This is a genomic window from Microcoleus sp. D3_18_C2, assembly GCF_036702395.1.
Taxonomy (GTDB): domain Bacteria; phylum Cyanobacteriota; class Cyanobacteriia; order Cyanobacteriales; family Microcoleaceae; genus Microcoleus.
In genome coordinates this window covers 1-53,150 of sequence record NZ_JAUBTG010000045.1, presented here as the reverse complement: position 1 = coordinate 53,150, position 53,150 = coordinate 1, and the positions used below count along the sequence as shown (strand labels likewise).

Sequence of the window (53,150 nt, the reverse complement as noted above, 5' to 3'; positions counted from 1 at the left end):
AAATAAAAAACCTGTATCCGATGAAACTTGCCGAACGTATTTATCTCGCGCAAGTCAATGCTTCAATTCTAAAATCTCAAATCTCAAATCTCAAATCGATTGACGCTACTGCACGGAAAATTGGCTGTCACCGCAGCGCGTGCGACAGACAGCCAAAGCGAGTCAAAAAGTGCCTTGCCAATCATTAATGACTAATGACTAATGACTAACGACTAATTAAGATTTTTCCGGCAAACTCGCTTCCAACTTGAGACAGTTGCGACCGTCTATTTGCAAAGTGTAGTCCACCCGATCCATAAGTCTGCTCATAATCAGCCAGCCGTAGCCGCTTTCCTGTTTAGCTTCCGGCCTCGGGGGATTGTAAGTATCCATTTCGTAACCTTTACCGTAATCCCAAATTTCTAAACCAATATCCCTATTTTTTAAATTCAAGCGAATTAACACGGGCAAATTGGGTTGATCTTTGTGAGCATGGCGGATCACGTTAGAATAGGCTTCTGCTAACACCAAGCGCAAACGATTCGACTGACGCGGCCAATCGACGTGCTCTCCTAGCTCTACTTCCAAACTGCTCAGCAACCAATTTTCAACAATTGTTAAAAACCGCAAGTCGCTTGGCACATGAAGCTCAGTATTCATAAAAAAATCCCGTAAGTTTGAAAACCCTGTGTCTTCCAGGTATGAAATACGACGAGCCGAATGGATTCGGCCTCAATACTTGTCGCTAATCGGGGGATACGAGCCTTTTCTGTTTAAAAATCAGGCATTCGTCATTCGGTAGAAGGCAGAAGTTAAGAGAATAGTTGAAAACTTTTGTTATGGGCTTAAAGCCCCTTAACAATTGATAATTATACCGAGACTGTAAGCAGTGAGGTATAAAAAATCTGTGTTTCAATCCTTGGCTTTTAAGCGTTGGTTTTTTCTGACGAATGCCTTCTACCTTAACCCTTTACAGGTATTTAATCCCCCAGGAAAGCGATTCAGGAAACTAGCTGCGCCATCGCCGGCTAGGTTTTTACTGTGGTTTTTGACTGGTGACGATAACACCGTCCTTTGTAGGACTACTCTATGGGCCGTCAACAAGCAGGGCTTAAGTTTTTTCGGCTCTCACCCACCCCCGACTATGCGTCGGGAGTCGCTGACAGATTCAAAGAACCTCCAGAGAGAGTATGGTTTGGTCGTCTTCTTGAACGGGATTATCAGCTCGGATGTGAGCCAACAAATTGTCCAAGTTGAAAGAACCAGGTTCCTGAATCAAAAGTTGCCAAAGCCCTTCTTGTTGTAGCATAGAACGGGTTGGTACACCCCCTGCTACCGCTTGACTTGTCACGCTAGCTTCAGTAATTCCGTCACTCGTCAGCAGAAATACATCTCCTGACTTTAATTCGATCGTACCTGCTTTGCCTCTCCAAACTGGTAGTATCCCCAAAGGAATGCCACGAGCTTTCAGGAAATTAGGCTCGGCTGGCGTTTTACCGCTAGCGGCTTGAGCTTTCACCTCCGAGTGAGACCAAACAATCGGGTAAATGTGACCGGCATTAGCAAAAGCGAGGTGTCCCGTTGACGGAGTGTAACGAGCTACAACCATTGTAATAAAATGGTTGTTGCCGATCAGGTCGTCAGACATACTGCTATTCATGTTCTGCATAACTTGATCGGGCTCTGGAGAAACTTCTTGGGAAAGTTCCCGCCGCATCACCGAAATCGCGCTGGCCATAAATAGAGCAGCCGGAACTCCCTTACCCGAAACATCTCCCACCGCTATCCAAATATCCCCTTGAGAGTGGACGTAGACTTCAAAAAAGTCGCCGCCAACTTCCCGCGCGGGATAGCAGCAAGCTTGCACCCTGACAGTTTCAAAATCCGGCCAACTTTGGCGTAACAAGTTTGTTTGGATTTGGCGAGCCACTTCCAACTCGTTTTGCATCTGCTTGGCTAAATCCAGAGTGCGCTGGTAGAGCTTAGCTTGAGACAGGGCGAGAGCAGCTTGAGCTGCTACACCTTCTATTAACTCTATCTCTTCTGCCGACCAAGGGTTAGTGCCACCAATCTGGCACAGTGCGAGTACCGCCAGCAATTCTTGCTGGTAAGTCAGGGGCACGGCAATCTCAACGGAGTTACCGTCCCCGCGACTGTTTGGGTTGACTTGAGTTTGGCGGCTGGCTACGGCTTGAACCAGCAAATTTTCATCAAAAGAAAAGCTGCTGGCTTCAGAGGTTTGGGCTTGGTAGGGGAAGGTACTCGGCAATAGTCGATCGGCCTCTACCGGCCGCAGCATACAATAGTTTGCCTCAAAAGTTTGACCTACGGTTTGAACAATAGTTTGTACCATACTAGAGTAATCTAGCGACCCGCGAATCACGCTCATTACCTCATTGAACAGAGATTCCTTGCGTAAAGCGCGACGCAGTGCAACGCTGCGCTGCTTGTAGTATTTGTAAGTTTCTGAGGCTTGATTGATCACCAATTTGAGTTCTTCTGGATTCCACGGTTTGGTGATGTATTTGAACACTTGACCTGAGTTGATGGCCTCGACCAAATCTTCAACATCTGTGTATCCCGTTAGCAGAATCCGAATCGTATCGGGAAATCGCTCGACTGTTTTCCCCAAAAACTCGGTGCCATTCATTTCTGGCATCCGCTGGTCAGATATAATCACCGCCATCTCGCCCTGTTGGTCTAGAACTTCCAGGGCGCTGAGGGCGCTATCTGCTTTGTAAACCTGAAAGTCGCGTCGAAACGTCCGGTACAATAAATCCAAGTTGTCAGGTTCGTCATCGACTACCATCAGTTTCAGCTTGCTTCCATCTCCCCGACTCATCTTTCTTCCCCCTTGAAAACCCCCACCATAGCTGTAATCAGCAAGGTGGCGGGAGGAAAAGGGGGGCTGGATATATGCAACATATCAGTTACGTCAAGTTGAGTTAAAGAAACCCGTTTTACCTCAAGGTGAGCATTCCTTTCGCACCATCTGTTCGCACAGATGAGAGGCTTTCGATACTGTAACCCGCCTCGGTAGGCCGCTTCAATAGGGAAAATTCCCCAGTCAGCTTTCACAAAAAATACTCGGTAAGTGGGAAGCTCCGAGACTTTAGTCCTGAGAGGAAAACGACCCGGCGATTTCAATCGCCTTGAATCCCCTCGCGGGGCAGAGGGGTATGGTTGCCCCAAGGCGTGAGGATATGGTTGTCCTCAATCTCCCATTTCTGGGGTAAAGTTAGCTTCGCCAATGTTATAGAGGCTTGCGCCGGCTGGCAGCACTGTCGAGCGTGACTTTAAGACTGTTTAACTACTAGCGACAGGGCAGGGGACTAGCTTCGCATCAAGCGGGTGTCATGACCTAAATAACGTAGCCTGTTAAGGCGATAGCTGGTCAGTACAGCTTGTTTGATTTCTCTTACAAGCGAGCGTGGCTTTAGCCCGCTCGTTACTGACGCTGTGATACGAGCAATGACCTTGTTAGCAGTCGGTACTTTTCTAAACACACCAGCATTCAAAACTGCTAATTAATGCTCTGATTGCAGAGTTCTTAACTAGCTGGGTACTGTCCTCGGTGTGAATTTTAACACTTACTACTAACGCAGGTATTGCTACCTAAGTCTGGTCAACACCGGCTGTATTTCAAGCCCCACTGTACCCGGAGGGTTAGTGGTGGGTTGTTGGCGCTATTCCCTACATCTTTGCCGAATCGTACTTGATTGCTGCATCCAAGTCTCCCTAATCTCTGAACTTTTTGCAGCAAGCATATTACTACTGCCGAATCAAGTTATTCTTTCTGCCAGTCTGAGCTTAGCAGAACGAGAGCGGGGATTTCTAGCGACTTCTTCGGATTGTGGCACGATCGGCTTTTTTGTCAGTACCTGCAAATTGGGTGTTCCTCTGAGTTGGTGCTTGACTGGTCGGTCTTCGAGACTGTGAAATGTAATGATTCCGATTCTCCCCCCTGGTTTTAACCACCTTGGCGCAAGGTTTAGGAAAGTTTCTAAAGAAGCGAGTTCGGAGTTGACAGCTATCCTTAAAGCTTGGAAAGTGCGGGTGGCCGGATGGATTCTGCCGTTGCGCTGCTTGGGAGGGAAGCTGCTGGCGATCGCCCCTGCAAGTTCTGTTGTAGTTTGAAAAGGGCGCCCTTGCACAATCCGCCTTGCGATGCGTCGCGACAGTCGCTCCTCGCCGTACCTGTAAATAATATCTGCTAGTTTAACTTCTTCCCAGTGGTTGATAATCTCTTCTGCCGTCAAAGATTGCTGCTGGTTCATACGCATATCTAGTTGAGCCCGGTGGCGAAAACTAAATCCCCGTTCCGGTGTATCGAACTGAGCAGAGCTGACGCCCAAGTCTGCTATGATACCATCAAATTCAGCCTCTGGGGACTGATATTCAGCAAAGTTACCGTGCCAAAACTCAACGGGCGAGTTGGCAAATCGGGCTTGGCAAAAACCGATGGCTTGTTCATCGCGGTCGATCGCCACCACTGTAACATCTGGCGCCGCCGCTAAAATCAAACTCGTGTGTCCGCCGCCCCCAAGCGTCGCGTCCAAATAGTGTCCGCCTGGACGCACAGCCAAACCCGCAATTAATTCTTGACCCAAAACTGGAACGTGATAGGTGTCAATACTGACATCCGATCCAAGGGTCTCCTTCTCAGAGAGCTCGATATCCTTCATAATCATAAAAGCGAAACAAAAATCAACAATAGTCAGTAATCATTAATTCATTTAATTATGTCAAGAATTGAGACTAGAACCGAACCGATGGTGCTCAACATGGGGCCGCACCACCCTTCAATGCACGGGGTACTCCGGTTAATTGTCACCCTGGACGGGGAAGATGTGGTGGACTGCGAGCCAGTTTTGGGCTATCTGCACCGCGGGATGGAAAAAATTGCCGAAAATCGCACCAACGTGATGTACGTGCCCTACGTTAGCCGCTGGGACTACGCTGCGGGGATGTTTAACGAAGCGGTGACAGTGAATGCACCGGAAAAGTTGGCGAATATTGCTGTCCCCAAACGGGCTAGTTATATTCGGGTAATCATGCTGGAGTTGAACCGGATTGCTAACCACTTGATGTGGGTAGGGCCGTTTTTGGCGGACGTGGGGGCGCAAACTCCTTTTTTCTATACTATGCGCGATCGCGAACCAATTCTCGACTTGTGGGAAGCAGCGACCGGTTATCGCATGGTGAATAATAACTATTTCCGCATCGGCGGAGTCGCCGCCGATTTGCCCTACGGTTGGGTAGATAAGTGCCAAGATTTCTGCGATTATTTCGTTCCCAAAATTGACGAATACGAACGTTTAATTACCAACAATCCAATTTTCCGCCGCCGGATTGAAGGCTTGGGTACTATTTCTCGCAACGAAGCGATTAACTGGGGACTTTCCGGCCCCATGTTGCGCGGTTCCGGCGTAAATTGGGATTTGCGGAAAGTTGACCATTACGAATGTTATGACGACTTCGACTGGGAAGTCTGTACCGAAGCTGCTGGCGATTGTTTAGCCCGGTATTTAGTACGGATTCGGGAGATGCGCGAGTCGGTTAAGATTATCTATCAAGCCTTGAAAGGACTCCCCGGCGGCCCTTACGAGAATTTGGAAGCGAAGCGCTTAGAAAGCGGGCCAAAATCTGAATGGAATGGTTTTGACTATCAGTTTATTGGCAAAAAAGTGGCGCCGACTTTTAAGATTCCCAAGGGCGAACATTATGTCCGCGTCGAAAGTGGCAAAGGTGAGTTGGGGATTTATATTATCGGGGATGATAGTGTGTTTCCTTGGCGCTGGAAGATTCGGGCTGCGGATTTTAATAATTTGCAGATTTTGCCTCACATTGTGCGCGGCGTGAAGATTGCGGATTTGGTGGCAATTTTGGGGAGTATCGACATTATTATGGGCTCGGTTGACAGGTAGAAGGAAAAGGGCGATCGCATTTTTGGGCTGTTTGCTAAAAAGTGCGATCGCTACTTTTTTGAATCATATACAGTCCTGGGCGCATAATACCAAAGAAACCGGGTTTTTCACTTCAACTGTCGGCTACAACGAAAAATTTTCGTAAAAACCCGGTTTCTGACTACCCATGAGTCTGGGAGTGTATAGATTAACAGTAACGAAAATCTACCTCGGTTCCGCACTGCGTACAAATACCCTCAGAACAATCATCAGCTCCTCCTGACCAGTCAAAGTTTGTGCCTTTGCAGTACGGACAATACTCAGTTAAAGATAAAATTTCAGCGGGGACACACCGCCATCTGGGTAAAGTAACAGCTACCTCTGACTCTAGGGAAGTAAATGTATTGACAGGTAAACGATGTACTCGCTCGACTAATTCATTGACTTTGATAATTAATTCATTAGCATTTTCTACCCACAAATAGCCGCAGCGGACAGCGCGACTGATTAAAACATTTCTTTTTTCTTCAATAAATATTCGATTTCCGTTGGGGTCGATCGCCCTGCATTCCCACCCTGCAAATATAGGAACTTCTTGTGCGTAATTCCCTATCAAACCTGGAATGTTATTGAGTTGCCGTTCAGCAAGACAACCGATCCATAGATCCCAGTGAACTCTTTTGCATCTTTGTGAAGAAATACAACTTTTTAACAAATTATCAAAGGCGATTATATCCTTGTCTACGCCTCTGTGACCTAAGTAAATACCGCGTCTTTTTGTATCTGCTAAATTAAATATGACTACATAATCTGGTAATAAGTGGCTCGATTTTTTGAACTCTTCTAAACAAGATTCTGGTGGTATCATAAAGAAGCATTATATTTAAAATCTAAGGCTAGCTTATCACAGCGATCGAAAATTTGCCATGTCAAATCTCAAGTTTGCGATCGGCTTCAAAATGATATGATATCAATAATCAAAATCTCTCTCTTCTCTCTTCCTCTGTGTCCTCTGCGCCCTCTGCGGTGAAAAAAATCTTTATTTCAAAAATAAAATAAAATCAACTTTGATTCCATAAATTATGACATTCCAGCAATCAGATATCAATGACAGCAACCCAGAACTCTGCGCTTTAATCTGCGAAAGAATTGCCGCCAGTCCCCAGCAGCGTATTACTTTTGCTGAATATATGGATTTGGCATTATATCATCCGCAGCACGGATATTATAATAATAGCGATCGCCAGTCGATCGGCAAACAAGGCGATTTTATCACGTCGTCTCACTGGGGTGCTGATTTTGCGGAGGTTTTGGCGGATCAGTTTGTGGAAATGTGGGAAATTCTAGGCAAACCTCAAAACTTCGCGATCGTAGAAATGGGCGCTGGGCGGGGAAATTTTGCCGAAAATGTGCTGCAATATCTGCAAATACAATATCCCGATTTCTTTCATATTTTAGAATACATTATTGTTGAACTTTCCCCTGTACTCCAAGCGGAACAGCGGCAAATGTTAGCCGATATCAAGTGTGTCAAGTGGTGTAATTGGGATGAGATAGTTAATAACTCAATTGTCGGTTGTTTCTTTTCTAATGAGTTAGTAGATGCTTTACCCGTGCATCAATTTATTCTGGAACAAGGGCAAGTTAGGGAGATTTACGTTGCCGCAGAAACCCCAAAAAATGAACAAGAAAAGATAAAATTTGTTGAGGTAGTTGGCGAAGTTTCCACCCCTAAAATTGGCGAATATTTGGATTTGGTGGGCATCGATTTGTCGGCGAGTGTTTACGGGGATGGTTATCGCAGTGAGGTGAATTTGGCCGCTTTGGACTGGATGAGTACAGTTGCTCAAAAGTTGCAGCGGGGATATTTGTTAACTATTGATTATGGCCATCCGGCGCACCGCTATTACAATCCGAGGCGCAGGGAGGGGACGCTACAGTGTTATTATCTGCACCGATATCACAATAATCCTTATATTAATGTGGGGCGGCAGGATTTAACGGCTCATGTTAATTTTACGGCGCTGGAAAGGCAGGGTGAATTGTGCGGTTTGGATGTGGTAGGGTTTACTCAGCAGGCTTTGTTTTTGATGGCGTTGGGTTTGGGCGATCGTATTGCTTCTCTATCAACAAATGATGCGGAAGTATTGGATGTGGCAACGTTTTTGCGGCGCCGGGAGGCTTTGCATCAGTTGATCGATCCGATGGGTTTGGGGGGTTTTGGGGTTTTGGTGCAGTGTAAGGGGTTGAAGGAGGAGGAAAAGGGGAGAATGTTGAAGGGTTTGATGGTGCCTGATTGATTATTTTAGATTGATTATTAACTAATTAAGCTGTTTTTTAACCGCACGAGCGATTAAAGGCGCTTTCTTTTCTAACCCTTCTAAATTAAGTTCGTTCTCTAGATACATCCGATACCACTCCTGACGTTGTTCTATAACCCATTCACTATTCTGAAGCTGTAACTTTTTGAGGGTAAATTCGGCTCGATCGCGCTCGTGGGAAGGAATCGCATCAGTCAAAATCAACTGACAAGAAGGTAGGATAATCTCAAACCAATTATCTTCTACTTCAAACGGATCGAGAATTTGTCGATCGTAAGTTCCTTTGCAGCTATTTACCCGTTGCAAAGCATAGCGATAGTTTTTCCAGTCATAAATCAAATGCCGATTTTGTGCTTTACTTTTACTCAAATAATGATCTACAGTACCCATCCGACTCGGTATGTACATAACTGAATAGCCACAAAGATTTTGGAACTCTTTAGCTAATTGAGGTTTGAAGCTAGACCAAAAATCTTTTGGTTCTTTACCAGGATTTTTAACTAACCAATTATTGCCGGCTTGTCGCACTTGTTGCTCAAAATCCGGTGGTTCCGGTGGCGGAATAAATCGCATCATCTTTACTCAACCTCGGTGCTCACAATCCATCGCGGCCAGAAGCGATCGTGTTCTGGTAAAACTCGCAGGAGTTCCTGATGAATTTGCTCCTTAGTTCTGAGGTATTCAGGAAAAGTCTCTATGCTTTCTCCTCGCATGAAGGCATACGCAGCCTCAATCGCTATTTCTGCTTCGCGGGAACGAGCCTGTTTTAACCCAAAAATATCTGAAGTTAGCCACCCAACAGCATCCCCATGTTTTGTCCAAGGAACTTCATTAAGAGTTACATCTTTACCTTGTAACTCAAACAAAAATAATTTATCTTGTTCCTCATCAAATTCAGGCTCGATTGAGGCAAGTAGCAGCGGAGAATGAGTTGTAGCTATTAGCTGAAGTTTCATTTCATTTTCGAGGTTTGTCGCTACTTCTAAGATGGCTGGCAAGATTGATCGTTGCCACTGTGGATGTAAATGAGCTTCAACTTCATCGATTAAAAGAATTATCTTATCCAGAGGTTCTTGTTGCCGCAACTTAGAAGCCATTGTGTGTTCATACCAAGTCCATACTAACAAATAAGCTAATCCTAAAATTCGCTTAATGCCCGCTGATGCGTATATAATCGGAACATTGCCATAGGGAAAATTTAAGGTAGGAATCTCACGCACATCCTCAACAGAAACCCTGATTGGTTCTCCCGGTTCCATCCATTCATCAGCATCGGGAGAAAGTTGTTTAATGACGCGAGATAATAGTTGGAATTGAGATCTGTCTGGTTGACGTTGCCAGTTCACCCAATCATGAATTAGACCATTACAGATAAATTTTCCTTCTGAATTAATCAATCCATTCCAAAGACTATCATAATTGAAGTGATAAGCTGCTAAGCGATTACGGGCAGGATCTAAGACGGAAAATCCATCAACACGGACGTAAATAATTAACCCTTTAAAACTAGAATACTTGCCAATGTCTAACCACTTTTGTTCGGAAAAACTAAACAGACTTCGATATTTATCGGATTTTTTTTGATTGCTTAAAAGAGAAGTGATTTCCGGGGAATTGCCCTGTCCCTGCTGTGGCCAAGCTGGACTATCCGCCCATTTTCCAGTTAGTACCCACCAAGCAACATCAAGCAAAAAAGTTTTCCCCAAACCATTGTCGCCAGTAAATAAATTAATGCGATCGGCAAATTCTACATCGAACTGGGGGGCGGTTCCTACTTGTTTTAGATGAAGTTCTTTCAGCATTTTGAATATTAACTCTATCAGCTACATAATTAGCTCAATATTTAGAAATATTGTACTATAAACTACTTGCTGATTATAAAATATTTTCACTGGGTTCTAATTCAGCCCATCTCAATCGCTGTTGAATAGACATCCCCTGCAACTTTTTACTCATTTCATATAAATCCACTTTCGGATAATTCTCATTAAAGAGCGGAATCAAAGACTCAACAACAGCAGCGATTCCCTGCGGGGGCACTGCATTTCCAATCTGCCGCCGTACTTCAGTCGTAGAACCTTCAAAAACAAAATCATCGGGAAATGTTTGCAATCTTGCCCTTTCACGATTTGTCAAAGAACGCGGTTCTAAATAATGATAACCCCAAGTTCCGCCGCCTCCACCAGCAATGATTGTCGATGAGGGTTTATCAGGATGAATTCGGCGATAAACGTGACTGATCATGCCTTTGACATAGTATGGACTATCCTTGGGAATATCAGAGAAATTGCCTCCCGGTTTAATTCGATTTAAAATTTCAACGGTGCGGGCTTGAATTTTATGATGTTGGTTATTGTCAAGAACTGCTTCCACATTTTTGAGTGCTTCGCCCGCAGTTCGATAGGGATTTTTGCGATTTTGACCGTATTCTGGCTGAGGATGCACAAAGTTAAATCCTGTATCCATCCGAATCCCAACTAATAACACTCTTTGCCGAAATTGCGGAACTCCGTAATCCGCAAAGTTGTATAGTTTGGGTTTAACTAAGTAGCCGGGAGCTATACTTTCAAAATCAGAAATTATTTGTTTTATTGCTTGATAATTATTGGCACTTAATAAGCCTTTGACATTTTCTGCTACAAAAGCTTTGGGCTTTTTTTTGTTGACAAAATCGAGAAAGTATGTATATAAATTACCTCTGGTTCCTTCAAGTCCGGGGCGCTTCCAAATTAGGGAGAAATCTTGACAGGGAAACCCTCCTATACATATTTCAGCTTCGGGAACTTGTGCAATGTCTATATTTTCTATGCTGTCGTTGATGATGACATCAGCAATGTTTCTGCTGAATGTTTTGCAGGCGTATTTGTTGGAGTCGATCGCCCAAACTACCTCAAATCCGGCTTGGTGGAATGGCAAATCCATGCCGCCGCAACCAGAAAATAAGGATATGAGTCGCGGTTTTTTTGTCCAGGCGATCGGCTGGAGACGTTCTATTGACATAGGAGTCCAAAGTTAGCCAAGGGCGGGCTGGATGCCGGCACCACAAGAGTGTCATCATAGCAAAACACGATCGAACTCGACTCATCAATTGATATTTCACTCTTCATCATCTAACTCGATCCCCGCTTGACGCAATTTTTCGGCCAATTTTTCAGCGCGGAGGCTTTCGCGATCGGCTCTTTCCTCAGACCAAAGCAACAACTTGCCTTCAGGATTCCACCACCTCAACCAACAGCCTGTCCTTCCTTCGTGCGTTCCTTCCCACATTCCTAAAAACAAGTCTAATCCCGGTATCCAATAACGTCCGTTTTCATCAGGTTTTTGCAAGTTGTAGTGCTCTGATTCTAAAGCGTAAACTTCTAAATGAGCTGTTTTGGCTCGGAATATGACGTATCGGGGGACTTTGATTACTTGCTCGTAAAAATACCACTTTCCCACCCGCGAGGTAAATTCAACGGAGTATTCTTCTCCATAGGTTTCTGAAAGAAATTCCATCACGAGTTGAGGGATGGTTCCTTCTGTGTGCGGCGTGTAACTGCGGCGGACTTGCGAGACATTTTTTGGATTGACGGGTTTCACGTACATCCAATCTGGTGCTTTGCAGATAATGCGCTGTTCGTCGCTGCTTGAACCTGGGAAACTTATTCCTGCACACAAGGCAAAGTTGGAAACAATTAAGGCATCCTGCATTAATTCAGGAAATGCTGTTAGCGGCTGGCGCAAAGCGGCGGCTAATAATGGTTGGCTTTCGTCTTCCACTGGGTCGTCTGGTAGTTGAAAATCTTCTGGTAGTAGCGGCCAGGTGATTGTGAGTTTTGTTTCATGATTTTTAGTTGCTACAGACATAGTTTATCAGAGGTTAAATGTTTTAATGCTTAAATTATATCTCTTGGTTTTTGGGATTCATGTTAATGGCTTAATGACGAGGCAGATCCTCTGGATCTGCCTTACCGGGCAGAGCCAATTAGTAACGACTTAAGCCGATAGTCCGCCAGGGGTTGAAACCCCTGGCTAATAGCTAAAGTCCTCTGAAGAGGACTGAGAAGAAGACTGTTAAAATAATTAGTCCTCTGAAGAGGACTTTAGCTTTGAGGCAGGGAATTCATTCCCTGCCGGACTTAATATGCAGCAATTATCTTCTGCTGTAGCTCGTTTGTCATTGCTAGTAGTTCTGATTGGGCGATCGCACTTTGTTCACCACTCGCCAACCACTTCAATTGTACCGTCTCGTTTTCAGCTTCCGCATCTCCCAAAACTAAACACGCAACAGCACCGCTTCTGTCGGCCCTTTTAAACTGTTTCCCGAAAGCACTACCGCTCAAATCTATCTCGACACTAAACCCGGCACTTCGCAATTTTTGAGCTAACAATACCGATTGCTGTTCGGCTTTTTCGCCCCTAGATACCAAATAGAAATCCTGCTTGGGAACGGGCAAAGGTTGCAACTTTTGCAGCAGGATAATCAACCTTTCGATACCCATTGCCCAACCTACTGCCGCCGTATCTGGGCCGCCCAATTCCTTGACTAAACCGTCGTACCGGCCGCCTCCGCAAACTGTGGCTTGCGCTCCCAAATCGTCGGAGATAATTTCAAAAGCGGTGTAAGTATAGTAATCTAAACCACGCACTAATCGGGGATTTAACTGATAGCTAATTCCTAAATTTGTGAGCATTTGCTGCACTTGCTCGAAGTGCGATCGCGATTCCTCTCCCAAATATTCCAAAATACTCGGCGCACCAGCTACAATTTCTTGAGTCCGCTGATTTTTGCTGTCCAATATCCGCAGCGGATTGCGAGTCAAGCGGTCTTGAGAATCGGCGTCTAATTCGGATTTGTGCGGTGTAAAATAATCTATTAATGCTTGCCGATAATTTTGTCTGTCTTGCTTATTTCCGACAGAATTAATATCGAGGCGCAAATTTTTTAAACCGAGGGTTTGCAGGATATCGCAGGCGATCGCAATTACTTCGACATCCGCACGAGGATTCGCACTCCCCAAGACTTCCACGCCAATTTGATTAAACTGCCGCTGTCTTCCTTCTTGCGCGCGTTCGTAGCGAAACATCGGCCCCGCATACCACAGGCGCTGTACGTCTCCCGCCGCGTACAAACTGTTTTGAATAAAAGCTCGGACTACTCCGGCGGTGCCTTCTGGACGCAAAGTTGTCGATCGATCGCCCTTATCCTTAAAAGTGTACATTTCTTTGCCCACGACATCGGTAGCTTCTCCGATGCCGCGTTCAAATAAAGATGTCTGTTCAAAAATTGGCGTCCGAATTTCTCGATAAGCCGCTTTTTTTAAAATGGTTCTAGCGACTTCTTCTATATTTTGCCAATATTGAATTTCAGCGGGCAAAATATCCCGCGTTCCCGGTAAAGTTTTAATTGCACTCATTTTGTTAGTCAGTAGTCAGTAGTCAGTAGTCAGTAGTCAGTAGTCAGTAGTCAGTAGTCAGTAGTCATTAATCATTAGTTATTAGTTAAAAGTTAAAAGTTAACAGTCAACAGTTAACAGTCAACAGTCAACAGCTAACAATTCCCAATAACTAATGACTTAATAATTCCCAGGCTCCGTAACGATCGCCATAATAAGCCAAAATGCGATCGACCCGCTCGCGACCTGCCAAATCGAACCCTTCAGGATACTGTATCCACAAACCCCCAACTTGGCTGTCGTAGTAATCAAACCGCTGCGACTGCTGCGGAATTAAACCGGTTTGCACCCCTTCAACTTGACGCAAATGGATCGCCACTTCGCGATACACCGCCAGCGGCAATCCAGGGCTTTGAATTTGATAGCGGAGTTGTTTTTCTTGTGCCGTTTGCATCATTTCTTTGCCTGTCCCCAACCAAAATCCCTACTTAAGATACTTCTTTATCGATCGGCCGCGGTAGAGGACAGCAGTTAATATTGTCCAAACATACCTTTCCCCACTGCAAAGCCCAGCGTACAAGCGTAACTCGATTGTCAGCCCGCGTCTTGTTCAAGATATTGCTAATGTGGTTGTCAACTGTACGCTTGCTAATCTCTAACTTTTCGGCGATTTTCTCATTAGTCAATCCCGCTGCTACTAACTCTACCACTTGCAATTCTCTGTCCGAAAGGGTGACAGGGGTCCCAGAGACAATCCCACTCATAAATTTTTCCTATGTCTGCATATTTACCTATCTACAATTCTAAAGGATGAGGGATCGAGTATGAAGAGAAAATTAAATTTGCTGTGCTACTCTTTCGGGCCCGAAGCACCAACTCGCCTGCAGAATCGCCAAGAGTGCAAACTCAGCGCTGACACAGCATGACGCGCACCGACTTGCACTGCTGGCACCCTTCCGGTGGCGGGTGAGCCCTTTACCTGCGCGCATCTGACATCCGGGCCAAACCCGCAGATGTTTTCAGGTAAAACAACTGATACGCCGCACTGCACTTGTGCGTTGAGCGAGTAACTGCCAGTATCAATAAGTCTGGTATTATAGGAGCAGCTATTAAAATATAGCTTGCAATTTTTCTGGGATCGGTTAAAAATAATTCTTGAGCTGTCTACTGCTGGTCTAAAATCTAAAATCTAAAATCTAAAATAGACATGACTTATCCTCGCGTTCTGTGTCTGGGTGAAGTTTTATTTGATTGTTTAGCAGACAAACCAGGAGTATCTCTCGAAGAGGTAGAATCTTGGACGGCATATCCCGGCGGTGCTCCTGCTAATGTTGCCTGTGCTTTGGTTAAATTAGGGACGGCGGCGGGATTTATCGGGGCTGTAGGTGGGGATGAATTGGGTAATTCTCTAGTGCAGGTATTGCAAGAAGTAGGGGTTGATATTGCTGGAGTGCAGCGACATCCAAGTGCGCCGACGCGGCAAGTTTATGTCTTGCGGAATGAAGCGGGCGATCGAAATTTTGCCGGTTTTGGCAAATTTGATACTGCGGATTTTGCCGACACCCGCCTCCTCGCTGCACAACTACCCGAAGTGCTGTTTGAAAATGCCGAATATTTAGTGCTAGGTACTTTAGAATTAGCTTATCCTGAAAGTCGAGAGGCGATCGTCCGAGCGATCGAACTAGCAGAACACTACGACGTTAAAATTATACTTGACATCAATTGGCGTCCCGTGTTTTGGCCAAATCCAGACGAAGCAAAAGCGCGCATTAGAAAAATATTAAAAAAAGTTGATTTTGTCAAGTTATCTGAGGAAGAAGCCGAATGGTTGTTTGACACTACCGATGCTGGAGCAATTACCTACCGTCTCGATTCCGTAGAAGGCGTTTTGGTGACTGCGGGCGAGAAAGGTTGCGCCTATTGTATCTCGGAAAATGAAGGAAAAATCCCCGCATTTACAGTAGATGTTGAGGATACAACAGGTGCAGGCGACGCATTTCTGGCTGGTTTTGTGCGACAGTTGTGCAAGCATGGAATTAAGAATTTAGCCGACCCCAAAATAGCCCAAACAATTGTAACTTATGCCAGTGCGGTAGGTGCGATGACAGCGATGAAACCGGGGGCAATTATATCTCAACCTACTGCGGCTGAAGTAGAAGCTTTCTTATATTTGTACAAAAATTAGGGCCGCCAACCTATCAGTCTGGAAACGGAAAGGGGGCTAATTTTGGTTCATAAACTCGGTTGCTAGGAAAAAAATACTGTTATACTAAATCCGAGTTAAAAACCCTCGCTAAGACTCGCCGTTTGAAATAGCTACTATACAAATTCTTGCCCTAGTTAAGAGGGACTAAGAAATAAACTGGTATTTAAGCTCGATTTAGTATTATAGGTTTTATTGGGGGCAATTAACCGCACATCATATCATGTCCCATCGATTACCCTGATTCCTGTAGGGGCGGGTTCACTAATAATATTTGCCAAAAACGGACAATCTCAAAAACCCGCCCCGGCAATGGTATTATGGGCGATCGATCGGACATGATATAATTTGGCGCACGATTAACTCTAGTGGCTGCGAAGCATCTATGATAATTGCATCTTCAGGTTCTTCGAGACTGTCTAACTGGCTTAACAGCAAGTCTGCTTTCATGTAGTGATTTTCGCGAGTTTTTAACCTGGTGGCTAATAGCTGAAAAGAACATTTTAGATAAACTATCTTCATGCGCTTTTGGTCTCGGTAGAGCATTTCGCGGTAAGATGTTTTTAAAGCAGAACAAGCCAAAACCACATTTTTATTTTCTAACAGCCACCTGTCTATTGTAGCTTGCAATTGTAATAGCCAAGGAAGGCGATCCGCATCTTCTAAAGGAATGCCCCGACTCATTTTATTGATATTAGCTGATGGGTGAAAATCGTCGGCATCCCTGAAATCCCAATTGAGAGATTGCGCCAGCAACTTGCCAACAGTAGTTTTGCCAGAACCTGAGACTCCCATCACGATCGTAATCATGGCACCTATTTACCGAATACTTGCAATATACTTGCAATTTTATCAAGTTGTGCGATCGACAAACCGGGTTTCTTAAGTTGCCGGATGAATTCTACCACCCTAAAAAATTCAATAAACCCGGTTTATTTATGATTTTCGCTCAAATTTCTTCCAGAGTGGGTTTAATGAAATTATAAGCCAAAACGCCGATAATTCCACCGATCACAGGGAATACAATAAACGCCCATAACTGTTGGATTGCCCATCCGCCTTGAAAAAGTGCGACACCGATACTTCTAGCTGGGTTAACTGAAGTATTGGTTATGGGAATTCCGACTAAATGAATCAACACCAGCATCAAGCCGATGGGAATTCCGCCCAAACCGACGGGATATTTGGGATGGGTAGTACCCATGATGGTAAATAACAGAAAAGCAGTTAGTACAATTTCCGTCAAAGCTGCTGCCAAAAGTCCGTAACCCGTGGGAGAATGTTCTGCAAAACCATTAGAGGCAAATCCAGAAGCAGCCGCATCAAAGCCTGGTTTTCCTGATGCTATCATATACAAAACCAGACCGCCTAAAATTCCCCCTACAATCTGACCTCCTATATAATAAGGAAGCAAAACAGCATCGATCAGTTTGGCAACTACTAAACCGATACTTACCGCCGGATTAATGTGGCATCCAGAGATAGGGCCGATGGTATAAACCATGATTAAGAGGGATAGACCAAAGGCGATCGAAACTCCCAAAAAGCCGATTTTATCTCCAGCTAAAACCGCACTGCCACATCCACCTAATACCAACACAAAAGTACCAAAAGCTTCAGCAACCCCAATCTTTATTTTTTTGTTCATACTCACAATTGTCTCAATTTTCTAATCGGTTAATTTCACACCCATACGAGTTCTCAATATAAAAATTAGAACTCGAATTTGTTTCACTTAGCGCAACAAGACTAATCAAAATCATTAGCAATCTGTAGCTCTAATTTTCACAAATTGTATGGACTTAACTGAGAATGCGAAATTAGGAATCGATAAATTAGCTCAAACATACTCCATTATGTAAAAAATGTCAAGATCAAGCTAATTATTTGTATAAATTGTGCAATCTTCTGTATTCAATTCACAACAATTAACTTGACTTCTTCCCTAATTCTGCGATCGTAATTTTACTTATTGTTGCTGATTATCCGATCGCACTTGCAGCTAAAACATCATTGCTAATCGGCTGGTACATCCGACTTTGGAAGGGGCGAAAGTCTCGCCAATCGGCAGTCATCTTGCATAGCAAGCGGAACTGTAGCGGCGTTGGGGGTTGATTGACGCGATCGACTTGTACGCGAACCAATTCTGGATGCTGCGAAATAATTTCAAAAATATCATCCACAAGATAGCGCTGACAATAGCCAACAATCCAGTGATCTTTAGTACACAGAAGCAGACGGGAAGCGCGCGGATTTTTAAATTCGTGGGCTAAATACAAAAGTTCGCCCACTTTAAGCCGATTAATCCGTTCAATTGCCGACTTTGAAAGGTATCGCAGTCCATCTGCAAAAAAATGGATACAGTAACGTCCATTTTCATCTGGTTCGGGACAAGGGAATACCTCAAATTTATCAGTTGCCCGTTTGCCTCCGCTGCGCGCCAATAAAGCAATTGGGTCATGTTCGTGTTCAGGGATATTCAACCACTGTACAAATTCAGGGTACTCAGGGCGCGATCGGGCCATCACTCGATTAGAAAACAACGAAAACAGTTTCTGTGAAGTGTAAACATTATGGAAATCCGGGAAAGATGGCAAGGGTTGAAACCCGCACTTGAGTTTCGCTTCTAGAACACCATTTGTATAATTGAACTGGTATTCTTTACCGTTAAATGTCAATCGACCAATCGGAAACCAAGAACCGCTGTCCGGGCTTTGCCAAGCCAAAAATAGTGTTTTCAAAGTAAATCTCCTGTCAATTCAAGTAGGGTGTACAGTGCGTACTGCACAAACACAACTCACCTACGCGGCTTAAAAAATGTTTACCCGATCGACCCTTGACACTTTCCTCTCAAAATGAGAGTATCAGTATACAAGCAGGACTTATACCAAATCCGAGTTTACCACCCCTGTTATAAATATTCCGTCAATCGATTTTCGATTTTCGATTTTCGATTTTCGATTTTCGATTGACTTGCGCGAGATAAATGCGGGGGCAATAAGTGATTTTCGATTTTCGATTAAAGAATTGATTGCACGGATAAATCACGTGGCGGGTACCACATGAAGAAATTTCTGGATAAATCACGTGGCGGGTACCACATGAAGAAATTTCTGGTCAATAAAGGGGATGCCTAACCCGGATTTGGTATTACCCTGCATAACCGAACTTTGAGATCACCTGTAGAGTTCTGGTGGACAGCGATCGCTCTATATACAGCACTTTCCAGGTAAGTGAAGTACAGAGAAACCGGGTTTCTTGAATAAAACCGGTTTCTGGCGAGAAATCCAGAAGAAACCCGGTTTCTGGGGTGTACTTTATAAACCTGGAATCCGCTGTAGCAATCCTCGCATCATTTGTGAATTTCTTACTCCCCTTACCAAGGGGAGGGTTGGGGTGGGGTAAAAAGTTTACGACTCTTGCAAGGATTGCTATAGATAAAATCTGTGAGTAAGTCCTGTATAAAGTGATGGAATAAGCCACGTTATGGAAGCGAAAGAGATGCAATACAAAACCACTAAAAAGCTAAAAACAAATGCACCTAATTTCGCTCCGCAACCTCCGTAATAATGCTGCTAAATACCCGGATGTCAAAAACCAAATTGAGATTTGGAAAGAAACTGTCAACAAAGCAGAATGGCATAATTTGGAGGATGTTCGCAAAATTTATCGGGATGCCGAAGCAGTAGGAAACTTTACCGTCTTTAATATCAAAGGCAACGACTATCGCCTGATTGTTGGGATTAACTATGAGAACCAAACTGTTTTCTACAAATATTTCCTAACCCACTCTGACTACGACCAAGAAAAATGGAAAAATGACCCTAACTTTTGACCGAACGACTTACAGCAACTTGCTCGCAGAAATTGCTCCCAAGGCGATCGAAACTGAGGAAGAATACGATCGCCTCCTGGCAGTTGCAGAAAGGCTAACATTTGCTAAAAACCTCACTCCAGAGGAGAAAGTTTTATACAAGTTGTTAGTCACTTTGATAGAAGTTTACGAGACAGAAAACTATCCGGTAGACAAATCCGAACCTCATGAGATTTTGCAACATATCATGGAATCCAGTGGCACCCGCCAAGCAGACTTGGTAGGTATCATCGGATCTAGCGGCGTAGTATCTGAAGTTGTCAACGGCAAGCGATCAATTAGCAAAGCACAAGCTAAGGCACTCGGCGATTATTTTCAAATCTCACCTAGCTTGTTCATTTAATTTAAGATAAATCGATCGGTTACGATCTAATTCTATGTCTTGTAGGGGCGGGTTCACCAATAGTATTTGCCTAGAATCGACAATACAATAAACCCGCCCCCGCCCAGATCGAAACTAATCGATCGAACATAATATAAGGTGCGTCATATCCGAAACCCTCGATAAATTCTAGAGTGAAAGTCTGACGCACCCTACAACGGGTAAAAAGCAACTTCTAACACAGGAATTCGCGCGGATCGGTGACATACCCAGTCAGCGCCGAAGCCGCCGCCGTGTAAGGCGAAGCGAGATAAACTTGCGCTTCTTTATTCCCCATGCGGCCGGGGAAATTCCGGTTAGTTGTAGATACACAAATTTCTGGTTCATTCATCCGCCCAAAAGTATCTTTCGGCCCGCCCAAACAAGCGGCGCAAGAAGGCGCGGCAGGTTCAATGCAGCCGGCAGCTAAGAAGATTTCCGAAAGCGTTTGACCATCGTATTTTGTGACAAACAAATCTTCGTAAACTTTCTGAGTTGCTGGTACTAAATACGTCGGAACTTTGACTTGATTTCCTTTGAGAATGCGGGCGGCATTTAGAAAGTCGGAGGTTTTGCCGCCGGTGCAGGAACCGATGTAAACTCGATCGATCTTGACATCGCGGCAGTTGCGCGCTAAGTCGCGGTTGTCCGGGGAGTGCGGTTTGGCGACAACTGGTTCTAATTGGCTGACATCGTAGGTGCGATCGCTATAAAATTTAGCATCCCCATCGCTGTAAAATGAATCGAAGGGTTTATCAGTCCGCGAAGTAACGTAATCAAACGTAGTTTTGTCCGGCGCAACCGTGCCGTTTTTGCCGCCAGCTTCAATCACCATATTGCACAGCGTCATCCGTTCTTCCATCGTCAAACGTTCAACTGTATCGCCGGCAAATTCCATCGTCCGGTAGTTAGCACCCGCAACGCTAATATCACCAATAATCTGCAAAATTAGGTCTTTTGCTAACAAATAATCCGGCAGTTCACCGTTAAACACAAAGCGCATGGTTGCGGGAACTTTGATTAACAGTTTGCCGGTTCCCATGATAAAAGCCGCGTCTGTATTGCCGATACCGGTGGCGAATTGTCCGAAAGCGCCGGCATTACAGGTGTGGGAATCTGTGCCGAAGAGCACTTCCCCTGGTCTGGTGTGGCCTTCTTGTGCTAGCGCGATGTGGCAAACTCCTTTGTAGTCGGGATTTGCTTTGAAGTCCGATCGATCCGTGATGTCGTAAAAGTATTTTATCCCTTGTTCTTTCGCAAAATCGCGGAGAATATCGACGTTGCGGTTAGCGCGTTCGTCGTTGGTGAAAATGTAGTGGTCTGGAATGAGGACGATTTTGTCAGGGTTCCAGACTTTTGCATTCTCACCGAATTCGCGTTTGAAAACGCCGATGGTGCCGGGGCCGCAGACATCGTGGGTCATCAACACGTCTGTTTCTACCCAAATATTTTCTCCGGGCTCAACTTTAGTGCGGCCTGATGCTTTGGCTAATATTTTTTCGGTCAGAGTCATTCCCATAGTGCGATCGCTCTTTTTTATTTGATGCTACATAGTGTATTGTAAGCGAAACATCGCCTGATGTTGACAGGTAATTTATCAACTAAACATTTTCTTCAATCTTAAATCTCAAATCTCAAGTCGATTGACTGTCACTTTCTTTTTCGCCGATCGCCCATCTCTACAATAGCCTCTACTTCGATTAACACAAAAATAAAATTTATGCAAGTCCCTCGATTATGCGACTGGTAACTAACAGCTAGCCACTGTTATTATACGACTTATGCAAAGACTGTACTTGTATGGTGCGCCGAAGAGCACCATACAAGTACACATAGTGTCAAAATAGAAGGAATGCAGCGTAAGTCCTACAAATGAGAATTTCGCAGCAATTAGATTAAGTCACTTTTGTCACTTGCCCTTGCAAGCTTAGATTTGGAAAATGAAACAGCCTTGGGATTAAAGAACTCTCTTTTGCAAATAAACGCATTATCCAAAGCTAATTGAATTAACAAAAAAAAACCGGGTTTCATCAGGAGCAAGACAGCTTAATTTCGACAACTCAACCTGAAGAGAAATCAATGTCATAAAAGCTGTCAGAGATTTCTCATCCCAGTCAAACCGTCAAATACTCAATAAGAGGTATTTTATGTCTCAACAACCTAGTTTTCCCATCCCAGAAACTGCCCAAGCCGATGCAACAACAGGGCGTTACATTATTACTTTCGGCGAAGATGCAGTGACAGAAGGATTAGACCTCTTGAGCGACCAAACTGGTATCAGAGGACTGGCAAATGCTTCCGATTTCGCGGACTCTGCTCTAGACTTGATCCAAATTGAAGCTGCAGGGGGAGCGGTGTTTCCTACTCTCGGCGTTGCCGTTGTTTCCTTAGACGAAGAGGCTTTCAGCAGCGTCATGACATCAGCGGGAGAGGATTCGGCTATTCTGGCGATCGAACCAGAGCGCACTTTCTACGCCATTGGCGATGGGTTGTCGGCAGATTACCTGCGGGGCTATCGCGATGCGGTCGATAACCTGTACGACAAAGCCACTAATACAGAGGTAGCAGAAATCAAGAAACCACGATGTTTTGCTGATGATATCGAGTCTACTTGGGGTTTGAAGGCAACGAAGGTGATGAATTCTCTGCTGACTGGTAGCGGAATGAAAGTTGCGGTGCTGGATACGGGGATGGATTTATTGCATCCTGACTTCGCGGGCCGATCGATCATATCGCAGTCCTTCGTACCAGGGGAGGACGTACAAGATGTCAACAGTCATGGCACGCACTGCATTGGGACAGCGTGCGGGTTCAAGGATCTGAACGGCCGGCGGTACGGGATCGCTTACGAATCGACCATTTATGTCGGTAAAGTGTTGAGCAATGCCGGTAGTGGCGCTGGTGCCTGGATTCTGGCTGGCATGGAATGGGCGATCGCCAACGGCTGTCAAGTGATCTCGATGTCATTAGGAAACCCCACTCGAACACCGTCTACTGCTTACGAAACTGTCGGCCGCCGATCGCTGCAAAATGGGTGTCTGATCGTGGCAGCAGCCGGCAATAACGGACGAACCGGAGGAAGCGTCGGACAACCAGCCAATAGCCAGTCGATTATGGCTGTTGCAGCGATCGATAACTGCGAGGCAGTGGCTGACTTCTCGGCTAAATCTGGCATATTTCCAGGGGCTAAAGTCGATATCGCCGCTCCGGGAGTGGAAATATACTCATCAGTGCCTATGGAGCAAGGGCGTTATGCTGCTTACAATGGCACTAGCATGGCTACACCGCACGTGGCTGGGCTCGCGGCCCTGTATGCCGAATCGACTGGTAAACGAGGTGCTGAACTTTGGCAATTGCTGACTTCCTATGCTATGGCGCTACCCTTGCCAAATACTCGTGTCGGAAGCGGTTTAGTACAAGCTCCGTAATGCAGAATACCCAAATCCCCGCAGCACTTTAAGCCTGCGGGGATCTAACAGAAGACAATTTACAATAGCGCAATGGATTTGCTCCAAAGGATGCTAAATATGTCTGACGAACAAGTACAGCGCATCATAGTGAGTGTTGACGACCAAAACATATCGGTAATTCAATCGGTTGTCACTGCCTTAGAATCGGCGGGAATGAAAGTGGATGAGGTACTGCCTGTGATTGGTATCGTTATTGGAGAAGTTTCTCAATCGAAGCTAGAAGGACTAAAGACAGTACCGGGCGTGGCTAGTGTCGAGATCGATCGAGAAATGCAGGCAATTTAAACCTATAATTTAGGGGTTAGTAGATCCAGTTTTGCTAATCCCAAATACCGAACACCTTCCGGTGTCACATCAAACCGACAAGGCAAAACCTCTACACCTTCACTTATAGCCTGTCTGAACAATTCTCCGTAAAGGCGATCGGCACTATCTCCCGGAGCAAAATCAGTACAATCCCCGCGATTGATAAAATACAGCATTACAGCCCTCGAACCCTGCCGCACAACTTCTATCAATTCCCGCAAATGTTTCTGTCCCCTCTCCGTCACTGTATCGGGAAATAAAGCCAACTCCTCTTTTACCCAAGTTGTATTTTTCACTTCCAGAAAAATCGGTTTTTCCTCACCAGTTAGCCAAAAATCCACTCTACTTTTTTTATCACTGCCGTAAACAACCTCCGGTTGAATTAAACTATAATTGCCCAACTCAGGAAATAATTTCAATTCCAAAGCTAATTTAACTACTCGATTTGGCAGCCCAGTATTAACTCCCACCCAAGTTGGCACAGTGTCGCAAACTTTAATTAATTCCCAAGTATAAGCTAACTTGCGTTTAGGATTGTCGCTGGGAGATACTAGCACTGGATTGCCCGGAATGTAAACACCTGTCATCGGGCCAGTATTCGGACAGTGCGCGGTGATGATTTCTCCCGAATCTAGTTCGATTTCGGCAAAAAATCGCTTGTAACGTTTGATGAGAATTCCGGGTAAAAGAGGAGGATATTTGTAAATTAAGTCAGTCATTCGATTTTAGATTTTAGATTTTAGATTTTAGATTCTCGATTGTAGATTATACCTATAACCGAATACCTGGTTCCGAACTTTTTAAATAAGTCTGGGAGCTAACACAATCAGTCATAAGTTATCAACTATTATGTTATTTTTCTGCTTTTATTAACTCATTTGTTTCATCATTTTTAGATTGTAGATTGTAGATTTTAGATTTTAGATTGAAGCATCATAGCACGAAACGGCGGTTGGTAGTTAGGACGAATAGTCCCGATCGATTATTGAATTTCCGCAAGTCAGTAATATCGATAAAATTGGTATAAACGCAATTCCCCCTAGAAGTTTTATCAGTTCATGATATGATTCTCCCGATTCGCGATTAAAATAAGTGAATCCTTTTAGCACTAGCGTTTGTAACCATTTGTGTCCCAATTACAGAAGCCCTCTCGTTCCCTCGCAGGGATTGCCGGCATTGTCGCAGTCGCCACTCTAATTAGCAAAGTCTTTGGATTGGTGCGCCAAATTGCGATCGCCGCAGCCTTTGGAGTCGGTGTCGCCGTCGATGCCTACAACTACGCCTACGTCATCCCTGGTTTCTTATTTATTTTGCTCGGAGGGATTAACGGGCCATTTCACAGCGCCATCGTCAGTGTTTTAGCCCGCCGGGATAAAAAAGAAGCAGCACCCTTAGTCGAGACTATCACCACCTTAGTCGGGGGCTTGTTGCTGTTAGTGACGATCGCTTTAATTATTTTTGCCGATCCGCTGATCGATTTGGTGGCACCGGGATTAAATAGAACAGCAGAAGGCTTACAAATTAAAGCAATTGCCGTCCAGCAATTTCGGATTATGGCGCCGATGGCCTTACTTTCAGGCTTGATCGGCATTGGTTTCGGCACTCTCAATGCTGCCGATATGTACTGGTTGCCTTCGATTAGTCCTTTATTTTCCAGCGTTGCACTTGTCGGCGGTTTGGGGCTTCTCGCAATGCAACTCGGAGACAAAATTATTCAGCCAGAATCCGCACTAATTGGTGGCTTAGTGTTAGCTTGGGGAACGTTAGCGGGTGCAGTTTTGCAGTGGTTGGTGCAACTGGTGGCGCAGTGGCGCGCGGGGTTGGGAACATTGCGTTTGCGGTTTAATTTTAAACGGCCGGGAGTGCAAGAAGTCATCAAGGTGATGGTTCCTGCTACCTTATCATCAGGAATGCTGCAAATTAATGTCTATACAGACCTCTTTTTCGCATCCTACATCCCTCAAGCTGCCTCTGCGTTGGGTTACAGTGGCTTGTTAGTTATGACGCCTTTAGGCATCATTTCTAATGTAATTTTAGTGCCATTTCTACCGATATTTTCTCGCCTCACCGATCCGAGAGATTGGCCGGAATTAAAAGATCGAATTCGTCAATCTTTAGTTTTGACCGCCCTTACGATGCTGCCCCTGAGCGCTTTAATGGTAACGCTGGCTGGGCCTATCGTCCGCATTGTTTACGAACGCTATGCTTTTGATAGAGAGGCCTCGCTGTTTGTTACGCCGATATTGATGGCTTACAGTATTGGAATGTTTGTGTATTTGGGACGCGACGTTGTGGTACGGGTATTTTACGCTTTGGGAGACGGGGAAACCCCTTTTCGCATCAGTATTATCAATATCTTTTTAAACGCTCTTTTGGATTATTTGTTGGTTGGAGCCTTTGGGGCGCCCGGATTAGTTTTGGCGACGGTGGGAGTGAATCTTCTTTCGATGATTATGCTTTTGTACTGTTTAGATAAAAAGCTGGGTGGCCTGCCTTGGGGGCAGTGGAGTTTGCCTTTTCTGGGCTTAACTTCTGCCAGTTCTGTAACTGCTTTCGTTACATTGGCTACTCTGCAAGGCTGTCAAAGAGTTTTGGGTACTGAAGGTTTAGTAATTCAATTAGTGCAGTTGAGTGTGGCAAGTTTTGTAGGGTTAGGGGTTTTTGCCCTGTTTGTTAGTCAGATGAAGTTGCCGGAAGTTGATATGTTTGTCGATCGCATTCGGGGGCGTTTTCGCAAATAAATATCGGAAATTGGCGGCAGATTCAAGGAATCAATAAAAGTGCGAGATCCCTTAAGTAGACAAAATACCACAAAGGGCGATCGTCCTTAAATCCAAATCAACACTCCGAAGCGTCCATCCGCGTATATCCGCCACCATCTGCGGTCAAAAATTCCAGAGTAATTAACAAAGGCGATGTCTAGATTCTCAAGATATCGTCAAACTTTATGCTGTCTGGCAAAATAGCCAATAAAAATCCGCTAAAAAAAATAAACCCTCATACCCACAGCCTCTTTTGGATGCCTAAATTATGTCCTCATGGAAAAGATCCGACTTTTCCGACTTTAAGATCCGACTTTTCCGACTTTACAGAGGCAGAAGCCGGAAGCAATGATAGAGATAGGGAAAGCCAACCCACGATGTCTAAATTGTAAAGATATCGTAAACCTGGATGTTGTGTTGCCAAGTGTTAAATAAAAACATGGTATAAAAAATATGTCTTTAGTATGATATATTAAATTTGCATCTATGCTATGTACATTCATTCCCACGCGAAGCCAGTGAGATCCCACTTCATATCAGGACTACCCCGCTCAGGCTCTACTTTACTGGCTGCACTACTACGACAAAATCCCCGGTTTCACAGCGCTATGACTTCCCCTGTTGGGGGCGCAAGTCGATCGAATGCTGTCAGCCGTGACCCAAAACAATCAGTGTTCCGTGTTTATTTCCCTGAACTAAAACCGACGCTGATTATGAGTATCTTTTCGGCTGACTACCAGCCACAAGCGGAAAAAGAAGCGATCGGCGACACCAATCGCCTGTGATGCAGCAAACTGTCATTAATCCTGGCACTATTTCCCGAAGCCAAAGTGATGTTCTGTATCACAAACATCGCTTGAATTATGGACTGTATCGAGCTACTAATTCGCGGTAACGCCTTGGATGTTTCCAGGTTATTTAATCCTCCAGCGGAACGGGCTAACAATTTTACCGCCCGATTTATTTAAGCAATAGAACTAATCAATTCTTCAGTCCTCATAGGGAGCACTTAAGATTTGAGGCGGGGGTTTCAACCCCGGCCAGACTTGGATGTAAACAATATATAGATATTAAGGATGTCAGGAATTATGAACCTACCAATCGCGAACAAGCAAATTATTTTCGTTGACTCCTCTGTACAAGATTATCAAAGCCTGATCCAAGGCGCAGATGCTAACGCCAAAATAGTCATTTTAGATGACAAGCGTAGTGGCATTGAACAAATTACCCACGCACTGGCGGGGGAAAGTGATATTGCGGCAGTTCACGTAGTTTCTCACGGTAGTTCCGGCACGCTAAATCTGGGTACAGATATCTTTAATAAAGAGCTGTTAGAAAAAAAACTCGAACACTTGCAACAGTGGGGAAAGGCTCTCTCTTCAAAAGCCGATTTCCTTTTATATGGTTGCAATGTTGCAGCAGGCGCGATCGGACTTGCTTTCATTCATCGCATTGCCGAAATCACCCGCGCCAATGTCGCAGCTTCTAGCACAAAAATAGGGAACATCAGACTAGGAGGAAACTGGAACTTAGACGTACAAATCGGCAAAATTGCTACTTGGCTACCATTCCAACCCGCAGCCCTATCAGCTTACAGTGGCGTGTTAGCTACCTACACTGTTCTCCCAGGAGATGTCTCGAATACAGGTTCCGGTTTGAATGGAGGATTACTTTGGGCAATTAACCAAGCTAATAGCACAGCAGCAAATGATATTATTAACCTAGCTTCCGGCAGTACCTACACCCTAACAGCTCTGAACAATACAACCGGAGGCAATAATGGTTTACCAGTAATTTTAGGTACCAGCACTGGTGGCACATTAACAATTACTGGCAATGGAGCCACAATTACACGCAGCGGAGCAGCACCCAGTTTCCGCATCTTCAATGTTAACTCCAGCGGTAACTTAACCCTAGATAATCTTACTGTTAGTAATGGTCTAACTTCAGCAGGCGGTTCGGCCGGGGGACTATACCTTAATAGCGGTGCTATAGCAACAATAAATAATAGCACGTTTAGCAACAATCAAGGTTTATCTGATGGAGGTGCCATTTTTAATGGCAGTGGTCAATTAACTATTAATAATAGCACTTTTACAGCTAATTCAGCGCAAGCAAGCGGCGCAGCTATTACTATGAGTGGTGGCACCGCAAACATCAGCAATTCAACATTTTCTGCTAATACCGCCAGAAATGATGGGGGAGCTATCATCACCTATAGCGGAGGCAATACCACGATTGTCAACTCAACAATTACTAATAATACGGCTGATAGTGATGCCAACAACACAGGGAACGGTGGTGGAGTTCTTAATGTAGGTGGAAGTGCAACGACAGTCAGAAATACCATTATTGCTGGAAATACTGATAGTTCTCCTACTACTAAAAACCCTGATGTAGCTGGTACATTCAGTGACGGTGGTGGCAACTTAATTGGTAATAATACAGGGAGCACCAGCTTTACAACGAGTACCAAAGTAGGCACAAGTGGAAGTCCCCTCAATGCTCTCTTAAATGCCCTAGCTAACAATGGTGGCCCTACTCAAACCCATTCTTTGCAAGCCGGTAGCCCCGCCCTCGATTCTGGTATTAATGCTAACGCCAGTAGTTTAACCTTAGATCAGCGCGGGACAGGTTACAGCCGAATCGTGAATAGTACAGTTGATATCGGTGCCTATGAAGAGCAAACACCTGACACCACAGCGCCGACAGCCGCCAGTTTCACCCCCGCAGACAACGCCACCAGTGTTGCAGTTGCTGCTAATTTAGTTGTCACCTTGAGTGAAGCAGTCCAAAAAGGCACTGGCAACATTGTCATCAAGAAAACCGACGGCACAGTGGTGGAAACCATTGATGTCACCTCAGCAAATGTCACAGTTACTGGCAGTAGCGTCACCATTAATCCCACAGCAAATTTAGTTGAGGGTACAGATTACTACGTTGAAATTGCCGCTGGTGCAATTAAAGACTTAGCTGGTAACAATTATGCCGGTACTACAGGTGCAGCCACTTGGAATTTCAGCACCGTAGCTGACACCACACCACCGACAGCCGCCAGTTTCACCCCCGCAGACAACGCCACTAATATTGCAGTTGCTGCTGATTTAGTTGTCACCTTGAGTGAAGCCGTACAAAAAGGCACTGGCAATATTGTCATCAAGAAAGTCTCCGACAACTCAGTTGTAGAAACCATTGATGTCACATCAGCAAATGTCACAGTTGCTGGCAGTAGCGTCACCATTAATCCCACAGCAAATTTAGTTGAGGGTACAGATTACTACGTTGAAATTGCCGCTGGTGCAATTAAAGACTTAGCTGGTAACAATTATGCCGGTACTACAGGTGCAGCCACTTGGAATTTCAGCACCGTAGCTGACACCACACCACCGACAGCCGCCAGTTTCACCCCCGCAGACAACGCCACTAATATTGCAGTTGCTGCTGATTTAGTTGTCACCTTGAGTGAAGCCGTACAAAAAGGCACTGGCAATATTGTCATCAAGAAAGTCTCCGACAACTCAGTTGTAGAAACCATTGATATCACCTCAGCTAACGTCACAGTTACTGGCAGTAGCGTCACCATTAATCCCACAGCAAATTTAGTTGAGGGTACAGATTACTACGTTGAAATTGCCGCTGGTGCAATTAAAGACTTAGCAGGTAACAATTATGCCGGCACTACAGGTGCAGCCACTTGGAATTTCACCACCGTCGCGGATACCACAGCGCCGACAGCCGCCAGTTTTACCCCCGCTGATAACGCCACTAATATTGCAGTTGCTGCTGATTTAGTCGTCACCTTGAGTGAAGCCGTACAAAAAGGCATCGGCAATATTGTCATCAAGAAAGTCTCCGACAACTCAGTGGTGGAAACCATTGATGTCACCTCAGCCAATGTCACAGTTACTGGCAGTACCGTCACAGTTAATCCAACTCTTGACTTAGTTAACGGCACTGATTACTACGTTGAAATTGCCGCTGGTGCAATTAAAGACTTAGCAGGTAACAATTATGCCGGTACTACAGGTGCAGCCACTTGGAATTTCACCACCGCCCCAGCCGCTGACACCACTGCCCCCACACTCAGCAGCGTCGCTCCCGCAGATAACGCTACTGGTGTCGGCGTCGGAGCGGATTTGGTCATCTCCTTGAGTGAAGCCGTTGCCAAAGGTACAGGCAACATTGTCATCAAGAAAGTCTCTGACAACTCCGTCGTTGAAACTATTGATGTCACCTCAGCCAACGTCACCGTCAGTGGTTCTACTGTCACCATTAATCCTACCGCTGACCTCGCACCAAGTACCGAATACTATGTAGAAATTGCTAGCGGGGCGATTAAAGACTCGGCTGGTAACAATTATGCCGGGATTACAGGGCCAACCAGTTGGAACTTCACAACCCTCACCGCTTCCACGCTGCCGATTCCTCCCATCCCGCAATTAACCCAAAACGGTAGTGCTAATACCAATCATCAGGGACAGAGCTTCACAGCTTCTGAGAATGGAACAATTAGCGAGATTGCGGTTTATACCGGAGGTGCTTTTACTGGCAATTTATTGATTTACAACAGCAGTAATGGCAGCGGTGCTGGCGGGAACAAAGGTACTCCTACCTATCAACAGAGCATATCACTCCCATCGGGCATGGGTTGGAAAACAGTTAAATTAGACACTCCTTATTCGGCTACCAGTGGGCAAACCTACTCCGTTATTTTTGAGGGAACAGGTACATTCTCTTTCTCGAATACCAACCCTTATGGGGGTGGGAACTATATCTTCAACTACGGCAATGCCAATGCCTCTAATGATTTAGCTTTCTTCATTAACCCGCCGGAAATTGATCTCAAAGGCAATGGTACTTCCATCGCCAATCAAGATATTACACCCACGACAATTGATGGCACTGCTTTTGCTGATACCCCAGTTGGTAGCCCGCTAGTTCGCACCTTTAGCATTGAAAATTTGGGTTCTAGTAATTTGACGTTATCGGGTACGCCTGTAGTCACCATTACAGGGGCCAATGCCAGTGATTTTACCGTCAAGACATTACCAGCCAACACTATTAGTGCCAGTCAAGCTACCCCATTTGAAATTACTTTCCAACCTTCGGCTATCGGCACTCGCACCGCACGAATTAATATTTCCAGCAACGATCTCGACGAATCTACTTATACCTTTACCATTCAAGGTAACGGCCTTGATGGTACAGCGCCCACAGCCAGCAGTTTCACCCCAGCCGATAACGCCACTAATATTACAGTTGCTGCTGATTTAGTCGTCACATTGAGTGAAGCCGTACAAAAAGGCATCGGCAATATTGTCATCAAGAAAGTCTCCGACAACTCAGTTGTAGAAACCATTGATGTCACCTCAGCCAATGTCACCGTTACTGGTAGTACCGTCACAGTTAATCCCACAGCAGATTTAGCGCCTGGTACTGATTACTACGTTGAAATTGCTGCTGGTGCAATTAAAAACTTAGGAGGCAACAATTATGCCGGTACTACAGGCGCAACTGCTTGGAATTTCAGCACTGCGGCTGCCGTTGATACCACAGCCCCGACAGCCACTTTCACCCCCGCAGACAACGCCACCAGTGTTGCAGTTGCTGCTGATTTAGTCGTCACATTGAGTGAAGCCGTACAAAAAGGCACTGGCAATATTGTCATAAAGAAAGTATCGGATAACTCAGTGGTGGAAACCATTGATGTCACCTCAACAAATGTCACCGTTAGCGGTAGTACCGTCACAGTTAATCCCACAGCAGATTTAGCGCAAGGTACAGATTACTACGTTGAAATAGCTGCCAGTGCGATTAAAGACTTAGCAGGTAACAATTATGCCGGCACTACAGGGGCAACTGCTTGGAATTTCACCACTGCGGCTGTCGTTGATACCACAGCCCCCACAGCCACTTTTACCCCCGCAGACAACGCCACCAGTGTTGCAGTTGCTGCTGATTTAGTCGTCACCTTGAGTGAAGCCGTACAAAAAGGCATCGGCAATATTGTCATCAAGAAAGTCTCCGACAACTCAGTTCTAGAAACCATTGATGTTACCTCAGCAAATGTCACCGTTAGCGGTAGTACCGTCACCGTTAATCCCACAGCAGATTTAGCGCCTGGTACTGATTACTACGTTGAAATTGCCAGCGGTGCAATTAAAGACTTAGCTGGTAATAATTATGCCGGTACTACAGGCGCAACTGCTTGGAATTTCACCACTGCGGCTGCCGTTGATACCACAGCGCCCACAGCCACTTTCACCCCCGCAGATAACGCCACCAGTGTTGCAGTTGCTGCTAATTTAGTCGTCAACTTGAGTGAAGCTGTCCAAAAAGGCACTGGCAATATTGTCATCAAGAAAGTTTCCGACAACTCAGTTGTAGAAACTATCAATGTCACAGCGGCAAATGTCACTGTTAGTGGTAGTACAGTCACCGTTAATCCCACAGCAGATTTAGCGCAAGGTACTGGTTACTACGTTGAAATTGCGGCCGGTGCGATTAAAGATTTAGCTGGAAACAATTATGCCGGTACTACAGGCGCAACTGTTTGGAATTTCACCACTGCTGCTGCCGTTGATACCACAGCCCCCACTGTAACCCTCGCTTCAAACGCTGGGGCAACAGTCAAGAATCCCTTCAATGTCACCGCAACTTTCAACGAAAATGTTACCGGGTTTATTGCCAGCGATATCAGCCTCACCAACGCCACTGTCAGTGGGTTTACCGGCACCGGTAGTAACTACAATTTCACTGTCACACCAACGGGTAGTGGCATCGTAACCGTCAACGTTCCCGCCAGCAGCGCCACTGATGCAGCCGGTAACAACAATATCGCTGCTACACCTTTAACGCGCACTTTCGATTCTCGGATTGAAAACTGGAGCGAGCTAGACGCCTATCTGAAAAACAACAAGATTAGTGTACCTAATGTAGAAAAAAAAGTCCTCGAAGCACTTGTACCGATGGTCAAGCCCTTAACGGCTGAATTTAAAAACAACGAACTGAAACTCACCCATGACGGGAGCATACCTTTCGCTAACTTCGGAGCTCTTCCTCTTGTCGCTAAGGTTGCAACAGGTGTCACTATACCCCTAAGCAAACCCAGCCTCACCTTATCCAACCTAAACACCTCCGCTCCCACCTACGGACTCAGTGGAATACTAAACTTTGCAGATGCTAAGAATGATGGTCAAAGAAATTTTTTAGACTTGATTAATGAGCAGCTAAAAATTAAGGAGGTAGAGCTAAAAGCAGAAGTTAGAACAGGTGTTCTACCAAAAGTGAGCCTCAGTGCTGAGTTAAGCACTCAAAACCTAACACTTTTGAAAGTTGACCCATTCTCGATTGAGATTGCTGGTGCTAAATTAAGCGCCTCAGCCGATACAATTTCTCTCCCTAATTTCGGTATAGTAGGCAGTTTTTTAATTAAAGGTTATGATCCCTTCCAAACAACGGAACCTGATTTAACGTTTTCGGGAGGATTGACTCTCGATCCGAAATCAATTACGGGTGCGCTTCAACTCACTGCCAAAACTCCCTGGAAAAATCCCTTTGGCTTACCGAATTCAGAAATTCGGAATTTAGCCTTACAAGTTGGCGGAACCTATGTAAAACCTTGGGTTGATAATGTTGGATTTGTGGGAGATTTAAAGTTTGGTAACTTCGATATCAAGTCTGCTTTCTTGGTCAGTTCTAACGATCCCACGAAATTTGCAGTGGAATTAACGGCAAATGCTCCTGTCAACCTTCTTGATCTCTGGGCTGGTCCCGTTCGCTCTTATCTCATCAAACAAGTGGGGAAGGAAGTCGATTTTGTTAAGACTGCAGAATCGTTTTTGAAGCAAACCTTGAATGTCAATATTGTCTCTGTTGATGGGCCTGATGCAGATACAAACTTTGATCCACTACTCAAGTTAGTGCCGTTAGAGACAGAAATTGCACAAACAAAATTAACCCAAGGTCTTGGTATTAATGGGAAGTTAACTGCTTGGGGAAAAGAAGCTTCACTCAGTCTCAATGCCAATCCCTACGCTCAAAGCAATCCAAGTTTAGAGGGATTTTTAAAGATTGATGAAATTGACTTGGGATTTTTGAAGCTGACGGGTGCGGATGGTCCTAATGATAAGACTTTGGATTTTGCAGTCAAGGTCAGTCCTACTGAACAATACCTTAAAGGAGATGGGAAACTTGAGATTTTTGGCCATACCGTTGCTAAAGCCAATGTGGAATTTACAAGCACGAGTGCCAAAATCAAAGATTTTGATTTGAATTATGGAGTCGTAGCACTAGATATTAACGATTTTTCAGTTGATATTGCCAAGAAGACGGCCAGTGGAGCGGGTTCTGTGAAGATTCTTGGGCGAGAAGTTGCCGGAGCGAAGATTAAAGCTGATAGTAGCGGTCTGAAAGTTGAAGGAAAGCTTGATTTATTCGGGGTCTTATCAATCGAGAATGCGCTCATTGATATCAAAAGTCCAACCGATATAAAAATCGGAGGAACCGCCAAAATTTTCGGTCGAAATTTAGGCAGTGCGAACATCAGCCTACAGAATGGCAAGGTAACAGTTAAAGGTTTGATAGGGTACGATATACCGCTCGTTGGCAATGTTGGGGCAAACCTTGAGATTACCTCAGATGGTACACCTAATGGTTCCAAAGTAAAGGTAGGTTATCAAGCTGGAGCGCTAAAGGGTGACTATACCGTGTCATTAGCTCCGCTGAGAAGTATGGAAGATTTGTTTGACCAAGTGATCGGCGGGGCCCTGGGTGCAGTCACAGGTGTTGTAAATGATGCCATTAATGGCGTTGTTAATGGATTTAATAGTGTTACATCAGGTGTACTTGATACCTTCAATAAGGTAGGAGACTATCTTAAAAATGCTGGCTATGAATTTTTAGACGATGTAGGAGATTTTGTGGGGATTGGCAATCCCAACAGTGGTAATGATGGAAACAATGAAATTTATGGAAATGATGCTGACAACTGGATATATGGTCACCGAGGCAATGACAAGCTCGTAGGTAAAGGAGGTAACGACAGAATTTGGGGTGGGCATGATGGTGATCTAATATGGGCGGGATATGGCTCAGATCAGGTCTATGGTGAAAGTGGAGATGACGAGCTCCATGGTGAACGTGGGAATGACGAGCTTTCTGGGGGTGATAACACCGATGTGCTTTACGGTGACGAGGACGACGACAAACTTGACGGAAATTCGGGCAATGACCGCCTCTCCGGTGGATCTGGTAAAGATACTCTCTACGGGGGATGGGATCAAGACGAGCTCTATGGCGAGGACGGTGACGATGACCTCCGCGGTCAAGAAGGTTATGACAATCTTCGTGGTGGGAATGGCAAGGACACTCTATATGGCGGGCAAGACGAGGATCGTCTCTATGGTGACGCAGGCAACGATTTGTTATCGGGTGAAGATGGGAAAGACGAACTCCACGGCTCTGACAATGAAGATACTCTTAACGGTGGCAAGGACACAGATGTTCTCTACGGTCAGCAAGGTAAGGATTCACTCCAAGGTGGAGACGGGGACGATGTTCTCTATGGCGAAGACAACGGAAAACAGGGACAAACATATTATAGTGGGTCTTGGAATGATGACACGCTAAACGGTGAGAGTGGCAAGGATTATCTCTTCGGAGGTATTGGCAACGATATTCTCAATGGTGGTAATGATAATGACGCTCTAGATGGGGGAGCTGGCGATGACAAATTTGATGGTGATTCGGGTGATGACTATCTAGACGGCGGTCAGGGCAACGACTCTCTAGACGGCGATGTCGGTAATGACACGCTCTTTGGTAAAACAGGCAATGACCTTCTGGACGGCTATGCAGGTAAAGACTACCTTTATGGGGGTGAAGGTGACGATCGCCTCTATAGCCATGAAGACGATGACAACCTGAAAGGAGAAGCAGGAAACGACTACCTAGAGAGTGGGAAGGGTAAGGATATCCTTGATGGTGGAGAGGGGAACGATTCCCTTTATGGTAAAGAAGATGATGATATTCTCTCTGGTGGGAATGGCTCTAATATCCTAGATGGAGGTGACGGAACTGATACTGCCGACTACAGATTTTCTAGCGGTTCCGTTAACGCGAATTTAATCTCTAAAAAAGCTACTTTTTCTGGCAACGTCGATGGCTTAATTGGGATTGACAATATCATTGGTTCGCCTCAGAACGACACATTGGTTGGTGATGATTGGGGTAATGGTAATATCCTCTCTGGTCAAGCTGGCAACGACTTTCTTGATGGCCAAAAGGCAAATGACATTCTCAACGGTGCAGAGGGGAATGACATTCTCTTGGGCGGCGATGATAACGACTACCTCGTTCCTGGGACTGGTAACGACACCATTGATGGAGGAGCTGGTAACGATACCTTAAGCTTGACCGGCAAGAAGGAAGACTATCAGTTTGCCGAGACATCGACAGGATGGCGAATTGTTGCTCCTAATGGCGATGTAAAAACCGTAATGGGGGTTGAGGATTTTTCTTATCCGGTTAACCTTGAAGAAGCAATTAAAAATCTAGCGACAAATGCAATAGCAGAAGTAAAGAAAGTAGTAGAGAAAGTAGGAGAGAAAGGATTAGCCTTCTTTAGAGGTTGGGTCAGCGACGGTTACATTTCTAGCGGTAAAGTCTTCTTAGATGCCAACTTAAACGGGATGTTGGATGAGGAGGAATCCTTTACGATTACGCGGGCAGATGGCAGCTTCGATCTGAACGTGGAGGTCGAAAAGTTTGATACCAACCAAAATGGTGAAATTGACTACACCGAAGGTCAGTTTGTCTTGATGGGAGGGATGGACATCATTGGCGGGGTGGATGCTGCTACGGGTTTGTCGATGGCTACGCCACTGACTTCTATCCTGGAGTCAACGACTGTGACACCTTTAACGACGGCGATCGCTGAATTGGTGAAGCAAGGTGTTGACCCAGCAACAGCCCAAACTGCGGTAAAAGCAGCGTTAGGGCTGCCTGCAGAAGTTGATTTAGGTAGCTACGACCCCCTAGAGGCGATCGCCAAGGGCGACGCGAATGGTGTATCGGTGTTTGGCTCGATGATTCTGGTGCAAAACACGATCGTCCAGACAGCAAAATTCATCGAGGGGGTGTCAGAAACAGAAGTTGCTCAACTCGCATTTAGCGGTATCGGGGCGATCGCCAATCAAGTCAAGGGTGGCGCTGCTGTAGATTTAGGCAAAACAGAAACAATCTTGGCTATCCTTCAAGCAGCCATTACCAAAGCATCAGAGTCTGACCCCAAAATCAACCCGACACAACTGGCTGCGAGTGCGGCGGCTGCGGCTCAAATCATGGCTTTGGGCAATCAAATGGTCAAGGATCTCGTGGCTAGCGGTCGCCCCATCAAAGATATTGCCCTTGACATCACCAAATTGCAGGCGGTGTCTGTAGGTCAAATTGCCGTGGGACTGCCGGAACTGGCTGCGGGAACTGTGACGGTTGAAGAGTTCCTTGCTCAAAACAGTAAAGAGGCGATTCTGGCTCGGATCGAGAAGGTGAAGGTTAATGACCCCACTGTTCGCCCGGTTGTCGAGACTATTGATGGTAATAGCCTACTCGTTCCAGAGGAACCTACCTCTGGCGAAATCGGCACCGAAACCGACACCGAAACCGACACCGACACTGGCACCACACCCGTCACACCAACACCGATCGCCCCGACCCCATCAGAAACAGCCTCGGAAACACCGACAACATCGGAAACAGCGTCGGAAACACCGACACCATCGGAAACAGCAACTCCCACGCCAACAACTAATAACCTCTCAGACGATGAGTGCATCTGCGACCAAATTACCTATCCCAACTTAAACCGACCCAACTCAGTTGAAAACACCATACTCGACGCATCCGACATTCAAATAGGCACTGCCCAAAACGATGAATTACTAGGTAGCGATGCTGCCAACATATTCGAGGGCAAATCCGGGGATGACAACTTATACGGTGGTGCCGATAATGACATTATTAATGGCAACCAAGGCAATGACTTCATCGCCGGAGGCAAAGATGAAGATACTCTCTACGGAGATGAAGGAAGCGACATCGTTCTTGGCGAGTCTGGCAACGATTTAATCTTCGGAGGCAAAGGCAATGACTTCTTACATGGCCGCGAAGGTATTGACATCATTTATGGCAACAAAGATGATGACTTCATCGATGGTGGTAAGGATAATGACACCTTATATGGAGGCAAAGGTAACGACATCCTGCTTGGCAGTCAAGGTGATGACAATCTGTTTGGCCAGTTAGGTTCGGATACCATCTGTGGCGGTGAAGGTAATGACTTAATCAACGGTGACGAAGGAGCAGATATCCTGGGAGGGTGTGCCGGAAATGATACTCTTTTCGGAGGCGCAGACAACGATACTCTCACTGGTGGCAAAGGCAACGATCTCCTGGATGGAGGAATGGGAAATGATAGTTTGATTGGCGGTAGCGGCAACGATATCTTTGCCTTAACAACTGGTGAAGGATTTGATATTATCGCTGATTTTACCCTGGGTCAAGATTTGATTGGATTAAGCGGTGGTTTGAGTTTTGGTCAGTTAGAAATAACTCAAAATACTCAGGGAACTATTATTAAGAATCTCTTGACAGGGGAGCAGTTAGGTGTGATGGTTGGAGTGAGTGCGGATGCGATAACATCGGCTAATTTCATGCTGGTTTAGGAAAGGAAAAAAAGCGCGATCGCCCCTTCGGTACAAAAAGACCAAAAAAGGCGATCGCACTTAAACCCAAATCAACAATTGATACAGCGTATTCCAGGTTTAGGAAGTGTAGGATACGGCAATGCCCATAGGTGTCAACTTAAGTACAACCCATAGTCCGGCAAGGGTTGAAACCCCTGCCTCAAAGCGAAAGTCCTCTCAAGAGGACTCAGAAGAAGAATTTTTAAACTCATCAGTCCTCTTTCAGAGGACTTTAGCTATTAGACAGGGAATTCATTCCCTGGCGGACTGGCGGACTGGCGAGAGGACTGGCGGACTCACAGCTTAAGTTGACACTCCTTGGGCTCTTGGAGTGTCCCTACGGGGATTTATCTGGGGGTGTACTTCATAAATGTGAAATCTGCTGTATCACATCTTCCGCTGAAATTCCTCAAGCACATCCATCAACTGAACTTGACACTGCATCGGAATCAAATCGGCAAGCGGCACTTCCCGCTTGCCGCCGCCCAACTTGACTGGAATTCCTTGCAAAACTTGTCCAACTTTGTCAGCATCTAAATCGCCATCTTCCAGCATCGAATAAAGTTGTTGGGCAACAACTGTATGCAGGTGGGCATCATTGAGATACAAATGCCATTTGGCAATGTCAATGTAGACATTTTCGCCGATTTCGGCTGCTAAGGATTCGATCGCCTGTGTAGTATTAGCCATATCAAAAAAGCCGAAAGTTATTTGTTATCAATCAAAAGACTTAACAAATCGCCGACAACTGCCTTCAGCCAGAATCTTTGGTGAGGGGCGAATAATCGGCGATCGCAAAATGGTAAATCGCGTGGGCCAAAACTACTAGAGCCCATCCACCCGTTACCGAAATTGCCCAAGGCCAATCAGCCTTTTGCAAATTGTGAACAAACCACAACCCAGAATTGGTAGCAGAAAAAAGACCGACGTGGATAGCAAAATTCATCCTGTCATCTAAGCGACGGTACTCTGGATCATTGCGATCGGGTTTGCGGGGCCAACGAGGAGGCATAGTTTTTCACTTGATAGTAGTTCAGTGCCTATTTTAATCATAAGTGCAGCTTTTTGAATGCTGCATCCCTCTTTCGGCAGGAAACTTATACCCTTTTTCTAAAGATGTGCTATGGATGAAGTCTTAGCCCCCCCTTAATAAGGGGGGGTTGGGGGGGTAATATCTAGCGCTACTTTATGAAATTGGTATTATGCCTCTACATTATTTTCATAGTCTCCAGACTTGCCACCACTTTTACTCACCAGGCGAATTGACTCAATGGCGATCGACTTTTCCAATCCTTTCGCCATATCATACAAAGTCAGCGCCGCCACCGAAACCGCCGTCAGCGCCTCCATTTCCACCCCTGTTTCCGCCTTAATTTTCACCGTCGCCCGAATTTGATACCCCGGCAACCCAGCATCCGGCATCACCTGCACCTCCACGCTACTCAGCGGCAGAGGGTGACACAGAGGAATCAAATGTGCCGTCTGCTTCGCCGCCATAATTCCAGCCAGCCTTGCAGTGCCCAACACATCACCTTTCGGCGCATTCCCCGCTTCAATCGCCGCAAACGTCTCCGGCAGCATCCGCACCCTGGCAGCAGCCACAGCTTGCCGAACAGTCGGCACCTTCGCCGAAACGTCCACCATTTGGGCTTCCCCGCTGTTGTCGAGGTGAGTTAGCTGTGTGCGATCGGGCAATTTAGAAAAAGTTTGCGAAAGGTCTTGCATTTTTTTGGTAATGGTGTTACTGTTAGATTCTGTGAGAAAAGAACTTAATCAATTTTAGATTAAATCTTAACTCAACAGGGGCTTGTAGCTTAGTTGGATAGAGTGCATGGCTACGAACCATGAGGTCGGGGGTTCGAATCCCTCCAAGCCCATTTAAAAACGTTATAAGCTGTGAGTTCTGAGTTCTGAGTTTTGAGTTTTGAATTAAGAAATTAATTCAACTCACGATTTAAAACTCAGAACTTTTTTAATCTTTGTGGAACAGGCATCTTGCCTGTTTTTCAGAATGCTGCGCGGGAACAAAAACCCGGTTTCTGCCTCAATATCTGTCGCATAGATTCACGATTTTTGGGAGAAACCGGGTTTTTTGGTAAGTCCCATGATTGCCTCTTCCTTCTTGCTTCTGTAATATCATCGGTTCAAAGCATAAACATCTTTGCCTCGACCGATCGCAAACTTCATCGAATTAGACAAGCCCTTGCTAGACTGAGTAATAAAAATCAGCAAAGCCAAGCCAGCGAGGCCAGCAGCAAAACCAAACATATTTCTGTAGCCAACTTGTTCAGCCACAAAGCCTAAAGTCGGCCCAGCAATCGCAATGCCTAAATCAAATCCGCCAATACAAAGCGAAAACAACCGGCCCCTTTCATGAGGTTCGCACCTGTCCGACATCAGCGCTACCATCATCGGCAAAACCGTACCGCCCGCGCAACCTTCAACCAAAGCTGCTATTAAAAAAGCACTGGTGTTGTTAGCAAAATACAACAATAACATAGATACGGCATAACAGATTAAGCCGCCAGAAATAAACAAGCCGCGGCCGTATTTGTCCGAAGCCCGTCCCGTGACTAACCGCATACCGAAACTGGCGATAGCTGCCGTAGAATAAAATAATCCCGGATTGAAATTAGCCTTGGTTTCTTGGATAAACAAAGGCATAAAAGTGCTCAAAGTTCCGAATACCAAACCAACCACCAATAACACTAAAGCCGGAATCCGCACTCTCGGATTCCAGAGCATTTTCCAGTATTTTTGGCTATTTTTGTCCTCCGATAGCGAGTCCGATTTTGTTAAATCGGCAAAATTAGGTTCCGCAATTTGGCAGGTAAAAAATACACTTATTGCAGCGAAAACTGCCGACATCGCAAACAAAGGAGTATAACCAACCCCAGCTTGCACAAATCCGCCAATAGCCGGGCCAAATGCTAGACCAATAGGACTTACCAAACTCATGTTACCGATTAATTCGCCCCGCTTTCCTGGTGGCGACAAATCTGTTACCAAAGCGCTGTAAGCTGTGGTAAAAGCGGCGATGCTAATACCGTGAAAAGCGCGAAGAAGTAACAGTAAGGGGATAGATTGAGCTAACAGGTAGCCCAAAGGGGCGATCGCAGCAACTGACGCACCTAGAAGCAAAACTTGTTTTCGCCCCCTGCTGTCGGCTATTTTGCCCAATTGTGGCCTCGATAGCAAAAGTCCGATCGCAAATGCACCCATCACAAAGCCAATTTGCTGTTTTGTGCCGCCCACAAATTGAACGTACAGCGGCAAAGTTGGCAGTAGCGAAGCCAAACTCGACCAGAATAGCAGCCCTGCGGTGAATAAAATCAGTAAGCTGCGTCTGGGTTGGGGATCGATTTCCCTAAAAATATTCAAGATGCGAATTCCCTTTAAATCTTATGAGTGCACTCAAAGTAAGTTCGAGTGTCTCTATCATTGTGTTACAAATTCTTAAGATTTGCCCCAAAAAAGTTGATATTCGACTCACTGTCAACTGTCAACTGTCAACTGTCAACTGTCAACTGTCAACCGTCAACTGTCAACTGTCAAAAAAGAGCATTCTTACCAATCAACCTCAGCCCTTTCCTCCACCACCCGTTCATAAACCCACTGGGTTTCTATCGCCAACTTCGGCCAACTAAACCGGCGTTCCAAATCTTGATAAGCATTGTCAACCAACCACTGCGCGTAACCCGGATTTTTCAAAACCTCCAAAATTCCCCAGGCCAAAGAATCCCGATTGTTTGCCTCAGTAACAACGCCAGTTTTAGTGTGCAGCACCACCTCTGGAAGTCCGCCCGCATCCGAAACCACCACAGGCACTCTTGCAGCAAAGCTTTCTAACGCTACAATCCCAAAAGGTTCGTAAAGACTGGGGAAAACCGCGCAGTCAGCCACCGTCTGAAATTTGTCGAGATGTTCCTCAAACATGAACCCAGTAAAATAACACTTATTCCAAATTCCTAAATGCCAAGCTAACTGTTTTAGATGGTCTGTATTGCCGCCGCCAACAATTACTATTTTCGCTTTACCCCCCATTTCCCAAATTACTTTAGGTGCTGCATTTAGAAATACAGAAATACCTTTTTCGTAGCTAATTCTTCCTACATAATAAACTATTTTTTCGTCGTCTGCAGCAAACTGACGACGGAAGTTCATCGCGTCAAATTCGTGCCATCGGGGCTTTTTATCTGGTCTAATTCCGTTGTAAATTACCTCTATTTTGTTCCACGGAGTCGCTAGTACCCGTTCGGCTTCCCGCCGCATATAATCACTGCAAACAATTACCCGCCAAGAATTGTAAGCGAGGTCGTTTTCCTTGGCGTTAATGTAGCGCTGCCCTTCATTGTGGATGCCGTTGAAGCGCCCGTATTCGGTGGCGTGGATGGTGGTAATTAGCGGTACTTTAAAGGTATGCTTGAGGGCGATCGCCGCATCTCCCACTAGCCAATCGTGAGCGTGGATGATATCAAAGGGGCCTTCCTCAAGCATCAGTTTCCCGCCTTGGTAGCCCATGCTTTGGTTAAGGTTCGCCACCCAGTGAAAAAAGTCCCTAGCGTGCCCCACCACCACCCGATGCACACGTATTCCTTCCACCACTTCGTACATCGGCGCGTGGCCGAACTCTACTGTAATTAAGTGAATTTCGTGTCCCAGCTTCACCAATTCTGGATATAGTTCTGATACGTGGCGGGCGATACCGCCTACGATTCTGGGAGGAAACTCCCATGCCAATACCAAAATTTTCATCTTTCTTCCTCCAAATTTTTTATATAACTTAATGTTTAGGATTAACAGATTTATTGTATAATTATCACCCTTAAATTTAAGTTGAGCGCAAGTTGATGCCGAATGCCTGACTTTTGGCAGCAACAAAGACAGAAAATCATGGCTAAACCTGGTTTTTGCAGGAAATTGCTCGATCGCCATTACCTGAAAAAAACAGGTTTCCTCAAGATTTGAGCCACTGAGGGCAGCAATGGCGATCGCGCCTACCCGCTTACTGTTTCTTCAAAATCGGCTCCAATTCGCGCCGAAAACGAGTCCAAGCAGCAACTGATGCAGAATTAGAAACAGCACCCTGACGCATCAAAATCGCGCCGTCTTCAAAGCCAACAATGCCGTACTCTCCAGATTTGGACATTCGATCGATCGCCGGTACGATTTCCCGCAACTGTCCCCGTTCCGCGCGAAACGCAGCCTGATACTGCTGCAACTGCCACAAATCGGCAATTACATATTGCATCTTCACTGCCTTCCCCGCATCATTGCGGAGTTCCAACATCGGAAACCTGAGAATTTCCCGCCTGCTTGACAAAATCGGCACAATAGTATTCGTCGCTGCCACGCTAGCATCCGCAGGAATTTGAGCCAATAGCGGCCGCACTTGCAAAACGTGCTGCCATTGTCTGACGAGAGGAACCTGCACCCAAGGATCGATCGCATCGGGCAAAATCAAAGAAAAAGTCCGATTTGGGTTAGAAGTGAAGGTAAAAAATAGCGACAAACAGATGCAAAACGCCCAAAAGCGGCGAAACTTTGAAGAAGAAGGGAGAGGAAATAAAGCAGAAGGAAAACGCAAAAACATTCTTTCCTCTCTCACCATTCTATCTTCTTCCTTTTGACGCTGGGCCCACCACAGAATCGCCCCATAAAAAAGCCCTGGAACCACAGTCATCGCATAGCGAATATTAATCGCCAGCACCGACTCTCCTTTTGCTAAAAATAGCTTCAGCAGCGGAAATCCAGCTATCATCCAAGACGCAGGTGCGAAAGCTGGCACTAAAGCTAATGGCAACCACTGGCCAAGCAGGTACCTAATCTTACCAAAAAACGGCGTAAATAACTGAGCTACCAACCGTCCGGGATTACTCACCATTCCCCAAATAATTTCTAGAGTAGAAGCTTCATCTCCCTCGGCATATTGACCGAAGCGCTCCATCATAAACCGCTGGGATATATCAGCAGAAAACAAAGGCATAATCAGATTGGTCAGGACGATCATATAACCAAAACTGAGTATGCAGACAGCCAAACCAGTCCGAGGGTAGCGCCGGCTCAAAATCAGGTAAACTCCGACGCCAAATAACACAACTCCCCCATCTTCTCGCACGGCCAAAATTAAAGTTGCCAGAATCCCAAACAATGGCCACCAGCGCTTCTCCATCGCCAGCAGCAAGCCAAAGACATACAGCGGAATTTGACAAACATCGTGAAAATTGCCCATAGTCGGGCCGATGACCGCGTTAGCGCAGTAATAGCTCACAACAATTGTCGCCGACAGCCGGGGTTCCAGATAGTGTCTGGCGAGAGCATAGAGCACTCCTCCAGCCGCCGTAATTAAAGTCACCTGCAACACCGTCAAAGTGACGGGAGAGGGAAACAGAGAGTAAATTGGCAGCCACAGCATTAGCGCCGGGGTGAAATGCTGACCCAACCGGTAGTAAGATACCTCCGGAAGCTGGTTTTGGTGAACCACATTAGTGGACAAAGCCGAAGAGAGGGAACTCTCAAACAAGTGACCCCGAGTGCCGTTCCAAAAAAGTTGATTGAAAATTCCTTGGTCGTAAGTAGCGTAAAAGCTGTAGTAGCGGTGCAGCGTCAGCAACAGGCACAGCACAAAAAAGGCGACCGCCACTTGAACCACCACCCGCAGCGACTCATTTTTCTTCCATCTCAAAAATATCATCTGCCCGCCTGTAATGAAATTATCGGACAATAGCATAAATCTAAAGTAAGTATTAAATTAAAGTAGAAGTGAAATAACTCGGCTCGGCAATGCTCAATTATTTTCACCCGATCGAAAAGCTCAACAGCGTCCATCCAACACTCGGCACCAGCGGCACTGACTGTTCTCCCGAACAGCCGGTAAATCCCGCACCGCTTTTACAGCTTTTGCTGTTCGTAGACAAGCGTCCCTCTTCCAGGGAACAGACCAGACACATCCGCAAGTCCCTAAAGGATTTGAAGGCAGAGTGCGACTTTGAGCTTCAAATCATCGACGTAGGAGAACAGCCCGATTTAGCCGAACACTTTAAACTTGTAGCCACTCCCTCGCTGCTCAAAATTCATCCCGATCCGCGACAAACTCTCGCCGGCAGCAATTTAATCGCCCAACTCGAACACTGGTGGCCCCGCTGGAAGCGTTCTGTAGACGAATACACACCTGGGCAGCAGTCGGCCGCAGCTATTGCGGAAACCCTGACTGACGCAAAACCCATCTATTCCGTTGCTTGCGCGGCCGAACTCGTGCAGCTTTCTGATGAAGTTTTTCGCCTCAAACAGGAAAAAGAACACTTGCAAGAGCAGTTGCAGTTGAAAGACCGGATTATTGCGATGCTAGCCCACGACTTGCGTAATCCCTTGACTGCCGCATCTTTGGCTTTGGAGACTTTGGAGTCAAGTCAGAAGGTGAAAGAGGGGGAAAAGTCGCGTTTGACACCGAGTCTGGCGGCTCATTTGATGAAACAAGCCCGCCGCCAAATCCGAATTGTCGATCGTATGATTACAGATATCCTGCAAGCAGCCCGGGGTACAAACGCTCAACTCCACATTGAACCAAAAAGAATCGAACTGGGGGCGATTTGTCAAGATGTAATCTTGCAGTTTCAAGACAAATTTCAGGCGAAAAGTCTGAACATAGAAACAGACATTCCCGCAGATTTACCCTTGGTTTATGCCGATCCCGATCGCATCAAACAAGTCATAGTCAACCTGCTTGACAACGCCAGCAAGTACACCCCAGACCAAGGAACGGTTAATCTGTCCATTCTCCACCGCACCGCTTACAAAGTTCAAGTCAGCATTTGCAACAGCGGGCCGGGAATTCCTGAAGAAGATTGCGCGAGCATTTTTGAAGACAGCTTTCGGTTGCAGCGAGATAAATCAAAAGACGGTTACGGCATTGGGCTGTCTCTGTGTCAAGGCATCATCCGCGCGCACTACGGTCAAATTTGGGTAGACTCCGTACCCGATAGAGGCAGTTGTTTTCACTTTACTCTGCCCGTCCAAAAATAAAAGTTAGCTGTCATTTGTCAGTTGTTCAGTAGCAACCGAATTTTATATTACAGCTCAAATTTTCCGCAGTGCAGCAATAATCTGTGCGTTTGCCTTGGGAAAAGTAAATTGGTCAATTTCGTCGAGTGTCACCCAGCGAATTTCATCGCATTCGATCGTTTGCGGTTCCCCGCTGACGTAGCGGCAGTGGTGGACGTATAGTCTAACTGTAAATTTAGTGTAGTCGTGGTCAATCGTAATCAGGCGATCGCCAACTTCTACGACAATCCCCAACTCCTCCATAATTTCCCGTTTTATGCAAGCTTCGATGGTTTCCCCAGGCTCTATTTTTCCGCCCGGAAACTCCCAGAAACCCCCGTGTAGTCCATGTTGTCGGCGCTTGTCAATCAAAATTTGTTGGCGATCGTTCCAGATTGCAGCAACGCCGATAACTTTGTGGGCAACAGGAGGAAGAGACATATTAATTAGGAATGGGGAATGGGGAATGGGGAATTGGGAATGTAAGAATAATATCAATAATTATTCAATTATTTAATCTAAAATCAACCCTCTAAAATCTAAAATCTAAAATCTAAAATCTAAAATATTAAGCCCCCATCTTGCGAGGGGGGGCTTGACACTTGGATCACTTAAATGTTAAGAATCTACTAATCGTCCGAGCCATGTCTCTCACTGGCTTGTATGGACTTTTCAAAAGTCATTCGCTGTTCGGCATTTTTGAGAAAATAACCGCTAATCATAGCCGAGGCGAGCAATCTACCCAAATGTTCGCGACTGGTAGTCACTGTCACCCCGAAGTGTTCCGAAGGCAAATTCCCCAATAGTCCAACAATATTTCGCTCCATTACTTGAAACACTTCGTGAGAAGTCGGCTTAGACAACTGAGAAACTGTGTCGGGAGCCATTGACTGCACGTATTGCCATAATAAGTTGGCATTTTCTCCGTCTTCTTCAAAGAATTCTGGGGATTTATTAGATGAGTTGCTCACGAGTACCTCCGTTTCAGACACAGCTTGTTATGTTAGACGCGGGCGGTTAAATTAAATAACCCTTATCTGATCGCTGCTGATCTTTATTACTAAGTAATTACTAATGTAGCAGGACAATCATAGCAACCAAGTGGGCACAACCGAATTAAAAGCGGCGGTTTTTACGATTTTAGATTGGGGATTGCAAGGGGGAGACCCCGATCGCCAATCCCCAATCTACCTAGCTGGCTAGATAATCGTTGATATCTTGCTTGCGCTTGCGGAGTTTGGTCAAAGCTTCCCGTTCTATTTGCCGCACTCGTTCCCGACTGATGTTGAGACGATCGCCTATTTTTGCCAAAGTTAGGGTTTGCCCGTCTTCTAAACCGAACCGCAAGGCGAGCACTTCTCGCTGTTGCTGAGTCAGTTCCGCCATTAGCTGGTCTAAGTCAGTCCGCAGGGAAGATTGCAGGGCAAAATCTTCCGGGGTAGTACCCGTATCTTCCAATAAATCGCCCAACTCTGTATCTTGATTGTCTCCCACGCGCAAGTCCAGGGAAAGTGGCAGGCGCGCCCGATCGAGATATTCGCGAATCTGTTTGGGAGTCAATTCTAACTCGGATGCCAATTCAGCAGCCGTGGCCGCGCGACCAAGCTGTTGAGCAAGTTGGCGCTGAGCTTTTTTAATTTTGTTGAGCTTTTCGGTGATGTGGATCGGTAAGCGGATGGTGCGGCCTTTTTCGGCGATCGCCCGAGTAATTGCCTGACGAATCCACCAATAAGCATAAGTAGAAAATCTGTAGCCCTTAGTCGGGTCAAATTTTTCTACTCCCCGCTGCATCCCGATCGTGCCTTCCTGAATAAGATCCAGTAAATCTACGTTGCGCTTGATATATTTCTTGGCAACAGACACTACCAGGCGGAGATTGGCTTCCACCATTTGGCGCTTTGCCCTTTCCCCGTGTTCGATCGTCCGCTGCAACTGTGCCTCAGACAGCCCAACTGCCTGTGCCCATTCAGCCGCCGTCGGGTCGCGGCCTAACTCTTCGGCTAAAATATTTTTCTCCTGATGCAGTGCGGTTGAGCGCTGTACCTGTTTCCCGTAGAGTATTTCTTGCTCGTGGGTCAACAAGGGAACGCGGCCGATTTCCCGCAAGTAAGCGCGAACAGAATCTGTATCTGAGGACTTAAGAGTTTTCATGAGCTTTTCCCGCTGAGGATCTGTGCCTCTAAAGGTTTGCGGTAGTCGCAAACCCCTAGCTTTAGCTGGGAAGGAAAGCGGGCGGGGACTTGCGCTTTCCTTCCATTTAAAGAGGCTTAATTTTATGGTAGCTAGCTACTACTCCCAGTCAGCACCGTCTCAGGTTAGGTTTTGGTTGGGGCGAGCACAATACTACGTTATGTTAAGAATCTTAACATTTGTGAGAGCACTTGGCTACACTTCTTCATATTTATTTCATGCCAGCCTGAACTGTTGATACGAGAGTACCCGCTTTCCTGGCTTTACAGTGTGCATCAATATAAACAAAAGCCGCCACATCTCAGAGGGGGAGATTGGTAGAGGGGCAGGGCTGTTTCATTATCTTGTAGGGGCAGCCCCCCGTGGCGGCCCTGAATATGAAGTTACAGGTATTGATGAACCCGCCCCAACAGATAATGACTAATGAGTCATGACTAATAACTAATGACCGAAAACATCCAGGAGACAAGCCCCCGGATTCATCCGTCCAGAAATAAAAAACCTGTATCGGATAAACTGGCCCCCGAATTTATCCGTGGGCTCAATGCTTCAATCTAAAATCTAAAATCTAAAATCTAAAATCGACTGACTTCTTTGCCGTTGAGCTTCGTACAAGATGAGGGCTGCGGCGATCGACACATTTAAAGATTCTACGCCACGACTCAGGGGGATTTGGATTTGTCGATCGGCTAAACTCCTCAATTCTTCCGACAAACCAGAGCCTTCGTTGCCCAAAACTATCAGCGTCGGCACTCGCAAATCTACTTCCCAATAACTTAAACTGGCTCCGGCGACAGTTGCTAAAATTTGCATTCCTCGATTTTTATAGGCCGAGACTTCGGCGGTTAAATCTGGACAGACTGCCATTGGCAGCTTAAACCAAGCTCCTGCTGAGGCGCGGAGCACTTTGGGATGGTCTAAATCGGCGCTGTCTGCGCTCAGCAGCAAACCGTCGGCATTAGCAGCCGCAGCCGTGCGGACGATCGCCCCCAAGTTGCCAGGATCTTGGATTGTTTCTAGGGCTATTCCTAAAGTTGACAATTTTGCGGGTTCTGTTGCGGTGCGGGGTGCGGTGGCGACAATGCCGTCGGGTTGGACTGTAGTGGCGATCGACTCTAACACTTTGGCACTTACTAATTCGGTGCGATCGGCTAAATTACCAACTTGCTGCCAAAGTTGCCCGTGCTGATCCAGCCATTCGGGAGTGCAGCAAACCGTTGCTAGCGGGTATTTTGCCGCGCAAGCTTCTTCGAGCAAGTGCGTCCCTTCGAGTAAAAATAATTGTTGTTCCCTGCGTCCCTTCGAGCTGTGCAGCTTGCGAATTTCTTTAACTAGGGGGTTTTGAATACTTGTCAGCATTGTTTAATTCAGCAGAGCGAATGGGGTTATTGCCTGTATCGGGTTAACCCCAAACTTCCTTCTGCCTTGGGAATGCGGAACCCGGGACTTGAACCCGGAAGGCTTGCACCACATGAACCTGAATCATGCGCGTCTACCAATTCCGCCAGTTCCGCATCGGTCACGAATTACTACTCTGCCATACCTCCGCGAATCTGTCAAGTGTTTTGGGGAATTTATTTTTTTTGTGGGCTGCGAGTAATAGGGAGAACTTTGAGATTCCCCCTATCCACCCTGGTTAATTAAGGGGGCTAGGGGGATCTCCAAATTAATATTACACCTTTTTTGCCGCCTTTTTCTTCCACCACAAACCCATTCCAGCAGCCAGCAACGTACCAACAGCAGTCATCGGTTCCGGCACAGGTTCATACTCATAAATTGCACTAACTGTAGTGTTAGTCGCAACCTTACCATCGAAACTTCCCCTAACAGGATTCCCCTGAATTTGAGTAAAACCCGTTGTCACCAAACCTGCGATAAAAGTATCTCCATCGCATCCACTTAACGCACTCAGAGACTGCTGGGAATCATAACTCTTTGACACCGTACCCGAAGCCGAACCGCTAACACTTCCTGTAGCGCCATTAGCAATCCTCGTTTCCGGTGGACTTGCTAACACACTCAAAGTCAAATTAGGGTCAACTTTTAACAGCGGAATATTCACAGCAATATTTGCATTACTCGCCGCCGTCCCCATAAAATCTCCAGTCAAAGGAGTAATGCTAACAGTGTTATTAACAGTAGATTTAACTGTAACATAAGCCCTTAATAGCGTTCCTAACAGCGAATTAAATTTAGGCAAAACCACATTAGTGCTACTATTTAATGGCTGGGAACCCAGATCCACAGTATAAGTTTGAGTAAGAGTAGCAGCTTGTACAGAAAAACATTGACTAACAACTGCCAAACTTAAACTTCCGCCAACAATTCCCAACTTTTGATAAACATTCATTGCAGTAAACCCCTAAAATAATCAATTTGCATTTCGTGGCACGGGCGTCCCGCCTGTGATAAATCTGCGGTTAAAAACTCCAAACCCGCAAAACCAAATTACCCAGCAATGACGCTAGATAACTCAAAACCCAAACAGTATAAAGTATACTCAAAGGCGCGTAAGCCGCCAAAACCCATTGCGTTTCTGCTGTTTCCTCAATCTCCTCCCTCCGCAACAAGTCTACATAAAAATCAAACGACCTTTGTCGCAGATTGTTAATGCCAGTTGCTGCTACTAACCAATAATAACCGTCGAATCTATTCAACGGATTTAAATTAATTGCAACTGTCAGCAAGGCGGCTACCATCAACAAATAACTAATTTGATGCCAAACCGGATTGGACTGAGATAACAGCCACATCCAAACAGCCCATGCCCAAATTGTTACTTGGATTAATACTCCGGCGGCTACTACTAAAACCCGCTGTTTCCGCCGGACTAAACTGTATTGGTCGGTTGTATCTGTGTAACATCCAGGGATGAAACACATAAACAATAATCCAATTTCTTTAACAATACCGCCGTAGTGTTTTAGCGTGAAAGCGTGACCGAGTTCGTGCAAAGCTATTACCAGCATTGTCAGCAATACAAATTTGAAAATATTCTCATTTTTTCCCGCTATCCACAACTGCTGATGTGAGGCTGCGACTTCGGCAGAGGAAGCCAACCACACAGCTACAGAGGAAGCGATGAAAGCGCACAGAAAAAAGCCAAATTCCCATGTCCAAATCCAGCGGAATTTGTCGATGTGCCGCGATAGCCAAACATCGGGATTGACTAGGGGAATTGTGAAGGATAGCAGGTTAAATTTGGCTTTCGGTGGCTTGGTTCCTTCTAGCATTCCTGCTTGTGCTAAGTCTCTTAAGAGATTTTGCACGTCTTCTAAATCCAGGTCGTATTCAGCGAGAATATTAGTTAGTGGTTGTTGACTTAGTTGCAAAATTACCTGTTTGTCAAAGTCGTCAACTTGAATACAGGTAATGTCTTCGGGATTGCGAAGTATCCAATAACCGTCGGGATGAGGTATCCACTGTACGGCTGATTTTAGTTGCATGGTAGATTGTCACTTTGGCTGACAAAGTTTCGATTTAATTGAATAGGAGTTACTCGTTTTTAGGCGGAGATTCTGATCCCCCCTAGCCCCCCTTAATAAGCAGGGTGGATTAATTGTCCCCAAGTAAATTATAATAGTCGAGCGCGATCGGATGATCGTCCGCTCGCGCTCGAC

At 45.7% G+C, this 53,150-nt stretch carries 40 protein-coding genes and 2 tRNA genes; 13 read left to right on the top strand and 29 right to left on the bottom strand.

The window, feature by feature from the left end; all coding sequences use genetic code 11:
• Positions 1 to 188: hypothetical protein (locus QUA88_RS22210; protein ID WP_333273852.1), on the top strand; the 188-nt coding region annotated here is incomplete at its 5' end.
• Positions 189 to 216: 28 nt separating this feature from the next.
• Here QUA88_RS22210 and QUA88_RS22205 read toward each other — a convergent pair.
• The 3 genes from QUA88_RS22205 to rsmH all read right to left on the bottom strand — a co-directional run bounded on the left by QUA88_RS22205 (position 217) and on the right by rsmH (position 4,664).
• Positions 217 to 639, bottom strand: a complete 423-nt coding sequence (locus QUA88_RS22205; RefSeq protein ID WP_006633914.1) for an ATP-binding protein — start codon at positions 637 to 639, stop codon at positions 217 to 219.
• Between the two features lie 508 nt (positions 640 to 1,147).
• The gene (locus tag QUA88_RS22200; protein ID WP_333056430.1) at positions 1,148 to 2,821 is read right to left on the bottom strand and encodes a SpoIIE family protein phosphatase; all 1,674 of its coding nucleotides are present in this window, start codon (positions 2,819 to 2,821) and stop codon (positions 1,148 to 1,150) included.
• Between the two features lie 940 nt (positions 2,822 to 3,761).
• The gene (gene rsmH / locus QUA88_RS22195; RefSeq protein WP_333056428.1) at positions 3,762 to 4,664 is read right to left on the bottom strand and encodes a 16S rRNA (cytosine(1402)-N(4))-methyltransferase RsmH; all 903 of its coding nucleotides are present in this window, start codon (positions 4,662 to 4,664) and stop codon (positions 3,762 to 3,764) included.
• 57 nt (positions 4,665 to 4,721) lie between these two features.
• Here rsmH and QUA88_RS22190 point away from each other — a divergent pair, with 57 nt between their 5' ends.
• Positions 4,722 to 5,906 (top strand): NAD(P)H-quinone oxidoreductase subunit H, encoded by a 1,185-nt coding sequence (locus QUA88_RS22190; protein WP_333056426.1) that lies wholly within the window; start codon positions 4,722 to 4,724, stop codon positions 5,904 to 5,906.
• A 187-nt stretch (positions 5,907 to 6,093) separates the two neighbouring features.
• On the opposite strand, the gene QUA88_RS22185 is transcribed toward QUA88_RS22190, so the two are convergent.
• Positions 6,094 to 6,753: a hypothetical protein gene (locus QUA88_RS22185; protein ID WP_333056425.1), complete on the bottom strand. Its 660-nt coding sequence runs from the start codon at positions 6,751 to 6,753 to the stop codon at positions 6,094 to 6,096.
• A gap of 214 nt (positions 6,754 to 6,967) precedes the next feature.
• Here QUA88_RS22185 and QUA88_RS22180 point away from each other — a divergent pair, with 214 nt between their 5' ends.
• A complete protein-coding gene (locus QUA88_RS22180; protein ID WP_333273848.1) occupies positions 6,968 to 8,185 on the top strand; it encodes a class I SAM-dependent methyltransferase in 1,218 nt (405 codons plus the stop codon).
• A gap of 21 nt (positions 8,186 to 8,206) precedes the next feature.
• Here the strand turns inward: QUA88_RS22180 and QUA88_RS22175 are convergent, their stop codons facing one another.
• The 7 genes from QUA88_RS22175 to QUA88_RS22145 form a co-directional block, all read right to left on the bottom strand.
• A complete protein-coding gene (locus QUA88_RS22175) occupies positions 8,207 to 8,782 on the bottom strand; it encodes a hypothetical protein (RefSeq protein ID WP_333058186.1) in 576 nt (191 codons plus the stop codon).
• A gap of 2 nt (positions 8,783 to 8,784) precedes the next feature.
• Positions 8,785 to 10,008: an AAA family ATPase gene (locus QUA88_RS22170; RefSeq protein WP_333058187.1), complete on the bottom strand. Its 1,224-nt coding sequence runs from the start codon at positions 10,006 to 10,008 to the stop codon at positions 8,785 to 8,787.
• Positions 10,009 to 10,081: 73 nt separating this feature from the next.
• Entirely contained in the window at positions 10,082 to 11,206 is a 1,125-nt protein-coding gene (locus QUA88_RS22165; RefSeq protein ID WP_333232240.1) for a DNA cytosine methyltransferase, read from the bottom strand.
• Between the two features lie 96 nt (positions 11,207 to 11,302).
• Entirely contained in the window at positions 11,303 to 12,052 is a 750-nt protein-coding gene (locus QUA88_RS22160; protein WP_333273843.1) for a Uma2 family endonuclease, read from the bottom strand.
• A 272-nt stretch (positions 12,053 to 12,324) separates the two neighbouring features.
• Positions 12,325 to 13,602 (bottom strand): histidine--tRNA ligase, encoded by a 1,278-nt coding sequence (hisS, locus tag QUA88_RS22155; RefSeq protein WP_333058190.1) that lies wholly within the window; start codon positions 13,600 to 13,602, stop codon positions 12,325 to 12,327.
• Positions 13,603 to 13,753: 151 nt separating this feature from the next.
• A complete protein-coding gene (locus tag QUA88_RS22150; protein ID WP_333058204.1) occupies positions 13,754 to 14,035 on the bottom strand; it encodes a hypothetical protein in 282 nt (93 codons plus the stop codon).
• 34 nt (positions 14,036 to 14,069) lie between these two features.
• The gene (locus QUA88_RS22145) at positions 14,070 to 14,345 is read right to left on the bottom strand and encodes a photosynthetic electron transport-dependent transcriptional regulator PedR (protein ID WP_006633901.1); all 276 of its coding nucleotides are present in this window, start codon (positions 14,343 to 14,345) and stop codon (positions 14,070 to 14,072) included.
• A gap of 443 nt (positions 14,346 to 14,788) precedes the next feature.
• On the opposite strand from QUA88_RS22145, the gene QUA88_RS22140 reads away from it, so the two are divergent.
• On the top strand, positions 14,789 to 15,766 hold the full coding sequence (locus QUA88_RS22140; RefSeq protein ID WP_333210824.1) for a carbohydrate kinase: 978 nt from the start codon (positions 14,789 to 14,791) through the stop codon (positions 15,764 to 15,766).
• Between the two features lie 336 nt (positions 15,767 to 16,102).
• Here the strand turns inward: QUA88_RS22140 and QUA88_RS22135 are convergent, their stop codons facing one another.
• The 3 genes from QUA88_RS22135 to QUA88_RS22125 all read right to left on the bottom strand — a co-directional run bounded on the left by QUA88_RS22135 (position 16,103) and on the right by QUA88_RS22125 (position 18,525).
• The gene (locus QUA88_RS22135) at positions 16,103 to 16,594 is read right to left on the bottom strand and encodes a gluconokinase (protein ID WP_333058192.1); all 492 of its coding nucleotides are present in this window, start codon (positions 16,592 to 16,594) and stop codon (positions 16,103 to 16,105) included.
• A gap of 139 nt (positions 16,595 to 16,733) precedes the next feature.
• Positions 16,734 to 17,432 (bottom strand): aquaporin Z, encoded by a 699-nt coding sequence (gene aqpZ, locus QUA88_RS22130; RefSeq protein WP_333058193.1) that lies wholly within the window; start codon positions 17,430 to 17,432, stop codon positions 16,734 to 16,736.
• 334 nt (positions 17,433 to 17,766) lie between these two features.
• Complete coding sequence (locus tag QUA88_RS22125) at positions 17,767 to 18,525, bottom strand: DNA-binding protein (protein ID WP_333210822.1); 759 nt, start codon at positions 18,523 to 18,525, stop codon at positions 17,767 to 17,769.
• A gap of 794 nt (positions 18,526 to 19,319) precedes the next feature.
• On the opposite strand from QUA88_RS22125, the gene QUA88_RS22120 reads away from it, so the two are divergent.
• Complete coding sequence (locus QUA88_RS22120) at positions 19,320 to 19,619, top strand: type II toxin-antitoxin system HigB family toxin (protein WP_333232233.1); 300 nt, start codon at positions 19,320 to 19,322, stop codon at positions 19,617 to 19,619.
• The gene (locus tag QUA88_RS22115) at positions 19,603 to 20,001 is read left to right on the top strand and encodes a transcriptional regulator (RefSeq protein ID WP_333058196.1); all 399 of its coding nucleotides are present in this window, start codon (positions 19,603 to 19,605) and stop codon (positions 19,999 to 20,001) included. The genes QUA88_RS22120 and QUA88_RS22115 overlap by 17 nt, the downstream gene beginning before the upstream one ends.
• Positions 20,002 to 20,215: 214 nt before the next feature.
• Here QUA88_RS22115 and QUA88_RS22110 read toward each other — a convergent pair whose 3' ends face one another.
• On the bottom strand, positions 20,216 to 21,538 hold the full coding sequence (locus tag QUA88_RS22110) for a 3-isopropylmalate dehydratase large subunit (RefSeq protein WP_333273837.1): 1,323 nt from the start codon (positions 21,536 to 21,538) through the stop codon (positions 20,216 to 20,218).
• 628 nt (positions 21,539 to 22,166) lie between these two features.
• Between QUA88_RS22110 and QUA88_RS22105 the strand changes: the two genes are divergently transcribed.
• Together QUA88_RS22105 and QUA88_RS22100 are read left to right on the top strand one after the other, a co-directional pair.
• Complete coding sequence (locus tag QUA88_RS22105; RefSeq protein ID WP_333058198.1) at positions 22,167 to 23,447, top strand: S8 family serine peptidase; 1,281 nt, start codon at positions 22,167 to 22,169, stop codon at positions 23,445 to 23,447.
• Positions 23,448 to 23,546: 99 nt separating this feature from the next.
• Positions 23,547 to 23,774 (top strand): hypothetical protein, encoded by a 228-nt coding sequence (locus QUA88_RS22100; protein WP_333058199.1) that lies wholly within the window; start codon positions 23,547 to 23,549, stop codon positions 23,772 to 23,774.
• 2 nt (positions 23,775 to 23,776) lie between these two features.
• Here QUA88_RS22100 and sfsA read toward each other — a convergent pair whose 3' ends face one another.
• Positions 23,777 to 24,514 carry a DNA/RNA nuclease SfsA gene (gene sfsA / locus QUA88_RS22095; protein ID WP_333058200.1) on the bottom strand — a complete coding sequence of 246 codons (738 nt, stop codon included), beginning with the start codon at positions 24,512 to 24,514 and terminating at the stop codon, positions 23,777 to 23,779.
• 408 nt (positions 24,515 to 24,922) lie between these two features.
• Here sfsA and murJ point away from each other — a divergent pair, with 408 nt between their 5' ends.
• The 3 genes from murJ (at position 24,923) to QUA88_RS22080 (ending at position 39,279) form a co-directional block, all read left to right on the top strand.
• On the top strand, positions 24,923 to 26,536 hold the full coding sequence (gene murJ / locus QUA88_RS22090) for a murein biosynthesis integral membrane protein MurJ (protein ID WP_333273833.1): 1,614 nt from the start codon (positions 24,923 to 24,925) through the stop codon (positions 26,534 to 26,536).
• A 629-nt stretch (positions 26,537 to 27,165) separates the two neighbouring features.
• A complete protein-coding gene (locus tag QUA88_RS22085; protein WP_333210815.1) occupies positions 27,166 to 27,342 on the top strand; it encodes a hypothetical protein in 177 nt (58 codons plus the stop codon).
• 303 nt (positions 27,343 to 27,645) lie between these two features.
• A complete protein-coding gene (locus tag QUA88_RS22080) occupies positions 27,646 to 39,279 on the top strand; it encodes an Ig-like domain-containing protein (protein ID WP_333273830.1) in 11,634 nt (3,877 codons plus the stop codon).
• 408 nt (positions 39,280 to 39,687) lie between these two features.
• Here the strand turns inward: QUA88_RS22080 and QUA88_RS22075 are convergent, their stop codons facing one another.
• The 3 genes from QUA88_RS22075 to moaC all read right to left on the bottom strand — a co-directional run bounded on the left by QUA88_RS22075 (position 39,688) and on the right by moaC (position 41,025).
• Complete coding sequence (locus QUA88_RS22075; protein WP_333057367.1) at positions 39,688 to 39,990, bottom strand: DUF3181 family protein; 303 nt, start codon at positions 39,988 to 39,990, stop codon at positions 39,688 to 39,690.
• A gap of 64 nt (positions 39,991 to 40,054) precedes the next feature.
• Complete coding sequence (locus QUA88_RS22070) at positions 40,055 to 40,312, bottom strand: 2TM domain-containing protein (RefSeq protein ID WP_006633890.1); 258 nt, start codon at positions 40,310 to 40,312, stop codon at positions 40,055 to 40,057.
• 188 nt (positions 40,313 to 40,500) lie between these two features.
• Positions 40,501 to 41,025 (bottom strand): cyclic pyranopterin monophosphate synthase MoaC, encoded by a 525-nt coding sequence (gene moaC, locus QUA88_RS22065; RefSeq protein WP_333057364.1) that lies wholly within the window; start codon positions 41,023 to 41,025, stop codon positions 40,501 to 40,503.
• Positions 41,026 to 41,103: 78 nt separating this feature from the next.
• Here moaC and QUA88_RS22060 point away from each other — a divergent pair.
• A tRNA-Arg gene (locus QUA88_RS22060) sits at positions 41,104 to 41,177 on the top strand.
• Between the two features lie 259 nt (positions 41,178 to 41,436).
• On the opposite strand, the gene QUA88_RS22055 is transcribed toward QUA88_RS22060, so the two are convergent.
• The 3 genes from QUA88_RS22055 to QUA88_RS22045 all read right to left on the bottom strand — a co-directional run bounded on the left by QUA88_RS22055 (position 41,437) and on the right by QUA88_RS22045 (position 46,030).
• Complete coding sequence (locus tag QUA88_RS22055) at positions 41,437 to 42,681, bottom strand: MFS transporter (RefSeq protein ID WP_333232224.1); 1,245 nt, start codon at positions 42,679 to 42,681, stop codon at positions 41,437 to 41,439.
• A gap of 186 nt (positions 42,682 to 42,867) precedes the next feature.
• On the bottom strand, positions 42,868 to 44,055 hold the full coding sequence (locus tag QUA88_RS22050; RefSeq protein WP_333057362.1) for a glycosyltransferase family 4 protein: 1,188 nt from the start codon (positions 44,053 to 44,055) through the stop codon (positions 42,868 to 42,870).
• A 250-nt stretch (positions 44,056 to 44,305) separates the two neighbouring features.
• The gene (locus tag QUA88_RS22045; RefSeq protein WP_333232222.1) at positions 44,306 to 46,030 is read right to left on the bottom strand and encodes a DUF2079 domain-containing protein; all 1,725 of its coding nucleotides are present in this window, start codon (positions 46,028 to 46,030) and stop codon (positions 44,306 to 44,308) included.
• A gap of 53 nt (positions 46,031 to 46,083) precedes the next feature.
• On the opposite strand from QUA88_RS22045, the gene QUA88_RS22040 reads away from it, so the two are divergent.
• On the top strand, positions 46,084 to 47,322 hold the full coding sequence (locus tag QUA88_RS22040; protein ID WP_333057358.1) for a histidine kinase: 1,239 nt from the start codon (positions 46,084 to 46,086) through the stop codon (positions 47,320 to 47,322).
• A 54-nt stretch (positions 47,323 to 47,376) separates the two neighbouring features.
• Here QUA88_RS22040 and mutT read toward each other — a convergent pair whose 3' ends face one another.
• The 7 genes from mutT to QUA88_RS22005 all read right to left on the bottom strand — a co-directional run bounded on the left by mutT (position 47,377) and on the right by QUA88_RS22005 (position 52,976).
• Complete coding sequence (gene mutT, locus QUA88_RS22035) at positions 47,377 to 47,781, bottom strand: 8-oxo-dGTP diphosphatase MutT (protein WP_333057357.1); 405 nt, start codon at positions 47,779 to 47,781, stop codon at positions 47,377 to 47,379.
• Between the two features lie 188 nt (positions 47,782 to 47,969).
• Positions 47,970 to 48,311, bottom strand: coding sequence for a DUF760 domain-containing protein (locus QUA88_RS22030; protein WP_172187001.1), 342 nt, complete (start codon positions 48,309 to 48,311; stop codon positions 47,970 to 47,972).
• A gap of 220 nt (positions 48,312 to 48,531) precedes the next feature.
• Positions 48,532 to 49,491, bottom strand: a complete 960-nt coding sequence (locus QUA88_RS22025; RefSeq protein WP_333057356.1) for an RNA polymerase sigma factor, RpoD/SigA family — start codon at positions 49,489 to 49,491, stop codon at positions 48,532 to 48,534.
• 600 nt (positions 49,492 to 50,091) lie between these two features.
• Positions 50,092 to 50,889, bottom strand: a complete 798-nt coding sequence (locus tag QUA88_RS22020) for an RNA methyltransferase (RefSeq protein ID WP_333057355.1) — start codon at positions 50,887 to 50,889, stop codon at positions 50,092 to 50,094.
• A 73-nt stretch (positions 50,890 to 50,962) separates the two neighbouring features.
• Positions 50,963 to 51,044: transfer RNA gene (locus QUA88_RS22015), tRNA-Leu, on the bottom strand.
• 158 nt (positions 51,045 to 51,202) lie between these two features.
• The gene (locus tag QUA88_RS22010; protein ID WP_333057354.1) at positions 51,203 to 51,880 is read right to left on the bottom strand and encodes a PEP-CTERM sorting domain-containing protein; all 678 of its coding nucleotides are present in this window, start codon (positions 51,878 to 51,880) and stop codon (positions 51,203 to 51,205) included.
• Between the two features lie 70 nt (positions 51,881 to 51,950).
• A complete protein-coding gene (locus tag QUA88_RS22005) occupies positions 51,951 to 52,976 on the bottom strand; it encodes a site-2 protease family protein (RefSeq protein ID WP_333057353.1) in 1,026 nt (341 codons plus the stop codon).
• Positions 52,977 to 53,150: the final 174 nt, after the last annotated feature.

Excerpts from the sequence above, each read along its gene's own strand:
- QUA88_RS22205 (WP_006633914.1), bottom strand. The coding sequence starts at position 639 with ATGAATACTGAGCTTCATGTGCCAAGCGACTTGCGGTTTTTAACAATT.
- QUA88_RS22200 (WP_333056430.1), bottom strand. The coding sequence starts at position 2,821 with ATGAGTCGGGGAGATGGAAGCAAGCTGAAACTGATGGTAGTCGATGAC.
- rsmH (WP_333056428.1), bottom strand. The coding sequence starts at position 4,664 with ATGAAGGATATCGAGCTCTCTGAGAAGGAGACCCTTGGATCGGATGTC.
- QUA88_RS22190 (WP_333056426.1), top strand. The coding sequence starts at position 4,722 with ATGTCAAGAATTGAGACTAGAACCGAACCGATGGTGCTCAACATGGGG.
- QUA88_RS22185 (WP_333056425.1), bottom strand. The coding sequence starts at position 6,753 with ATGATACCACCAGAATCTTGTTTAGAAGAGTTCAAAAAATCGAGCCAC.
- QUA88_RS22180 (WP_333273848.1), top strand. The coding sequence starts at position 6,968 with ATGACATTCCAGCAATCAGATATCAATGACAGCAACCCAGAACTCTGC.
- QUA88_RS22175 (WP_333058186.1), bottom strand. The coding sequence starts at position 8,782 with ATGATGCGATTTATTCCGCCACCGGAACCACCGGATTTTGAGCAACAA.
- QUA88_RS22170 (WP_333058187.1), bottom strand. The coding sequence starts at position 10,008 with ATGCTGAAAGAACTTCATCTAAAACAAGTAGGAACCGCCCCCCAGTTC.
- QUA88_RS22165 (WP_333232240.1), bottom strand. The coding sequence starts at position 11,206 with ATGTCAATAGAACGTCTCCAGCCGATCGCCTGGACAAAAAAACCGCGA.
- QUA88_RS22160 (WP_333273843.1), bottom strand. The coding sequence starts at position 12,052 with ATGTCTGTAGCAACTAAAAATCATGAAACAAAACTCACAATCACCTGG.
- hisS (WP_333058190.1), bottom strand. The coding sequence starts at position 13,602 with ATGAGTGCAATTAAAACTTTACCGGGAACGCGGGATATTTTGCCCGCT.
- QUA88_RS22150 (WP_333058204.1), bottom strand. The coding sequence starts at position 14,035 with ATGCAAACGGCACAAGAAAAACAACTCCGCTATCAAATTCAAAGCCCT.
- QUA88_RS22145 (WP_006633901.1), bottom strand. The coding sequence starts at position 14,345 with ATGAGTGGGATTGTCTCTGGGACCCCTGTCACCCTTTCGGACAGAGAA.
- QUA88_RS22140 (WP_333210824.1), top strand. The coding sequence starts at position 14,789 with ATGACTTATCCTCGCGTTCTGTGTCTGGGTGAAGTTTTATTTGATTGT.
- QUA88_RS22135 (WP_333058192.1), bottom strand. The coding sequence starts at position 16,594 with ATGATTACGATCGTGATGGGAGTCTCAGGTTCTGGCAAAACTACTGTT.
- aqpZ (WP_333058193.1), bottom strand. The coding sequence starts at position 17,432 with ATGAACAAAAAAATAAAGATTGGGGTTGCTGAAGCTTTTGGTACTTTT.
- QUA88_RS22120 (WP_333232233.1), top strand. The coding sequence starts at position 19,320 with ATGCACCTAATTTCGCTCCGCAACCTCCGTAATAATGCTGCTAAATAC.
- QUA88_RS22115 (WP_333058196.1), top strand. The coding sequence starts at position 19,603 with ATGACCCTAACTTTTGACCGAACGACTTACAGCAACTTGCTCGCAGAA.
- QUA88_RS22110 (WP_333273837.1), bottom strand. The coding sequence starts at position 21,538 with ATGGGAATGACTCTGACCGAAAAAATATTAGCCAAAGCATCAGGCCGC.
- QUA88_RS22105 (WP_333058198.1), top strand. The coding sequence starts at position 22,167 with ATGTCTCAACAACCTAGTTTTCCCATCCCAGAAACTGCCCAAGCCGAT.
- QUA88_RS22100 (WP_333058199.1), top strand. The coding sequence starts at position 23,547 with ATGTCTGACGAACAAGTACAGCGCATCATAGTGAGTGTTGACGACCAA.
- sfsA (WP_333058200.1), bottom strand. The coding sequence starts at position 24,514 with ATGACTGACTTAATTTACAAATATCCTCCTCTTTTACCCGGAATTCTC.
- QUA88_RS22085 (WP_333210815.1), top strand. The coding sequence starts at position 27,166 with ATGACTTCCCCTGTTGGGGGCGCAAGTCGATCGAATGCTGTCAGCCGT.
- QUA88_RS22080 (WP_333273830.1), top strand. The coding sequence starts at position 27,646 with ATGAACCTACCAATCGCGAACAAGCAAATTATTTTCGTTGACTCCTCT.
- QUA88_RS22075 (WP_333057367.1), bottom strand. The coding sequence starts at position 39,990 with ATGGCTAATACTACACAGGCGATCGAATCCTTAGCAGCCGAAATCGGC.
- QUA88_RS22070 (WP_006633890.1), bottom strand. The coding sequence starts at position 40,312 with ATGCCTCCTCGTTGGCCCCGCAAACCCGATCGCAATGATCCAGAGTAC.
- moaC (WP_333057364.1), bottom strand. The coding sequence starts at position 41,025 with ATGCAAGACCTTTCGCAAACTTTTTCTAAATTGCCCGATCGCACACAG.
- QUA88_RS22050 (WP_333057362.1), bottom strand. The coding sequence starts at position 44,055 with ATGAAAATTTTGGTATTGGCATGGGAGTTTCCTCCCAGAATCGTAGGC.
- QUA88_RS22045 (WP_333232222.1), bottom strand. The coding sequence starts at position 46,030 with ATGCTATTGTCCGATAATTTCATTACAGGCGGGCAGATGATATTTTTG.
- QUA88_RS22040 (WP_333057358.1), top strand. The coding sequence starts at position 46,084 with ATGCTCAATTATTTTCACCCGATCGAAAAGCTCAACAGCGTCCATCCA.
- mutT (WP_333057357.1), bottom strand. The coding sequence starts at position 47,781 with ATGTCTCTTCCTCCTGTTGCCCACAAAGTTATCGGCGTTGCTGCAATC.
- QUA88_RS22025 (WP_333057356.1), bottom strand. The coding sequence starts at position 49,491 with ATGAAAACTCTTAAGTCCTCAGATACAGATTCTGTTCGCGCTTACTTG.
- QUA88_RS22020 (WP_333057355.1), bottom strand. The coding sequence starts at position 50,889 with ATGCTGACAAGTATTCAAAACCCCCTAGTTAAAGAAATTCGCAAGCTG.
- QUA88_RS22010 (WP_333057354.1), bottom strand. The coding sequence starts at position 51,880 with ATGAATGTTTATCAAAAGTTGGGAATTGTTGGCGGAAGTTTAAGTTTG.
- QUA88_RS22005 (WP_333057353.1), bottom strand. The coding sequence starts at position 52,976 with ATGCAACTAAAATCAGCCGTACAGTGGATACCTCATCCCGACGGTTAT.